Origin of the sequence: Clostridium sp. D5, from assembly GCF_000190355.1 — a bacterium.
GTDB lineage: Bacteria > Bacillota > Clostridia > Lachnospirales > Lachnospiraceae > Faecalicatena > Faecalicatena fissicatena_A.
Map to the genome: position 1 here is coordinate 738,063 of NZ_GL870809.1, position 57,671 is coordinate 795,733.

Below are 57,671 nucleotides of genomic sequence, written 5' to 3' on the forward strand. Positions count from 1 at the left end.
AAATCAGATGATTTCTCGCGCTGGGTCAGCTGATTTTTTGATTCGGAATCAAAAAATCTCTCCATTTTCGCGGCTGTTTCCCGCCAAGAATTTCTAAGATCCGCTTTAGCGTTTTTGAAAGGACAGGTATGTTCTTAGGGAGGCTTTCGGCTATCCCTTCATGGAGCTGGTGCATCCAATGGAAAGGTAAATTCGTTCCTATGGCGGGCCCTCAAACGGGGGCAGCGTATGGAATAGAATTGGTGTTCCTTTTATGCCCCCAGTAAGTTTTTAGATGCTTTTATACATTCTGAGATTGGATTTACTTCTAAGCTGTATTCAAGCCTGTCATTAAGCGTCCCTATCCGTCCACGAGGCTGAAGCTCGTTCCCTATAAGAGGGCAAAAAAGATATATGTCTTTTTGCCCTCTCTTTTTGTGCAATCAAAGAAAATTTAAAAAAGGTTAAATTTGAGTACATAACAAGTGGTACTGCCATAAGAGTTTGAGGCAAAAGCCTGATAAAATAAGACCAGATCAAAAATGGAGGTGACGGGTGAATGGAAGCACAGGTGAAAACACAAAACGGTATGATCCTGGGGAGGGAATATGACGGATACATCGTTTTCAGAGGGATTCCTTATGCGAAACCGCCGGTTGGAGAGCTGCGTTGGAAAAAACCGGAGGAGATGGATGCATGGGACGGGATCTTTCATGCAGATAAATTTGGAAATATAGCGATACAGGATATACCGGAAGAGAATCATCCGGTCATGGGGAGATTCCGAAAAGAGTTCTATAATGATCCGGCCTTTATCCCGGAAATGAGCGAAGACTGCCTGTATCTGAATGTATGGGCGCCGAAAACTGCTGACAGCGAAGAGCCTCTGCCGGTTGCTTTCTGGATTCACGGCGGCGGGTTTAGCGGCGGATACAGCAGTGAAATAGAATTTGACGGTGAGGAATACTGCAAAAAGGGCGTGATTCTGGTTACAGTCGAATACCGGGTCAATGTGTTCGGGTTCCTGGCCCATCCATGGCTGGATGAAGAAAACGAAAAGGGGATATCCGGAAACTATGGAATTATGGATCAGATCATGGCGTTGAGATGGGTACGTGAGAATATAGCATCCTTTGGCGGTGATCCGGATAACATCACGGTGTTTGGACAGTCGGCAGGAAGTATGAGCACCCAGGTACTGGTTTCCGGCAAAAAGACGGAGAATATGATTGCAAAGGCGATTTTGCAGAGCGGGGTATCGTGCGAGGCGGATATTCTCTGGACACCGGATCTGAAAGAGGCAGAAGAGTTTGGAAAAATATTCGTGGAATGTACAGGCGCTAAAAGCATTGAGGAACTCAGAAACATGTCCGCAGATGAGCTGAACCGTGCAAGAAGAGTGTTTGATGCGAAAATGTGGCAGTGCGGTTACGGACTGGTCATGGTCCCAAATGTTGACGGGGAGATCCTGGAAGATACAGTGAAACATATCTGGCGTGACGGAGGTATGCGGGATATTCCGTATATGCTGGGTGCAGTAAATGATGACCTGGGGGCGGAAAAAGAGGAAATAAAAGAAAAGCGTCCGGGAGCACTCATAGTAGAGTGCAGAAAGTTCAGCCTGAAATGCGAAGATACATATAAAAAACCGGCATATTTGTACTATTTTTCACATGATCTGCCCGGGGATGACTGGGGGGCTTTTCATTCATCCGAACTGTGGTATATGTTTGGAACCATAGACAGATGCTGGAGGCCCATGACCGAAGAGGACCGAAAACTGAGTGAGGATATGGTGACATACTGGACGAACTTTATGAAGTTTGGGGCACCGGGAAGCGTGGGGGCAAAAGAGTGGAAGGCCTGTTCAAAATCAGACCCCTGCATCAAAAGGTTTGAGTAAAAAGGAGGACAAAAAGAATACATGTTTTTTTGTCCTGTGAAACCCGGCAGTTCTAAATGACCTTAAATTCTAATGTGGATTAGGATAATTCGGGGAAAGATTTATCGCATATAAAGACCTATAATTTAATCAGGTTAAAGAGCAGCAAGCCAGAAAAGGAGAAAGAATTATGAAATTGGGATTTGTAAGTGCAATTCTGGACACATGGACATATGAAGAGATGATGGACTTCGCTTCAGATCATGGATTTGACTGTGTGGAAGCAGCGTGTTGGCCGCAGGGAAAGGCCGAGAGAAGATATGCGGGTGTCAGCCATATCGACGCGGAGAGAGTGCTGGAGGATGAGGCGTATGCAAAGCACATTCTGGACTACAGCAAAGAGAAGAATGTGGAGATCTCTTCACTGGCATACTATCCAAACACAATGGACGGCAATCCGGAAAAGAGAAATGCTGCAGTCAGTCATTTAAAGAACCTGATCCTGGCAAGCCATAAACTCGGCGTTGGTATGGTGACAACATTTATCGGACGGGACCAGGAAAAGACCGTAGAGGAAAATCTGGAACTGGTAAAAGAGGTCTGGCCGTCCATCATAAAAGTGGCGGAAGAGAACCATGTAAAAGTGGCGATCGAAAACTGTCCGATGCTGTTTGGGGCAGACCAGTGGCCGGGGGGCCAGAACTTAATGACAACGCCTGCAGTCTGGAGAAAAGTATTTGAAATCTTAGACAGTGACTGCCTGGGAATCAACTATGACCCATCTCATTTTGTGTGGCAGATGATCGATTATATCAAACCGATTTATGAGTTTAAAGACAAGATATTCCATGTGCACTACAAGGACATCAAAGTCTACAAAGACAGGTTAGACGACTGCGGGATCATGGCATATCCGCTGGATTATATGTCACCGAAACTTCCGGGGCTCGGGGACGTTGACTGGGGCAGATATGTATCCGCACTGTCGGATGTGGGCTACGATGGATATACATGCATTGAGGTGGAAGACAAGGCTTTTGAAGGAACAAAAGAAAAGATAGAAGCATCGCTTGTATTGAGCCGGAAATATTTAAAACAGTTTGTTATTTAATAATCACAGCAAATCAGAGAAATAAGAGTAACAGTTCGGGCTTGCCTGAACTGTTACAAACAAGATGAAGGAGAAGAAAGATATGGAGAAATTAAGAATTGCAATCGTGGGATGCGGAGGAATCGCAAATCAAAAACATATGCCGTCTTTAAAGGCGCAGGCAGACAAAGCCGAAATGACAGCTTTCTGTGATATTATTCCGGAACGTGCCGAAAAAGCTGCGGCAGAGTACGGTGCCGAAGGAGCGAAAGTGTACACAGACTATAATGAAATGCTGGCGGATGCAGAGAATTTTGATGTTGTTCACGTATGTACGCCGAATGTGGTGCACTGCCCGGTTACAGTCGCTGCATTTGAGGCAGGCAAACATGTAATGTGTGAGAAACCGATGGCCCACAACACAGAAGATGCGAAGAAAATGCTGGATGCATGGAAGAAATCCGGAAAGAAATTCACAATCGGTTACCAGAACCGTCTTAGGGACGACACGCAGACACTTCATGCTTCCTGTGAAGCTGGCGAGCTTGGCGAGGTTTACTTTGCAAAAGCACATGCACTTCGCAGAAGGGCGGTTCCCACATGGGGCGTATTCCCGAACAAAGCACTGCAGGGAGGCGGTCCGTTAATCGATATCGGAACACATGCGCTTGACATTACTCTCTGGATGATGGACAACTATGAGCCGGTTTCTGTTTCAGGACAGGTATTTTATAAGCTGGGACGTCAGGCTGACGGGCCGGAAGGCAATGTATTTGGTCCCTGGGACCCGGAAACATTTGAGGTGGAAGATTCGGCATTCGGCCTTGTGAAGATGAAAAACGGAGCGACCATTTTCCTGGAAGCTTCCTGGGCGTTAAACGTACTGAAATCCATGGAGGCATCCACAACACTCTGCGGCACAAAGGGCGGCGCGGAGATTCATCACGGCGGAAGCTACCCGCAGGATGAACTGATCTACAACAACGTTGAGCACAATCAGCTGATGGAAAAAACAATCTCACCGGCCGGAGTTGTGGATTTCTTCGAGGGCGGAGCACCGGCAGAGGCGGTCCGTGAGCAGGAACAGTGGCTGAACGCAATCATGAATGATACAGATCCGCTTGTAAAACCGGAACAGGCATTTGTAGTAACCCAGATTCTGGAAGCAATCTACAAGTCAGCTGAAACTGGAAAAGAAATATTTTTTGATTAGGAGGAAGAAAAATGGCCGGCAGACAGATCTATAATCCGGATGGATTTAAAAACATGGAAGCATACGGGAAAATCACGGGATATCAGTTTGACTTCAAAGCACAGTATTACCGCGGCATTACATTATCAATTGTAAGAGATATCAAAGTAAATGTAGATGGGGAAGAGGTAAATCGGGAAGATATTCGCCTTGTCGTAAACGGCGAAGCATTTACACTGGAGGAGATGCGTACCGTCATTGATTCTGATTACCGATGGGAATTTGGCGATTATGCGACGGTAACCGTATGCAGAGAAGGCGGCCTTGCGGCAGGCAGCCATCATATCAAAGCGGTGCAGATAATAGACCCGTCTTACATGCCCTTTCAGATTGAAGCGATATGTGAAGCAGATTTTGAGATGAAATAGGAGGAGCCGACATGAGCTGTGAGATAAAAAGAAGTGTTTCCCTGTACAGTTACCAGGATGAATACTACGATAAAAAATTAGATTTGGAAGGCTGTCTGCGTGAGACAGCTAAAACAGGAGCAACAGGAGTGGAGCTTCTTGCGGAACAGATGATCCGCAGATTCCCGCTTCCGATTGAAACGGAAGAATTCAGAGCCCAGTGGTTCGGCTGGATGGAAAAATATCATTTAGAACCATCCTGCTACGATGCATTCCTGGAAAATCATATTTACGACAACCGCACACTGAAACTGAGTGAGCAGGTGAACATGATGAAACGCGATATCCGCCTTGCATCCATGCTGGGATTCAAGAACTTACGTACCCTGGTATCCACGCCAATGGACGTGATCGAAGGGAGCCTTGACTATGCGGAAGAAAAAGAGGTAAAGATCGGCCTTGAAGTCCATGCGCCTTTCTCCCTGAACTCCGGCTGGGCAGACGGCTACATGGAGATGATTCACCGCACAGGCACAAAATATTTTGGATTTATTCCGGATATGGGGATTTTCTGTAAGAATATCCCGGATGTGCTGAGAGATAAAGCAAGAAGACACGGCGCTTCCGAAGAGTGTATCAAAATTGTGGACGAAGCTTATGCCGAAAGAATGGCAAAAGGTTTTGTAAAGATTAAATATGACCTGAATCTGGGAAAAGCAAACATGGAATACCGTATGGCCAACGGCATGAAAGAAATGATGGATGCAGTGGAGGCAGCGGGCGGCGGGCCGGCAGATCAGGAATATGCAGGGGCATCTTTTACATATTCATGGTCAGATCCGCAGGATCTCATTGATAATATCGATTATATCTTCCATACACATGCAAAATTCTACAATATGCATGAGGACTACAACGAGACAGCCGTTGCGATCCCGGAAGTGATTGAAGCGTTCAAAAAAGCGGGATATAAAGGATTCCTGAGTTCTGAGTACGAGGGCGGGGAGCACCTGAGGGCGGATCTGCCGGTGGACAGTATCGAACAGGTGCGCCGTCATCAGGAGGCCATGAGAAGATCAATCGAAGACTGCTAAGTTCTTTTGATAAGGAGAGAGTTGTAATGGAAAAAATAAAATTAGGTATTGTAGGATTTGGTTTTATGGGACACTGCGATGCAGATATGATGGCCTCTTTTGATGAAATCGATCTGACTGCAGTGGCGGATACGAATCCTGAACAGTTAAAGGATGCACCGGAGGGTGTCGAGACATACGGCAGCCTGGAGGAAATGCTTGAAAAGGCCGACATCAATGTAGTCATGATCTCTACACCGAATCCAAGCCATCCGGAAATGGTAAAAAAAGCGGCCGCGGCCAAAAAACATGTTATCTGCGAGAAGCCTGCAGCAATGTCAGTGAAAGAATATGACGAGATGGCTGCTGCATGCAGAGAAAACAATGTTCTGTTTACGGTTCACCAGCAGAGGAGATGGGATAAAGATTACCGCATCATGAAAGAAGTCTATGACAAAGAGATGGTTGGCGATATGTATATTATCAAATCACAGCTCTATGGTGTGAACGGCAACATGCATGACTGGCACATCTATCCGGAGATGGGCGGCGGCATGCTCTATGACTGGGGGGTTCATCTGATCGACCAGATGCTGGATATGGTAAAGTCTGACATCATATCCCTATATGCAGATGTCCAGAATGTAATTAACGAAAATGTAGATGATTACTTCAAGATCATCCTGAAATTTAAAAACGGTGTGACAGCCGAGATTGAGCTGGGTACATATTATCTGACACCAAAACGGGCATGGTTCATCGGCGGAACGGAAGGCTCCGCAGTGATGGACGGATTTGGCGGAGAAGGCAAAATTGTCCGCACCGCCCATTTACTAGAAAATGTACCTGGAAAGATAACCATGTCCGCAGCCGGTCCTACCAGAAGTTTTGGGCCGCCGGAGCCGGGGCTGTTATCAGAAGAACCATTGCCGGAAGTCAGTGTGGATCACAGAAATTATTTTGAACATTTTCTGAAGGCATTTAACGGCGAAGAAGAAATCATTGTAAAACCGGAACAGGTCAGACGTGTACTGTGCGTTATGGATGCGGTGCGCGAGTCCGCAAGAACCGGAAAAGCGATTGCTTTTGAAGGATAAAGGGAGAGGTAGAGCATTATGGCAAATTATGAAACACAAATCGTTGTGATCGCAGGCGGTCCGTCCGGGTTATCCGCGGCCGTACAGGCAGCAGAAGACGGCGCGGAAGTCATCCTGTTAGAAAAAGCGGCGGCCGTCGGCGGGGCAGCGAATATGGGAATGGGCCCTCTCGGGATCGGAACCAGATACCAGAAACAGCAGATGATAGAAATCAGCGTGGAAAAAGCATTTAACATGTTTATGGAATACACACATTATAATGTGGACGCAAGACTTGTAAAACGATACTTTGAGCAATCGGCAGAGACGATTGAGTGGCTGGAGGATATGGGCGTCGAGTTTGAGGGGGCATACCGTTACTTCCCCAAATCAGAAGCCACATGGCACATTGTAAAGACGGATCAGGGGATTGGCCCCCGTGCGGCATCCTTTATGAACAGGGCACTATACGCAAGGGCGCAGGAACTTGGAGTAAAAGTCCTTCTGGAAACGGCTGCCAGAAAGATTGTGATGGAAGAGGGAAAAGTTGCGGGAGTTCTTGGCACAGATAAAGACGGCAATGAAATCGAGATTGCATGCAAAGCGGCCATTATCTGTACCGGCGGGGCCGGATGCAACAAAGATTTTATCAAAGAAGAGACCGGATACATTCACGGTGCAGATATGTTCAATTTCGCAATCCCGGGTATTATGGGAGACGGGCTTAAAATGGCGTGGGAGGCCGGTGCAGACCACCTTCCGGTGCGCATTGAGCAGGCGGCAAACATTGAGGGGATCGATGATCTTCCGGGAAGTGTCGCCAATGTTATGGGACAGCCCAATCTGCTTGTCAACACACACGGAAAACGTGTGATGAACGAAGAGCATATGCAGAATACAACATTCTTATCAAATGTTTGCTCTCATCAAAAAGACCGGGTCTGCTTCAGCATCGTGGACTCATCCATTGTAAAGTATTATATGAGGAACGGTGTGGATCATGTTTGCCTTGTCCGTCCTGATCCGGATGTTTCTGACTTTGCAGAGGGCGTGAAGATGGCACAGGAGAATGGCAACGAAGGCTTATTTATAGCGGATTCAATAGAAGAACTTGCAGAAAAAGCCGGCATTGATGTGGACACACTTGCAGATACCGTTGAAGAATATAATGATTTCTGTGACAGCGTAGATGAAGAATTTTTCAAGAACAAGAAATATTTAAGACCGCTTATAAAAGCTCCGTTCTATGGCGCAAGGATCCGCCCGGGCGGATATGGTACAGTCGGCGGTATCCGGATTAACGAGAACTGCGAGGCGTGTGACAAAGACTTCGAACCGGTAACAGGCCTGTATGCAGCCGGTGCGGATGCATGCAACATTTATGATGACAGCTATATGTTCCTGCTCCCGGGAAACTCCATGGGATTTGCCGTAAATACAGGACGTATTGCAGGGATGAGTGCAGCAGAATTTGTGGAAGATTAAATAAATAAAAATGCAGATCAATAAATGGGGCAGATGTCAAATGAGGTATCTGCTCCATTTTAAAAAGAAAGGCTCGAAAAGAGCGGAGGTAAACCGTATGGAGGAAAGAAACAAAGAGGTAATCCGCAGATTTTATCAGGAATTTTTTAATGATCATGTGGTAAAATCTGCCGATCAGTACGTAAGGGAAGATTACATTCAGCACAATCCGGGAGTGGAGCAGGGACGGGAAGGTTTAAAAAGCGCATTTGCACAAAAGTTTATCGAATGCCCTGAGTTCTGTCTCCAGATTCAGATGTTGATTGCAGAAAATGATATGGCTGCAGTTTATTTGAAAAATATTGGACCGGATGGTGTTACCAGATGCCGGGTCGTAGATATCTACAGACTGGAGGAAGGAATGCTCGCGGAGCATTGGGATGTATTGCAGCCCTGCGGATAAAGAAAGGGATTGTAAGATGTCAAAGAGCAGAAAAATCGCGTGCAGTGTTTTTATAGCTGCATTTGCATTTGGATTAAATATTACCGGTATCTCACCGGTACTTGGAATTTTAAACGAGAAATATGGGCAGTACGGGACCAGTATGGTTCAGCTGCTGCAGACACTGCCGTATCTGTTTTTGATTGTGGGCGCGCTGATGATCGGATGGCTTACGACTAAGATCAGTAAGAAGAAAATCACTTTATATGGCCTTCTGATCATTGGGATATGCGGTGTTATCCCTTTTTTTGCAGAAAGCTTTCAGATCCTGTTTGTCTCAAGGCTTCTGATTGGATTTGGCTTTGGAATCATGGGACCGATGAATACCGCCATTATCACGGAATTTTTCCCGGCCAGTGAGAGGGCATCCTATATGGGGCTTCATGTGGTAGGCATGGGTGTGGGAACTATGGCCGGCAACCTGGCCGGGGGGATGCTGGTTAACCTGGGATACCAGTACTTTTTCCTCATTTACCTGATTCCCTTTCTGGCGATGGCCGGCATCTGGTTCCTGCTGATAGAGACGCCACCTGTAGAAACAGAGAAGTCTTCGGATATGAAGCTCAATAGAATGGTATATGCTATTTCTTTTGCTTCCTTTGCACATACCCTGTTTATCAACGCATACAGCACGAATATTGGCATTTATATATTAGAAAATGTTTCGGAAAATGCATCCGTCACAGGCATTGTAACGGCCGTCAACGCTGCATTTGCATTGCTGATTGGAATCGGATTCGGAAAGATTTCAAAGGCGTTAAAAGAGTACACACTTGCATTTTCCATATATGCGGCAATGGCCGGATATCTGGCAGTTATGCTGATTCCGGGGATGGCCGGAGTATTTATCACGAGTGCTCTTTGCGGAATATCGCTGAGTTGTTTTATGGCACAGGGCTCCTACCTGATTTCAGTTTCCGTTGAAAAGAACGCGGTTGCAAAGGCGAGTGGAATGTTCTCTATTATAGGGGGGATCGGCGGACTGATTGCACCCATCTTTATGGGGAACACGGCAGCGCTTCTGCTTGGAAAAAATACGGCAGAAAATCAGTTTGCCGTGGCTTTTGCGGGGATGCTGGCCTTTGCAGTGATTGTAACAGTGATCACAAAAAGAGAAGAAAAGGAGGTTTCATATGGCAGTAATAACAATTGACGGAACCAGACTGGAAGTTCCGGATCATAAAAATATACTGGAATGTGCATTAGATGCCGGGATATATATTCCCCATTTGTGCCATCACAGAGACTTAAATCCACTGGGCTCATGCCGCATGTGTGTGGTGGAAGTAGAAGGGCAGGAGGGGGTTACCACATCCTGCACATTGAAAGCAAAAGACGGATTAAAGATTAAAACAAAGACACCCAAGGTAGAACGGCTGAGAATGCTGGCGCTGGAGCTTCTCCTGAGCGGGCATCCCCAGGACTGCTCTACCTGCCCCAAGTATGGGAACTGTGAGCTGCAGATGCTGATCCAGTATATTGGGCCGAAGAGCGGGCGCCTTAAAATGAGAACAAAAGGATTTAAGCCCCAGGAGGACAATCCGCTGATCCTGCATGATATGAACCGCTGTGTACTCTGCGGCAGATGCGTGCGCGCATGTAATGAACTGCGCGGAGTCAAAGTACTGCAATACCAGAAAAAGGATATGGAAACTTATGTAGGCACCCTGCACGGCAGACTTTTGAAGGACGCGGACTGCCGGTTCTGCGGAGCCTGTGCGGAAGTATGTCCCACGGGAACCATACGTGATAAGGTTCTGGATTCTGAGAAGGCGAGAGAAGACGTTATTGTACCCTGCCGCCATGCCTGCCCGGCGCATACGGATATACCGCGTTATATCCGTTTGGTAAAAAATGGGGAATACGATGAGGCGGCGGCGGTGATCCGGGAGAAGGTGCCATTTCCAAAAGCATTGGGATACATCTGTTCGCATGTGTGTGAATTAGAATGTAAAAGAAAAGAAGTAAACGAAGAGATGTCCATCCGCGATATAAAACGGTATGCCGCCGAACATGATACCGGGTCTGTCTGGAGGGGAAAAGGAAAGCAGCTTGCGGATACAGGGAAAAAAGTCTGTGTAGTGGGCGGCGGGCCTGCGGGCCTGACGGCAGCCTACTATCTTAGAAAACAGGGACACGATGTCACCGTAAAAGAAGCACTTCCTTTGGTTGGCGGAATGATGTCCTACGGGATCCCTTCCTACCGTCTTCCAAGAGAGATCATTGCGGATGAAGCAAAGGTGATGGAAGATCAGGGTGTAAAGATTGAAGTAAATACAAAGGTGGAGAAGCCAGTAGAGTTATTAAAAGAATACGATGCGGTGCTTATGGCAATCGGCGGGCACAAGGGTGTATGTCTTCCGATAGAAGGACATGACCAGAAGGGCGTCATTTTGAACACTGATTTTCTCCGCAATGCAAGTATGGGAAAAGAAACGGGCATCGGCAGGAAGATTGTGGTTCTGGGAGGCGGCAATGTTGCCTTCGACTGTGCGAGGACGGCGAAGAGATTAGGCGCAGAGGAGATTCATCTGGCGTGTCTGGAAGCGAGAGCGTCTATGACTGCGGATGATGAAGAAATTGAGCAGGCACAGGAAGAAGGAATCTTTGTCCATCCGGCACAGACATTTGAACGGATCACAGGTGAGGGCACCGTGACAGGAGTTGATTTTATGAACGTAAAATCATTCTCGTTCGATGAAAACCGCCGTGCAATTATCGAGAAAGAGGAGGGGTCCGAACATCATATTGATGCGGACACGGTTATTTTTGCAGTGGGGCAGAGACCGGATATCACAGAGGAAGCAGGTCTGGAACTGGGAAGAGGCAACAGCATTACCGTCAAAGATATAGAGCGCGACAAGACAACTTCTGCAGAAGGGATATTCGCAGCCGGCGATGCTGTCTACGGCACAAAATCGGTCATCATGGCGATTGAATCGGGAAGAGAAGCGGCCAGCCAGATTGACCGGTATCTTGGCGGTGACGGGGACATTTCCGAAGTGCTGGCTCCCGTCCGGAAGGCAGAGAGTTACATCGGCCAGTGCCCGGGGTTTGGGTATGAGGAGAAAAAACATGCACAGATTGATTCCGCAAAATCCAGGAGTGACAATTTTGATCTGTTCGATCATGGCATCTGTGATTCGGATATATGTGCGGAAGCCGGACGGTGTCTGCAGTGTGACCTGAGACTGCAGATTTCAAGGCCAAGTACCTGGGGCGATTTTTCGGAAAATAAGGTGGTGTAAAGATGAGCGGAATTGAAAACGCAAAGAAAATGAGTAAACAGGAAGTATTGGATAAAATTGCCGCTTCCGGTATTTTGGAATATGGCCTTCATCATGAAACACTTTCTGAGAGAATCAGGATGGCGGAAGAAGAGGCTCAGGAAGAGCGGCTTGAATTGGGAGTTGTGGCAGCGCTGAATAATGCTGATACAGATGGCGTGCTTTTGGAGGTGCTGAAAGAAAACCCGGAAAAGGTGACAGGAGGGATTGCAATACTGGGGTACGCTCTCGGGACAGATAAGCTGAGTCTTCACATTCCGAAATCAGCCGCGGCGCTGGCAGACCTCGTAAAAGATGCGGCAGAAGCCGAAAATGTAGAAATTGTAATAGGGCTGGTAAATAAACGTGCAGAGAAAGGTTCTGTTTTGATGCATATGATTACGGCCGCCGGTCTTTCGGATGTACTGGAGGATTCGTTCGAAGCAGGTATTTATGTTTCTGCGAATGGTGCAGAACTGAAAAAAGTAGCATGCGATACAAAATTGTCGGATATTGTCGACTTATCAGAGGCAAAAGCAATGCTCGCCGGTTATCGGTATATTCGTCCTGAAACGGCAGCAGCCCTGACTGTGGGAGAGGCGGAAATCGATAATGGTTTGCTCCGGATTTTGACGGAGAAAGACTGCATTGTTGCAGAGACGGATGAGAAACTGACGGCTTCCAGAAAACAGAGCTGCGGCAGATGCGTCTTTTGCCGGGAGGGCCTTCTCCAGCTCCAGTATATGAACAATGAGATAAAAGAAGGCAGGGGAAAGCCGGATTATATTGATATGACAAAGGAAATCGGTGAAGCCATGGAGTTCTCTACACCCTGCACCATGGGGCAGGTTTCTGCCAAAATTGTACTGAGTGCGGTTGAGTTATTTGAAAAAGAATATGAATTACATATGAAGAAAAAAACGTGTCCTGCCGGCGTATGTTTCTCTGCCCAGACGATCTACATTGATCCCCGTCTTTGCAGCGGCTGCGGTGACTGCGCCGATGTGTGCCCAAAAGACTGTATTGATGGAAAACCAAAATACATTTATATGATCGATGATTTTGACTGTGACAGATGCGGAAAATGTATTCCCGGGTGTTCGGAAGAGGCAATTGTGAAAACATCCGGTAAGGTGCCGAAACTGCCGAATAAGCTGACGAAAGTGGGGAAATTCAGAAAGCGCTGATATAAACGGGCACATACTTTGCGGTTTGGGAGCTCAGTTCAGCGATGGGGCAGGTGTTTTCGAACTTTATGCAAAGAAATATAAAGGAGTGACAGAAGAGATGAAAGTGTTAGTGATTTATTTTTCCCAAAGCGGCAATACAAGGAAGGTAGCACACAGTATTGCAGAAGGCGCAAGAGAAGCCGCAGAGCAGGTGGATGTGAAAAGTATTAAGAACGTTACATATGATATGCTCGAGAACTATGATTTGATTGGGCTGGGGAGTCCGGTGTGGAAGGCGGATCCCCCAAACATCCGCAAATTTTATAAGGAAGCACCGGACCAGAACGGAAAACATATCTTTTCATTTTGTACACATGGAACTATGCCCGGTTTTTATTTTCCCGTAGTGCTGCCTAACTTAAAAAAAGCTGGTTTTACTGTGATTGGAAGCAGGAGATGGTATGGCAATGTTGTGATGCCGGGGATGCCGGAGCCTTATTATACAGCAGGACATCCAGACGAGATTGATTTGGAGGAAGCAAGGGGCTTTGGACGTGAAATGGCGGAACGAAGCCGGAGAATCTATGAAGGCGAGACGCAGCTGATTCCGCCAATGCCAGAGAACAACGTGAATCAGGATCAGGCGGTTGCAATTGTAAATATGCTTCTGGAATATGGCAATCCTCAGGGAAAGATTGTCCGTGATCCCCGGAAGTGTATTTACCCAAAGTGTACACGCTGTATGGATAACTGCACAATGGATTATATTGATTTATCGGCGGATCCCCAGAAGTTCGGGAGTGAGGGAAAATGCTGTAATGATAATCATGAATGCGCCTGGTGCTTTATGATCTGTCCGACAGGGGCAATTCGGCTGGAGCCGGATATTATGGAGCATATTAAGCCGTTTATAGGCGTAAGAAAGCCACTGTTTGAAAACATTTTGGATGAGGCTGAAAAAAATGGAGAATTCCGCAGACTGATCCCTGTAGAAGAGGTCGGGTTTGACACACCATATTGTCTTGCCCACCCCAAGAGACCGTACTTCAAAGTGCCGGCAAAATCAAAAGAGGATTAAAATAATAAAAAGTGACCAGAAGAATAAGGACAACTGTAGTTAACACAACTGTAGTTAATGCGCTATGGAGCTATCTTTATGCTGTTTCTTGTCAGGAAAAATGTTATACTGGCTATAGAGAATACACGGAGAATAAAAAGCGCGTAAAAAGAGCATAAAAGAGGTTTGGGATGAAGAATGACAGAAGATTAATGCAGTTTTATTTTATCACAGAAGGCGAGAAGTCGACGCATTACCATCAAAATCCGGAGCTGTTTTATGTACTGGCCGGAGAATTAACGGCTTCGATTGATGATCAGATTTTTCGTATGAAACAGGGCGATATCCTTCTCATCAACGCGAATAAGCATCATATGATGGATGGAAACCAGGATGTACTGGCTGCCAGGTTCGAGATAGATTTTCACCTGCTGGCGGAACATATGGGAACCATGCAGCTATTATTCTGGTGCAATACGTTAGTAGATAAAAATGCGGCATATCAGCAGCTGCGGAACTATCTGGACCAGATTATGCTGCGGTATTTTGAGAAAGATGAAAAGAATGAACTGCATCTGAATGCATTGTATTATGAGTGCTTACATCTTCTGACCGGTAACTTTTTGGTGAAAATGGATGATGCCAGATTTCATATAGAAAGTTCACAGGATAAACAAAGAATCTCGCAGATACAGAACTATGTTCAGGCAAATTATCAGTCACAGATCAGCCTGAATGACCTGGCTGACAGGTTGTTTTTATCAAATGCCTATTTGTCAAAATATATTAAGAAAAATCTCAGTCTGACTTTTATGGAGTACCTGAATAATGTGCGTCTGTTTCATGCGGTTGACGAGTTATTATATACGCAGAAGAATATGACACACATTGCTTTGGATAATGGATTTCCGACTTCCGCTGCATTTACAAAAGCATTTAAGGATGTTTACGGAGAAGCCCCGAGCGAATACAGAAAAAGGCTGCAGAATCAGGAAATGTCGGGAGAACCGGACCGGGATGTGACAGAACGTGAGCTGAAGCAGATCCAAAAATATCTGGAATTAAAAGCAAAGAAAAAAGAGCCTGAGACAAAAAATATGCAGATATATCAAATCGATACCCTTCAGCCGGGAACCAAGCTTTCCAACGGTTTTCGGACGGTATGTATAGGGGAGGCATATCAGATTCTGCATTCAGATGTGCAGAATCAGATCAGAGAATTAAAGAGCGAGACAGATATTTTGTATGCCAGAATCTGGAATATTTTTTCCAGGGAAGAATGTGTCAGTGAGAGCGGGAAATGTAATTTTCGGAAGATTGACATGGTTCTGGATTTTCTGGTGGAGAACCATATCAAACCATATCTGGAGTTAGGACATAAGGAGACAGCGTTTATGTATTCCCCGGAGCGCGTTTTAAAGGAGTATGAAAAGATCGGACATTACTCAAAAGAGATGTTCGAAGGTATTATGCAGGAGTTTGGAACGCATCTGGTGAACCGTTATGGGATCGAAGAGATCGAAACATGGTATTTTGAATATTGGAATAATAATCTGTACGAAATGGAAAAAGAGGATGGCCAGTATTATCATTATTTTGAAACTGTTTTCCGCGTTCTCAAAGAAATTTCATCCCAGATAAGAGTCGGGGGAGCGGGATTTATCCTGGGATACGACACGGTTCCATGTCTGGAGATTCTAAAAATATGGAAGCAGCGTAAGTACCAGCCAGATTTTCTTTCGGTGTATTCCTATCAGTACACAGCCGCCATGGAAGCGGGCAAACGATATGGAAGAAAATCAATTGATGTGGATTATATGAAAAATCAGGTCGCAATTATGAAGAATGTAATACGCGATGTGGGAATAGAGGTGAAAGAGCTGCATATTACGGAGTGGAATTTCACGATTTCCAACCGAAACCAGATCAATGACAGCTGTGAGCAGGGCGCTTATGTGCTTAAGAACTGTATTGACATGAATGGGGAAGTGGATCTGATGTCATACTGGCATGCGCTGGACAGCTATTCTGATTATTATGATACCAATGATATATTAAATGGAGATTCCGGTCTGATCTCCAGAGACGGCATCTACAAGCCTGCGTTTCATGCATTTGCATTTATGAAACGGCTGCAGCCGGATGTGATTAAAAAAGAGGAATATGCGATTGTCACAACGAATGGACGGGGACATTTTACGATTGCATGCCATAACTTCAAACAGCTGTCCGCCCACTATGTTTTTAAAGACGAAGAACAGATTGCGCTGGAAGAGATCGACAGTTATACCGGAAATGCGGAACCGCTGAAATTAAAGTTTGCGTTGAATCATGTTAAGAACGGAATCTATCAGGTGAAAATATACTATGTGAACCGGGAAAACGGAAGTGCCCAGGATATATGGAAACGGCTGGAGTACGGTAAAAACCTGACAAAGGACGAGATGAACTACCTGAGGAAGAGTGCCATACCAAGAATCGAGATGCACAGTATATCTGTAGAAAATGAAACATTGGAACTGGAAAATATTCTGATGGAACAGGAGATCAGGCTGCTGGATATCAGATACCAATATACCGTACAGCAAGAGTAATAGAAAATCAGATATATAAAAAAAGGGAGAACAAAAAAGATACAAGCTTTTTTGTTCTCTCTTTTCGTATGCCTTTTTTTACAACAATTATTTCCTTACGTACAGGCGAGGCTAAGGAAAGCAGATCTGTGTGAAAAACGGTAAACTTAGAGTATCAAAAAGACGAAGGAGAGAAAGAAATGAAAGTATTAGGAATTTCTTTTGGAAGAAAAAATCAGAGATGTGACGTCATGGTAAAGGAAGCCCTGTTTGCCGCAAAAGCTGCAGGTGCTGAGGTACAGTTCATAAATACAGTAACAATGAATATCGGCCATTGCCGTGCCTGTGATTATTGCAGCCGCCTCAGGGATAAGGGGGAAGTGGAAATCCACTGCTGCATGAAAGATGATTACAGTATACTGGAAGAAGCGTGCCTGGATGCGGATGGTATTATAATCGCGGCTCCGGTCTATGCGGTAGGCATTGTGGGCCAGTTCAAGAATTTTGTGGACCGTTTCGGCCCCTCCCATGACCGGGCGGCCCTGATCGAAGAAAACAAAAAGCGCAGAGAAGAGGGGAAACCCGAACTGGATCCAAGATATTTCAAGGACCGATACACGGGATACATCTCCGTGGGCGGCGCCAAGACGCATAACTGGGTGGCTCTCGGCCTGCCGATGCTGGATCTCTTCAGTTTCTCATTCTGCATGAAATGTGTGGGGCATGTGGATGCGTATGATCAGGGAAGAACCGGCCATCCTCTGTTTGACCCGGCGCTGATGCAAAAATGTGCAGATCTTGGAACCGCGGTTGCACAGTCTCTGGGAAAACCATATGACGAAGTGGATACATGGGCAGGAGAAGAGGGGGTATGTCCGGTCTGCCATAATCCGCTGCTCAGCATGAATGGGACGACGCATGTAGAGTGTCCCGTCTGCGGTATCTGGGGCAGCCTTTCTGTCAATGGTGACAAGATTGAAGTGGAATGGCCTCAGGAAGAGATCAACCGGGCAAGAAATACCAACATCGGGATCTATGAGCATTACAATGAAATTCAGAATATGATTAAAGTATGTGTTCCGAAACTGGTTGAAAACAAAGAAACACTGCCTGAGATGATGGAAAAATACAAAAACTTTGAAGATACAATTGCAAAAATGTAACGGGCAGTTAAAAGGAGAGAATTATGGGAGAACAGAAAGTAAATTCTTTTGGTATGGCGCCATTGACGGCAAAGCACTATATTGTATACGGGTTAGGTAACTTTGCCTCTCAGCTGTCATGGACGATGGTAAGCACGTATCTGTCCATTTTCTATACGGATGTGTTCGGCCTTGGGACAGGGGCGGTAGCGCTTCTGATGTTGGTGGCAAAAATATGGGACGGCATCAATGATCCGATGATGGGAACCCTGATGGAGAGAACACACACGAAGCATGGCCGTTTCAGGCCGTATATCTTTGTGGGCGCCATTTTCCTCGTTATCTTTACAATCCTGACCTTTACAGTACCGGGCTTTGGCGGACCGGCGAAGCTTGCGTATGCTTACATTACATATATCGGCCTTGGAATGTCCTATACAATGACAAACGTGCCATATCTCGCATTGCCGGTTGTTATGACACGTGATCCAAAGGAAATCAACAAATTAAACGCAGCCCAGATGATGGGAATGACGGTTGGACAGATTATCCTAAACCTGTTTGTACTCAGACTTGTAGAGTGGTTTGGCAAAGGCGATCAGGCGTCAGGGTACCAATCATCAGCCATCCTGCTTGCAGCAGCCGCTCTTCCAATGTTCTGGGCAGTTGCAATTCTTTCTAAAGAGAGAATTACAGTGAAAAAAGAAGACCAGGGCAAAATAAGCGACGGTCTGAAAATGATATTTAAAAATAAGAATCTTGTATGTGCAATGGCATATTGTTTCTTTAATATGTTCGGAATGCTTGGGCGTATCTCTGTGGCCGTTTATTTCTATATGTATTGTGTCCGGAACTTTACATTCATTACGGTTTTTATGATGATGCAGATGATTGTCGGCACAGTGATTATGCCGTTTACACCAAAGATCATCGAAAAATTAGGAAAACGCAATACAGCGGTTATTTCTATGGTTATTCAGGGGTCCGCGCTGATTATTCTTTTTGTGGGCCCGTATGAAAATATCGTGTTTGACTTCATTGTCTTAATCTATTATGGTCTCGGATATGTTGCAGGCCCATGCGGCGCCGGTATGATGGTAGATGCAATTGATGATTTCGACGACAAACATGGTATGCGCAATGACGGCATGGCATTTTCCTTCCAGGGATGTGCAATTAAAATAGCAACGGCAATTGCAAACTCAGTATTTCTGCTGGTTATGGGCGCATTTGGATATGCGGGCGGAGTGGACATGACACCCCGCATCCAGACCGGGATCAATCTGGCTGCGAATCTGCTGCCTGGAATTGTATTCCTGCTCGGGATCGTTCCGCTACTGATCTATAATCTTGATAAACCGGGATATATGGACGGGGTGAGAGAACGGCTTGCTGTAAGAGATAAAGCGAAACAAACGATGGTTACAGAGGATGATATAGAAAAATAATGATAAGACTGTTATGCAGCGGCATAGCAGTCTTTTCTTCATCTTATAGGGAAGTTCGCCTATAAGCCCGGACGACTATTACAAATTATGAATGGTCGAATATGCTCTTTTTTAGATCGTTAATGATAACAATAGAGCAATTTCCAATGATATAATATCTCCATAAATAGACTAAAACATGGTTAAAGCCAGTCAATGAACGAAGCAGCAGGGGGCAGTACTGGAGTTGGCACAGTATCAATAGATCCAGTATGCATATACTATCATAAAGTTTAGAGGAGAAGACAGATGAGATATAATTTCGACAGGGAATGGAAGTTTTCACTGGGGGATTTTGGCATTTTGCCGGAAACCCTGACACACGGTGATGTCTATGGTTTCGCAAAAGCAGGGGGAATTACCGGGGCAGCGGCACTGGAATTTGATGATACGCTCTGGCAGGATGTGGATCTGCCCCATGACTGGCAGCACAACCAGAGTTTTGACAGAACAGCGGCGGCGGATCATGGTTACAGGAAGGGCCTTAAGGGCTGGTACCGTAAAAAATTCTGCCTGAGTGAATCTGACAGGGAACGCGCTCTTAGAATTGTATTTGATGGGATTGCCGGGATCTCAGATTTGTACCTGAACGGCTGCAAGATATATCATAATGAAAGCCGCTACAACAGCTTTTCCATAGATATTACAGACATAGCAAATTATGGTACAAAGCCGAATATTTTGGCGGTGGAAGTAGACTGCAGCATCTGGGAAGGATGGTGGTATGAAGGATCCGGGATTTACCGTCATGTCTGGCTGCATAAAGAAGCTCTGGTACATCCGGTCTATAACGGCATTGCCGTAAACTCTGAAACGGGACAGGACGGCTGGGACACCCGGATTGAAGTTGAACTTGAAAACTCATCAGGTGTGGAGCAGCAGTACCAGTGTACGGTTGAGATATGTGATAATACAGGAACCGTAATGCCAGGTATGCAGCACAGCACGGAGGGAATCACAGCTCCTTTTGAAAAGATCAGACAGTCCTTTGAAATGAAATTGGCAGATCCTGAGCTGTGGGAGATAGACCGACCATATCTGTATCATTGTAAGGTACGGCTGAAAAACGGTGATATGTCGGATGAAACTGATATTCCATTCGGCTGCCGTACGATCGAAATTGATGCAGACAGGGGATTCCTGCTGAATGGAAGGGCAGTGAAGCTGCTTGGCACATGCAACCATCAGGATCATGCGGGAATCGGGGCGGCACTGCCGGACGAGGTGCAGAGATACCGTCTGAAGATATTAAAGGATATGGGCTGTAATGCCTACCGGTGTGTTCACCACAATCCAACCCCTGAACTTCTGGACTTATGCGATCAGATGGGGATTCTGGTAATGGATGAAAACCGGGCATTCAGTACCTCAAAAGATGTAATGGAACGGCTGGAGGGGATGGTGCAGCGTGACAGAAATCATCCAAGCGTTGTAATATATGCGGTTTTTAATGAAGAACCCCTGCAGGGAACCGCCAAAGGAAGAAAAATGGCGGAAAGGATGGTAGCCCGAATAAAAACGCTTGATGCAGGCCGCCCTGTCCTGGGAGCATTTAATGGCGGATATATGGAAGCTGAAGGGGCCGCCACAGCATTTGACATAACAGGGATCAATTATTATATAGACAGCTATGATGCGTTTCACGAGATGTATCCGCAGCAGCCCATTGTATCGTCTGAATTAGTGTCTGCATTTTCTACCCGGGAGACCTGCAGGGATAATGTGCAGGAGCAGATATTCAGCAACTATGATGAAAATACCGCTCCCTGGGGGCAGACAGTACGGGCAGCCAATCAGGCGGTCCTGACGAGAGATTTTGTGATGGGCATGTTTGTATGGACCGGATTTGATTACCGGGGAGAACCATCACCTTACGAATGGCCAAGCGTAAGTTCACATTTCGGAGTCATCGATGCGTGTGGATTCCCGAAAGACACTTATTATTTATATAAGGCATACTGGAAAAAGGAGCCAATACTTCATATACTGCCGCATTGGAATCATAAAAAGGGAGAGCAGATCCGGGTTATGACTTACAGCAATTGTGAGGAAGTGGAACTCTTCTTAAATGGCCGGTCAATGGGAAGGCAGCCAAACGAGATGTATGAGCAATGTTCCTGGGAACTGGAGTTTGAGCCGGGTACAGTGCGCGCTGCAGGGTATATTTCAGGAAAGCAGGTAACAGAGGCTGAGCGGATAACGGCAGGGGAAGCAGTGTCATTCAAAGTGGAGTCCAACCGTAATTACGTGAACTACAGTACAAAGGACGCCCTGATCTTAGACATATCGGCCGTTGATGCGAATGGAGAATTCCAGCCTCAGGAAGAAGGATATATAGAAGTATCGGCAGATGGAGCGTATCTTCTTGGAGCAGGAAATGCCAACCCTAACAGCCATGACCGCGAAGATATTGGCAGGGTCAGGTTATTCCGGGGGCGCTGTCAGATTATCCTGCGGGCGGAGGATCGGGAATATATGAGCGTAAGAATAAGTTCAGAGAAACTTGGGGAATTCAGCGGACGATGGGAAATACGCAGGGACGGCAAAGAACAGGAGATATTAAGTGTAACCACAGCGTTAGTCGGTGGCTGGAGGATGTCACATAAGGCGGAAAAGGAAAAACCGGAGCTGGTCCTTGTGATGGATAAGTCTGATATGAATACACTGGAGCCTGTGGAATTCGAAGGTAAGGCGCAGTCACAGATGACTGGAAAAGCCGGGTGGTATTGCCTTTACCGGACAGCAGAACTATCCCCGAATGACGCCGGCAAAACCCTCTGTTTTAACAAGGTGGCAGGTGATGTTGAAATATATCTGGGAGAGGAATGCCTGACTAAAAAATCCTTTGGAATGGCGGGAGGAGTGACAGTTATAATCCCCTGTTTATCTCAGGAAAACTGCGTGCTTTCTGTAATAGTGAGGAATACGGCTACAGATCTAAAAGCAGGGATATTTGAACCGGTAATGCTGATTCCATAATGAAACAGGAAGATAGGGGACGCTAAGAAACCGGGAAGCCTGCCCCCTGCCTGGAGCATATATGCCATTTGAAAAATCCGCTCCGTTTACGTAAGAGGCCCTAAAGGAAGAAACAGAGAAAATGGCGGTCCAGCGGCATGCAACCCCAAATTTGATAATTTGGGGTCTTAGGCCGCTTCAGAATTTGCCGTGAGACGGCAAATTCTGCCCACCATTTTCTCTGTTTTTTCCTTAAGGGCCTCTAACGTAAACTCTAGGACTTTTCAAATGGCATATATGCTCCAGGCAGGGGGCAGGCTCCCCGGTTTCTTAGCTGGTACATCAGGCCGGCAGAAAAGTTCATCTGCGGGAGTGGCTCCGAGCCGTGGCAGCGTATTAATTCGCATGGTGCGCCTCTGCTTATTGCTGTGAAAGTAGTAAAAGCTGCAAAATCCCATTCGGTTGTGTTAGAATAAAGAAAGATAAAATTGGATGGGAGATGGAAGCATGTTCAGATTGAGTACTTTATGTTATATCGAAAAAGATAACCGTTATCTGATGCTGCACCGGACTGTGAAGAAGAACGATGTAAATAAAGACAAATGGATTGGTGTGGGCGGACACTTTGAAGATCGGGAGAGCCCGGAAGAATGTCTGCTCAGAGAAGTTTGGGAGGAGACTGGCTTTACCCTGACCTCCTACAGATACCGCGGACTTGTCACCTTTGTATATGGGGAAGATACTGTGGAATATATGTCTCTGTATACTGCAGATGGTTTTACCGGAGAACAGACTGCCTGCAATGAAGGTCAGCTGGAATGGGTGGACAAGAAGGCAGTTCTGGGCCTGAACATATGGGAAGGTGATAAGATCTTTTTCCGTCTTCTGGATGAGGAGAGAGAATTCTTTTCTTTAAAGCTTGTATATGATAAGACAGATACGCTTCAATATGCTGCGCTGGATGGAATAGAGATGGAATTATTTGATATTCTGAATCCTGATGGCAGCAGGACTGGTATTGTAAGGGAGCGGGGCGTCGCTCACCGTGAGGGGAGTCTTCATGCTACCTCTCATATCTGGGTGGTGCAAAAAAATGAAAAGAGCGGCTATGATGTCCTCCTGCAAAAACGCAGTGCCGCTAAAGATTCCAATGCCGGGTGCTATGATATTTCATCGGCAGGGCATGTGGCAGCGGGGGATGAATATCTGAATTCAGCAGTAAGAGAGATGCAGGAGGAGCTGGGAATCCAGGCCGATCCTGAAGAGCTGCAGTTTGTGGGCATTCATCACGGGGGTTTTGAAGATGTTTTCTATGGCATGCCATTCAGGGATGATGAGCTCAGTTCAGTATATGTGTACAGTGAACCTGTAGATATAGCCGGACTCAGCCTGCAGCAGGAGGAAGTCGAAGAAGTAATATGGATGGACTACAGCGAATGCCGCCGGGGAATATTGGACGGCACTCTTGAAAACTGTATCTATATAGAAGAGTTTGAGATGGTCGGCAGATACCTCGGAGTGCTGAAGGGTGATTGTTAAGCCGCTGAATCCGTCTGCTGCAAAAGAAGCGGCGGCTGATTAAGCCGGACCCTAAAACTGTCCGGTTTATATCAGCAGAGTATTAACCCGGAATTTATCTTTTCTAACTTTTCCTTTCTGTCGGTGTCCAGTTCGTCATCAGTTAGAATGTAGTCAAAATCGGACAGCTCGCCATACTTGACAAAGCTGTTTCCTGAAAACTTTGTGTGGTCCGCCATGAGAAAGGAGCATGTGCTCTGCGCACAGAAGGTTTTTTTCAGAGCAGCATCCAGTTCATCCGTTGTTGTGATGCCGAAATCCAGCGAACAGAACAGGGTGCCCACAAAGCTTTTATCCACGTGATAGTGCCTGCAGAATTCTATAGTTGAAAGATCAAGAGTACCGCCAATCTGCTCCTGATAAGTTCCGGGAGCCACAATGAGCCGGATCTTCCGATTCGTACTGAGCTGCTGAATGGCGGAGAGGGAGTTAGTGATCAAAGTGGCATGGACGTCAGGAAAATATTTTATAAGCTGGATGGTAGTAGTACCCGAATCCAGGAAAATTGTGTCGCCTTCTTTGATAAAGCTGGCGGCTTTTTTTCCGATTGCCAGTTTATACTGCATCATTTTTTCGTTTCGGGAAGAAAAATTAGGAACCACGGCTCTGTTTTTGCTAAGATGGGCGCCGCCGTAGTGCGTCTCCAGGATTCCCTGTCTGGCGAAGAAGTGGAGGTCCCTCCGGATGGTCATGGGGGATACGGCAAATTCCTGGGCCAGAGCGTTAACAGAAACCTCCCCATTATCTTCAAGTATCTGCAGGATCTTCTGGCGCCTGCTGATTCCATCAAGATATGATTCTGTTTGATCTGGTTCGTTCTGATGATCCATAGCACAAATTCTCCTTTAATATTTATTTGAAAAGAACATAAACAAACATTAATGAATGTTTCTATATGTGTTATTATAAACGTGAAATAAATGAAATACAAGGCAGGAGGTACAGGAAACTTGAAATATGATACAGTAATTTTTGATGTGGACGGGACTTTAATTGATACAGAAAAAACGATTCTGCTGTCGCTGCAGCATATGCTGCTACGGATCAAAGGGCAGATGTATGCATATGAGGAACTATATTTTGCGCTGGGGATCCCGGGGGCGAGGGCTATAGAGCTGCTGGAAATCAGGGAATCGGATAAAGCCATGGAGATGTGGCTGGGCTACTGTGACAGATATGAATTTCTTCAGAAACCATTTGAGGGAATGGGGGAAATACTTCAGGATCTGAAGGATGCAGGACTTAGGCTGGGAATCGTTACTTCAAGAACAAGGGACGAATTTAAAAAGAGTGTGGAGAGATATGACTTCATTCGAAATTTTGAAGTGATTATCTGCGCGGATGACACAAAAAAACACAAACCGGCCCCGGAGCCAATCCTTGCGGCGCTGGATAAAATGCAGATTGCGCCGTCCCGCGCGCTGTATGTGGGTGATTCCTCTTATGATATGGCATGTGCGAAAGCAGCAGGGGCGGACGGTGCACTGGCTTTGTGGGGGGCTCACGAGGTAGAAAAAATTCCTTCAGTATACCGTCTGAAGGCCCCTGGAGATATCAGTAGAATTCTTACGCAGGATGCGCTGCATTCCGCATAATCGGGACTATAAAAAGATGAAAGATTTTTCTTTTGGGATTTTTTAAAAATCTGAATATTCGGCTTGACATTTATTTAACGAACAAATATTATAGAGATAGATAAAAAATTAACAAACAAAAGGAGATGTTAAAATTGGGGATTTTTGATGGAAAAGTCGCGATTATTACAGGTGGGGGCAAGGCAAAATCAATTGGGTACGGAATTGCTGTTGCATACGCAAAAGAAGGTGCGAATCTGGTATTGACCGGCAGAAACGAACAAAAACTGCTGGATGCAAAGGAAGAGCTGGAGCGTCTTTACGGAATCAAAGTTCTGCCTCTTACTGCGGACGTAACACCGGACGAGGAATCCGAGGAGAAGATCAAAGAAGTGGTTCAAAAAACAGTTGATACATTCGGCAGAATTGATGTCCTGATCAACAATGCACAGGCTTCCGCATCCGGCATCCCGCTTTCCATGCATATGAAGGATCACTTTGATCTGGGTATTTATTCCGGACTGTATGCAACGTTTTATTATATGAGAGCCTGCTATCCTTATCTGAAAGAGTCACAGGGATCAGTCATCAACTTTGCGTCCGGCGCAGGTCTGTTTGGGAATGCAGGACAAAGCTCCTATGCTGCGGCAAAAGAGGGTATCCGAGGCATCTCCCGAGTTGCAGCTACAGAATGGGGCAAGGACAACATCAATGTCAATGTAGTTTGCCCGCTGGCGCTGACTGCGCAGCTTGAGAATTTTAAAGAGGCATATCCGGAAGCGTACGAGAAGAATCTGAAAGCCATTCCGATGGGGCGCTTCGGAGATCCGGAGAAGGACATCGGGAGAATATGTGTACATCTGGGATCACCTGATTTTAAATATATGTCAGGAGAGACGATCACTCTTGAGGGTGGTTTGGGACTTCGTCCTTAATGGCAGGATTATATTTTTGTTTTGACATAGTTTTAACTGTTCTTCTAATTGTTCTAAATTAAAAAATTTCTTGCATTTTTGATGGTTTTGTGTTTATACTGAGAGTACGACATAAGTATTCAGGCTTCGTGGAGAACTGAAATGTTCTATGTGACTGACGGAAAAGTGGAGTATACCACATGGGAGCATAGAATAGAACGCCGACCGTCTGGGCAGCTCAATGATTTGGGCTGCCTTTTTTGTTTTCACATATATGTGCAGATTCTGGGAATGTTTATCTGGAATATGATGTTAAATGAGAAAGGCAGCGGGATGATTGGGAGAAATTTAATGGCCTGTGGTAATTGTTTCATACAGGGCTGTGCATTTATTGCACAGTCCGTATGAAAATGTTGAACAGCCATAATCTGTGATTAAGTGGAGGATAATGTCATGGAACAGAAAAATTTTGAGCAATGGAATGGATTTGCAGCGGGAGATTGGCAAAAAGAGATTAATGTCAGGGACTTTATTCAGAAGAATGTGACGCCTTATGAGGGCACGGACGAGTTCCTGGAAACTAAAACGGAGAGGACAGACCGCCTGATGGAGCGCCTGAACAGTCTTTTAAAACTGGAGCAGGATTTTGGCGGAGTGCTGGACATTGATACGCAGTCGGTATCGTCGCTGACCGCATATCAGCCGGGCTATCTGGATAAGGAAGAGGAACTGATTGTCGGACTGCAGACAAACCGTCCGTTAAAAAGAGGGGTGAATCCTTTCGGCGGCATCAATATGGCGAGAAAGGCCTGCAAGGCGTATGGGTATGAGCTTTCTGACAAGATTGAGCAGGAGTTCCAGTACCGGACAACCCATAATGACGGTGTTTTCCGTGTGTATACAGAAGAGATGCGGAAAGTGCGGCATGCAGGGATACTGACGGGGCTTCCGGATGCCTACGGAAGAGGCCGGATTATCGGGGATTACCGCAGGGTAGCCCTGTACGGTGTGGATATTCTGATTGAAGAGAAACAGAACGATAAGCAAAGAATCGGCGAGGGAGACTTTGATGTTGAGTCCATCCGTCTGTCTGAAGAGGTGTTCCAGCAGATTAATTTCCTGAAAAAGATGAAGGAAATGGCAGAGATGTATGGTTATGATATTTCTGAACCTGCACATAATGCCAGGGAAGCAGTCCAGTGGACCTATTTTGCATATCTGGCAGCTATTAAGGAGCAGAACGGTGCGGCCATGTCACTTGGCCGGACAAGCAGTTTTCTGGATATTTATATTCAGAGGGACATTGAAGCGGGTATGCTCGATGAGGTGCATGCTCAGGAGCTGGTTGATGACTTTGTGATGAAACTGCGTATGGCAAGGCATCTTCGTACCCCGGATTATAATGAATTGTTCGGCGGAGATCCGATGTGGATCACTGAATCTATCGGCGGCATGGATGAGCAGGGCCGCACGCTTGTGACAAAGAACAGCTTCCGTTTCCTGAATACACTGTACAATCTTGGACCTGCACCGGAGCCGAACCTGACTGTGCTGTGGTCTGACAAGCTTCCCCAGGGATTCAAAGATTTCTGTGCAAAGGCATCCATCGATACGGATGCGATCCAATATGAGAACGATGATCTGATGAGACCGGTATACGGAGATGATTATGGGATTGCCTGCTGTGTATCTGCCATGAAGATTGGAAAGCAGATGCAGTTTTTTGGGGCAAGGTGCAACCTGCCGAAGCTTCTTCTGCTGGCACTCAACGGCGGATATGACACGTATTCTAAATTTGCTGCAGGACCGGAGATGCCGGTATACGAAGGGGATATACTGGACTATGATGTCGTCATGCAGCGGTTTGAAAAGTACAGAGAATGGATCTGCCGCCTCTATATCAACACCTTAAATGTGATCCACTATATGCATGATAAGTATGCCTATGAGAAGACGCAGATGGCGCTCCATGATACAGAGGTTGAGCGTTTCATGGCGTGCGGAGTTGCCGGTCTGTCTGTACTTGCAGATTCTCTGAGTGCGATCAAATTTGCCAAAGTGAAAGTAGTAAGAGATGAGAATGGGTATATTGTAGATTTTGAAACAGAAGGGGAATTTCCTACCTATGGAAATGATGATGACAGGGTAGATGAGATTGCTAAAAAAATCCTGGCAGATATGTCCGCGGAGCTTAAGAAGACGAAAACATACCGCAATGCAGTGCATACGCTGTCTGTACTGACAATCACATCCAATGTAATGTACGGGAAGAAGACCGGAGCGACTCCGGATGGACGCAAGGCAAAAGAACCATTTGCACCTGGCGCAAATCCGATGCACAACCGGGAGAAAAACGGTGCGCTGGCTTCTCTGAATTCGGTAGCCAAGCTTTCTTATGAGGATTGCCGTGACGGAATCTCCAATACATTTTCCATTACTCCGGATACGCTGGGCAAGACAGAAGAAGAGCGCCGCGAAAACCTGGTGAACATACTGGACGGATATTTCAGACAGATGGCACACCATATTAATGTAAATGTGATTAACCGTGCCATGCTGATGGAGGCATATGAGAATCCGGCAAAATACCCGAATTTGACAATCCGCGTTTCCGGGTATGCGGTGAACTTCCACAAGCTGTCCAGGGAGCAGCAGAAGGAAGTAATTATGAGGACTTTCCACGAAAAGATGTGAAATTAAAACAAAGAAAAGAAGGGATTAATATGACATATGAGATCGTATTTGACAGTGTAACCGGCAATACGAAACTGCTGGCTGAGAAGATAAAAGAGTGCATGGAAAACGGTGAATGCAGTTATTTCGGCAGCCCTGCTGAGGCTCCTGCACAGGCAGATATGATATTTGCGGGATTCTGGACAGACAAAGGCAGCTGCAGCGAGAGCATGAGGGCATTTCTTGAAGGGCTTAAAGACAAAGACGTATTTCTGTTCGGCACGGCGGGCTTTGGGGGGATGCAGGAATACTTTGAACAGATTTTGGGCAGTGTAGAAGCATATATACCGGAAAGCTGTACCGTTAAGGGAACATTCATGTGTCAGGGCAGGATGCAGGAAGGCGTAAAGCATCGCTATGAGGCTATGCTGGAGCAGAATCCGGCGGATGAACGAATCAAGGCCATGCTGGCTAACTTTGAAAAAGCACTGCCCCATCCCGACAGCGGCGATTTACAGGAACTGGAAGAAGGTCTGAAGAAGCTATGAGCAGTGCAGAACAGGTAACCCACGAGTTTGAGCCCGTATTCGACGAGCATTCCAGGGTGCTGATACTTGGCACCTTCCCCTCCGTAAAGTCCCGGGAGAATCAGTTTTACTACGGACACCCACAGAACCGTTTCTGGAAGATTATGGCACGTTTAACCGAGAGCGATGTACCGGAGACAATTGAAGAAAAGAAAAAGATACTGCTGGGGCATGGCATTGCAATCTGGGATGTCATCGCCAGCTGTGAAATCCAGGGATCCAGCGACAGCAGCATTCGAAACGTCGTGCCGGCAGACCTGTCCCGGATACTGGACAATTGCAGCATTACTGAGATCTATGCCAACGGAGGGACTGCAAAAAAATTATATGAAAAGTACAGCAAGGTAAAGACAGGCAGAGCAATAACCGGTCTTCCGTCCACCAGCCCGGCAAACGCTGCCTACTCAGTAGACCGGTTGATGGAAAGCTGGGGAGAAATAAAAAAGTTTATTTTTTGAGCAAAGGGGTCAGACCCCTTTGCTCTTCTTTCTGTTTACAGGAGTTTAACGTAATGGTAACAATCGTACGCTAGTGGTATGTTCCGACGGCTGTTAACATATATTAGTAAAAGACTCCATTGTGCTGCAAAATATGAAATATTAACAGAGAGAAGTATTGTATGAATGAAAAAGAAAAATAATAAGTTGAAAGCGAATTTAGTAAACAGTGATTTTACGGTTAAGGGAGAGTGTGCGATCAGCCTGCTCCTGACTAAGCTGGACATCATCAATATTGAGCTGTCGATGGAGCTGGACCGCAATGTGATCCAGATGAAGACAGGGCGGATGAAGTCTTATGAGAGCACCTGCAAAAAAATGGACAAAAAAGGACTGGATAAAACCTTTTCAAATGCACTGGAAAAAATAAATGATCTGATCGGTGTGCGGGCAGTATGTTCTTATATGGATGATATTTACCGTATCGCGGAGATTTTTGCGGAGCAAAAGGATGTCAAGATTGTAAAAGTGAAGGATTATATAAAAAATCCAAAGTCATCGGGCTACCGGAGTCTTCATATTATAATGGAAATACCGATTGGGTTCCAGGGAGGCACCCAGTGGATGAAGGCAGAATTGCAGCTGCGGACCGCAGCCATGGACTATTGGGCCAACCTGGACCATCAGCTGCGGTATAAAAAAGGCCGGCGTGAAGCGGAGCTGATAGACAGTGAGCTGCAGAAATGTTCGGAAACCATAGGAAAATTGGACCAGACGATGCTGGAGATAAGAAAGAAGATCGATAAAATATAGAAAGTAATTCTGAGAGAATAACAAGACAGTCATATTTGCTTTCTTGGAAAAACTGTATTATACTGATACTACGCGGGATATGAGCCGGCAAATAAAGCGCGGCGCCCATACCCTCACAATACGGGAGAGGAGCCGGAAAAAATGGTTGAGACAGGGGTTATACATGGAAGGTTTCAAATCTTTCATTTAAAGCATATGGAATATTTACTGGCGGCAAAAATGAGATGTAAAAAGCTCTATATAGGAATCACACATTCAGATATCTCATCATTCGCCGCAACATCCGATCTGGACCTGCACGGAACAACAAGGAGAGATAATCCGCTCACATATTTTGAGCGCCTGGAAATGATAGAGGGAGCCCTTGCTGATTTTGGGGTAAAGCGTGAAGAGTACGAGATCATCCCGTTCCCGATCAGCCACCCCGATCTCATCCTGCAGTATGCGCCTAAAGACGCAACTTATTATATGAGCATCTGCAGTGACTGGGATGAAGAACGCTGCCAGATCCTCCAGGGACTGGGTCTGGAGACCGAGATATTATGGCGGAAGAGCAAAGAGGAAAGAGGAATCACCGGAGATGAGATCAGAAGACTGATTGCCGGGGATAAAGAATGGCAGCAGTATGTGCCTAAGACGGTGAGCGAATACATCACCACTCACTCTATCCATGAGAGGATACGGGGGGGGGGCAGTATTTGTATGAATAGGTGGGGCGCTGCCGGAGCCGGACATAGGGATGGCTGGAAACGGTAGGGGGCTGCAAGCTGGAGTAGAGGAAAAAAGACGGCAGACAGGGGGAACCTGGACACATCACCCAAAGCCTTGATGGCTTTGCGCGCTGGGTCCAGGGAATATTGTAATTCGGAATTACAATATTCCCCCCTGTCTGCCGTCTTTTTTCCTCAACTCCAGCTAACAGCCCCCAAGACGCTTCCCGCCATCCCTATGTCCGGCTCCGGCAGCTTGGTGCATCAAGTCAGAAATAATGCACAGGTGGGGCGTAAACGGGAGAGGCGGATGTGTTTGGCTGGAGATGCAGTATATTGGCATTATAAGGTCTTTGAATTTCACATATCCATTTTTCACCAGTGTGAGATACCGGCCAGATAATGTAGGGTAGAAAACTACGAACAATTATCCACCAAGCAATTTAAGGCTATCCAATCCCCAGCCAGTCAATTTCCGCTTCTCCAACTCCATCCGCCTCCCCCGAAAGCCCACCCCCATAAGCAGTGCTCCATAAATCCTGATGAAGCCCAGCCTGTCTGGAATGGGGAACGGGAGGACACCGGGAAAGAGGTGAGGGGTTCTGGGAGTTTAGAGTGTGCGGTCTAGAAGTACTTACACAAAATAAGCTGTCCACGAGGGATGGAAAGTGATTTACCAAATCACTTTCCAGTACAACTAAGACGAGAAAGCATCAGGCTTTCTCGTTGAATGTTGTACGTGCCCTTGTGGACAGCTTATTTTGTGTTAGTACTTCTCCGCAAACGGGTGACTCCCAGAACCCCTCACCTCTTTCCCGGTGTCCTCCCGTTCCTCATTCCAGACAGGCGGACCAACTAGCCAATTATCCCCCTGCTTAAGGAAGCAAAAAAGCATACATCAGTACGAAGTGGCAGGCGCTCCCCCCCATTACGAACAGATGAAAGATTTCATGGCTTCCGAAGTTTTTATGTTTGTTATCGAAGATCGGTACTTTCAGTGCGTAGATGATACCGCCGATTGTGTAGATGATACCTCCTGCCAGGAGCCAGAGGAATGCGGCCCTGGACATGTTGTTTAGGATCTGGGTGAAGGCCAGTACGCAGGTCCATCCCATTCCGATGTACAGAACGGAAGATACCCATTTCGGACAGAAGACCCAGAATGCTTTGATCAGGATTCCTACAATTGCGATGCCCCAGACAAGTGTCAGAAGGATCCGGCCGGTTTTTCCGGGGAGTACCAGCAGGCAGATCGGTGTATAGCTTCCCGCAATCAGAATAAAGATCATCATATGGTCAATCTTCTTTAATATAGTATTTACCTTTTCAGATAAATCAAATGTATGATAAGTTGTGCTGGCTGCATATAATAAAATCAGGCTGGCTGCGTAGATTGCCAGGGAAACCACGTAAATACTGCCCGGTTCCTGTGCGGCCTTTATCAGTAATGGAATAGCTGCGAAGATTGCCATCAGCATCCCTATGAAATGTGTTATCGCGCTGCCCGGATCTTTAATGTGTTGTTTTTTATTCATAATATCACGCCTCCTGAAAATGAAAACTTTTACATGTAGTATTGAAAACTACGTTTAGTATATGCATATATTACAACTTATATTACCAAATTGCAAGTACCTGGGACAGATTATTTGTATTTTATTAAAAACAGATATTTTCCTACAAACTCACATATCACCTAATATGTATAAAATACTTGTGGTAAATACAGGCAGGCCGTTCTCAAAATTGACAATCGGCCGCAATTCTGTTATGATATCAGTTGAGACTATTTGTATATCCTTTACTTGGTGTTCAGTAAAGGGTATTTTTTTGAGATTTTAAAGGACTGTAATAACGTACAGAACTTAGTTTAAGATTAAAGGAGATTTATGGAAGAAGCAAGATTTGAAGATTTGGGACTTTGTCCCGAGATAGTAAAAGCAGTTAAGAAAATGGGCTTTGAGGAGGCATCGCCGATTCAGGCAAAGGCAATTCCGGTTATGAAGTCGGGAAAAGATATTATCGGCCAGGCACAGACCGGGACCGGTAAGACGGCAGCTTTTGGAATTCCACTGCTGGAGAAAATTGAGCCTAAGAATAAGAAACTGCAGGCAGTTGTTTTATGCCCTACAAGAGAGCTGGCTATCCAGGTTGCGGAAGAGATCCGTAACCTTGCAAAATATATGCACGGCATCAAAGTACTGCCCATTTACGGCGGGCAGGAGATTGTAACACAGATCCGTTCGCTGAAGAGCGGCACGCAGCTGATCATCGGTACCCCGGGGCGTGTGATGGACCATATGCGCAGGAAGACCATCAAGATGGATGAGGTTCATACTATTGTTCTGGATGAAGCAGATGAGATGCTGAATATGGGATTCCGCGAAGACATTGAGACTATCCTGGAAGGGGTTCCGGAAGAAAGACAGACCGTGCTCTTTTCCGCTACGATGCCCCAGGCAATTCTGGATATTACAAAGAGATTCCAGAAAAATGCAGAGATCGTTAAGGTAACGAAAAAGGAACTGACGGTTCCGAACATTGAGCAGTATTATTATGAAGTGAAACCAAAGAGCAAAGAAGAAGTTCTTGCCCGCCTGCTGGATATTTACAGCCCTAAGCTGTCGGTTGTATTCTGCAATACAAAAAAACAGGTAGATATTCTTGTAAACGGACTGCTCGGCAGAGGTTATTTTGCAGCCGGACTCCACGGGGATCTGAAACAGCAGCAGCGTGACAGGGTCATGCAGGGATTCCGTTCCGGGAAGACAGATATTCTCGTGGCAACAGATGTGGCTGCAAGAGGAATTGATGTGGAGGAGGTGGAGGCCGTATTCAACTATGACCTGCCCCAGGATGACGAATATTACGTACACCGTATCGGAAGAACCGGAAGGGCAGGACGTGAGGGACGTTCCTTCTCCTTTGTTTCCGGAAAAGAAGTCTACAAGTTAAAAGAGATCCAGCGCTACTGCAAGACCAAGATCTATGCGCAGAAAGTGCCTTCTTTAAATGACGTTGCAAATACAAAGATGGAAAATATACTCGGAGAGATTGATAATATCATTGAGACAGAAGATCTGACCAAGTATCTCCAGGCAATTGAAAACAAGGTAAATGAATCCGATTATACAGCCATGGATATGGCTGCGGCCTTCCTGAAACTGAGCTCCGGACAGAATGAAGTAAGCCCGGAAGAGATGGAATTTGGTGATACAGGTGCAGAGGAAGCAGGCATGGTCCGCCTTTTCATTAATATCGGTAAGAAAAATAAAGCAAAACCAGGAGATATTGTTGGGGCGATTGCCGGAGAGAGCGGTATACCTGGTAAATTGATCGGTTCCATCGATATGTACGATAAGTACACCTTTGTGGAAGTGCCCAAAGAATACGCAAGAGAAGTACTCAGTGCAATGGATCATGCAAAGATTAAAGGGAAAAATGTAGCAGTGGAGCCGGCGAACCAGAAATAAAAGGAGGTTCGGCTGCACAATATGAAATCCCCCATTTGTCAGGTTTATATACCGGACAAATGGGGGATTTTTAAAATCAGCGGATTATGGTTCCTGCTTTTCCTTTCATTCCCTCGCCTACTTTATCAAAGGAAGTGATAAGTGCGCTGCGTCCTTCACGCTGCTCTATAAATTCTACTGCTGCCTGGAATTTGGGCAGCATATTGTAGATGCCGAAATGGCCCTGTTCCATATATTCTCTGGCTTTCGCTGCGGTAATCTCGCCGAGCTTCTCTTCATCCGGTTTGCCTAGGTTGATGCATACCTGTTCCACGCTGGTGAGGATAATCAGCTCATCTGCATCGACGCCCTCCGCCAGTTTGCCGGCCGTCAGATCTTTTTCAATAACAGCACTGGCGCCCTTTAAGTGGTTATCCTGTTCCAGTACAGGGATACCGCCGCCGCCACAGGCGATCACAACCTGTCCCGCATCCAGCAGGGCGTTCACAGCATCCAGTTCTACAATCTTAACGGGATGAGGCGCTGAGACTACACGGCGGAAGCCTTTCCCAGGTTCCTCAATCACATAATTTCCTTTTTTGCGTTCTTCATTGGCTTCTTCGGCTGTCATGTAACGGCCAAGCACTTTCGTCGGGGTATAGAATGCTTCATCGTAAGGGTCTACGATGACCTGAGTCAATACGGTGCTGACGGTCCTGTAAATGCCCCGGTTCAGAAGCTCTTCCCGGATACCGTTCTGCAGGTCATAGCCGATATAGCCCTGACTCATGGCGGAGCAGACAGACATAGGCGCAGCTGTATAATCATCATGGGTCCTGCCGAATTCATTCATGGCAGTGTGGATCATGCCGACCTGGGGTGCGTTGCTGTGAGTAACGGCAACCTGGAAACCTTCTTCGATTAAGTCTGCAATAGACTTGGCTGTATTCTTCACGGCCACCTTCTGCTCTGGAAGCGTAGTTCCCAAAGCGCGGTGTCCTAATGCGACAACTACTCTTTTCTTCATAATTTGTCCCTCTGTTTCTTATTAGATTAGTATCAAATGAATATATAAAATTATATTATTTTTTTCGCGAAAAAGCAACGGTGAACTGTCCGGAGAAAAACAGGCGGACGGCTGAATGACGCTTAAAGCGAAACGACGCGGTAACGGTGCCCGGTATGTTTTAAAAACTTTTTCAGAATATCATCTGTCTTTATCTTCAGGCTTGTAGTATTCATACAGGGATGGCAGCCCATATATTCATTGTTCAGCAATTCCTTATCAATCAGCAGATCCACATACCAGTCTTTATCATTCATAAGTCCCAGCACGCTGACCGAGCCGGGGGACAGATCCAGATACTGCTCCATGTACTCCGGTTCCGCAAAAGAGAGGCGCGAGATCCCCAGCTGTGCCGAAAGGTCTTTTGTGAAAAACTTCTTCTCTCCGGGCATGAGCAGGAGGAAAAACGTGGTCTTCTGCCGGTTGCGCAGAAACAGATTCTTGCAGGGGAGAATGCCGAGTTCCTCCTCCACGGCTCTGCAGGCCTCAATCGTAGGTGCCACATCGTGATCTACTCCGTCGTAGGGGATCTTCAGCTGATCCAGGAGATCATATACATGCGATTCTTTGTCGGTCCGGCCGGAACAATCGGGTTTGGTTGTAAAATGCTCTTTGCTTACATAAATTTCACTCATAATTAAAATCCTTTCATAATTCAAGTATGTCCCGCATATCCGGTACGATGCACCGGAACAGGGCTCTATCTAAGGAAAATATTAAATATTCAGACATTCATAAATATCATTCCCGGATCCAGAAGCCGGGAAAGCAGCTCAGGATGCAGCGCCGCATATACAAGGTCTGATACAAAGAGTACACACAGCACAATGCACAGGGCCATCCGTATAAATAACGGAAGCCGGGAGAAAAGGTCATCCCATCTGGGCGCCAGATAATACAGAAAAGCACAGCCCAGCATTGCAAAGAATACGGCGCCTCCAAGGAAAGTGCGTCCATTGAAGTTCATAAAATAACCTGTGTAATCCGTGCGCACGATATCCCATTCGTATTCCAGCAGCCAGTTCATCAGATACTCGATTACCAGGTAAGCGGCCATGATCAGAGTAAAAGATAGAATCGGCCTGTGCACAAACTTTTTGACAAAAACAAGTAATATGACGGCACAGACTCCATATAGAGGAATCCATGGACCGAACAAATATCCGCGGTTTAGAAATACTCCATCCCGTACCAGGTGGATGACGCTTTCCAGGATCCAGCCAAAGATAGAAAAGGCGAAAAACAGGAAAACACAGGATACAAAGCTGTATTTTTTGTCAGCCTGTATGGGAGCCTTGACGGCCTTTTCATGGGGCTGGATGGAATACAGGAATACCGGATACTGTCCCGGTGCAAAATAGGAGATTTTGGTATAGGGCCCTTCTGAGTCATCGTAGAGCGCCTTGCTGATCAGCAGCTCATCTTCGGAGGGAACCCGCTCCAGCAGTGGATCATTGAACGCTTCGTAGCCGGCAGCGCGCGAAAGCACATAATTGCGCCTTAGTTCCATGTAGAGTTCAGCATCTGTTCCCGTAATATAGGGGTTCACATATATAAAATCCAGTACTCCGAACGTCAGAAGCGAAAGGATCTGCCAGCCCAGAAAAGAGAAGTGGAGCAGAAACATCTTCCATTTATTCCCATGCATCAGCTGTTTGGACAAATGAAATGCATCCTTGCGGGAAATGGCCGGATTCTCTGCGAGTATAAAGGGAATCATGCTGTATTCAAAGTACTTGATAATCCCGCCTGCGATGGTAAGATTCCAGAGCCACTGGAAAACATTCCGGCAGAACATGATCCAGGCCGGATTGCTTATGTATCTCAGTTTATATAGAAAGAATATCTTGCTGATCCTCGTCTGGTGGTATTTCCTCGCCTCCAGAAAAAACCTCCGTTCGCCGATCAGGACAGGATTGGCAATAAAAATCTGAAAGAGGACGGCGAAAATTGCACCCGCAGCCAGGAAAAGTGAGGAGAAGTAGGAATGATCAGTAAAAACACTGTTCACGGTCTTAAGTATGGAAAAAAGAATGGACTTTCCGCTGGTATATGTGTCAATGAGCAGGTCTACGGCGGTATTGACAGGGGCAGGCAGAAGAACTCCCTCCTGTTTCGTATCCGCAATCTGTCCTACGGTATCTGTGATAACAGCTGAATTAGACTGCCCGCCGATGGCAGCCGGTTCGGAATCTGCATGCACTTCTGTTTCCGGATTATACTGGTTAATAAATGTGGTCGAGGAAGTGTAGGCGGTCGTCAGCATTGCAGCCAGAAAACAGACTGCAATCATGCGCCAGTAATTAATTTTTACAGAAAACCGTGCCTTTTGCTTTAGTACTTTTCTCCTCCACATAAATGGAACCTCCGTAGAACATGATGATTATCTCTATTATAGTCAAGAAGCAAAAATAACGCAATCATAAACAGCAATTATCCTGAGTTTGAATTTTATATAAAACCATTTAGATTTTCCATGTTTATTCAGAGGCAAATCCGGTACTATTTTTATAAACAAAGGAGGGAGGATACAGCATGGGACAGACAATATTGGAACTGCATGATATTGTAAAAACATTTCCCGGAGTTCTGGCATTGAACGGTATTAATTTTAATCTGCAGGGCGGTGAGATACATGCGATCTGCGGAGAAAACGGGGCCGGGAAGTCCACGCTGATGAAGGTGGTATGCGGCGTTCACGAGGCCGACAGCGGAACAATGGTGGTAAATGGAAAACAGGAAAATTTTTCGAACCCAATGGAAGCTTATGAAAAAGGCGTATCCATTATATTTCAGGAAACAAGTCTGTTTGAGGAAATGACAGTGCTTGACAATCTGTTTCTTGGACATGAAAAGACTAAGAAAGCGGGAATTATAAAGGTACTGGATTACGGCGGGATGAGGAAAGAGGCGGAGAAGATTTTTCAGCGCCTGAATACAAAAATCAACCTGGATGCCCAGATAAAGACATTGGGCATGGCGCAGAAGCAGATGGTCGAGATCGCCAAGGCGCTGACTTTTGACGCAAACATCATTATATTCGATGAACCGACCGCGTCTCTGACGCAGCGCGAAGTAACGGCATTGTTTAAAATCATTAATGACCTGAAAGCAAGTGGACTTGGGATTGTTTATATCAGCCATCGTATGGAAGAGATATTTGAACTGTGCGACAGAGTGACAGTTGTCAGGGACGGACAGTATATTTCTACAAAAAATATTGCAGAGACCAATAAAGACGAGTTAGTGGCGGACATGGTCGGACGGAAGATGGGAAGCTATTATCCAAAATCAGAGACGGCCATAGGTGAAGAGATTTTCCGGGTAGAAGGATACTACGATGAAGGGTTCCTGGAAAATATCAGCTTCAATGTAAAGAAAGGCGAGATTTTAGGCTTTGCCGGACTGGCAGGCGCAGGGCGGACAGAACTGATGGAATCCATTTGCGGATTTACAGGCAGGGCGGCCGGAACTGTATGGCTGGAAGGAAAAAGGCTTCATATAAAAAACTACAAAGATGCTATGGCCAACGGGATAGTATACGTATCTGAAGACCGGGGCAAATACGGGCTGATTGTTGACATGAGTATTCAGCAGAATATCTCGCTTCCGCAGCTTGAAAACTTCAAAAAGGGACCTGGTTTTCTGGATGTGAAGAAGGAGAGCGATAAAGGCGCAGAGTATATAAAAGAAGTGGGGATCAAAGCTCCGGCACCGGACTTTCTGGTGGCAAACTTATCAGGAGGAAACCAGCAGAAAGTGTCGGTATCAAAGGCACTGGCCATGAATCCCAAACTGCTGATACTGGATGAACCGACCCGAGGTGTTGACGTCAATGCTAAGGCTGAGATACATAAGATTATCAGTGAACTGACCCAGAAAGGGCTTACAATTATCATGATTTCCTCTGAGCTTCCCGAACTGATTGGAATGTGCGACAGAATATATGTCATGAAGGACGGTTATATAGCAGGCAGTTTTGACCGTGAAAATGTAACTCAGGAAAAGATACTGACGGTAGCGCTGGAGTCTAAGAAAGAGAAGCAGGAGGGATAACAGATGAATGAAAAGAAAAAGAAAGCATCCTTTCTGACAACAGAATTTTACCTTGCAATATTTCTGGTAGTGGTACTATTGCTTCTGGGGGTGCTGGCAAAGGATTTTTACTCGATTAATAACATGATGAGTCTGCTGAATACATTCAGTTATATATTGATTTCGGCAATTGGCATGAACATGATCATTATTACATCGAACATCGATGTTTCCACAGGCGCGCTGATATCAGTTGTATGTCTGTTTACGGCGGCTCTTGGAAAAGCGGGAGTTCCTTTTGCGGGGCTGCTCCCGGCGGCCATGTTGATGGGTGCCGCGTTAAGTACCTTGAACGGTCTGTTTATTACTAAGATGAAGATACCAGCTATCGTGGCAACTCTGGCTACGACACAGATCTTTCAGGGTGTGCTTCCTCTGCTGGTGGAAGGGTCAATATATGACCTGCCGCAGAGCTTTACATGGCTCGCGTTTGAGGCAAAAATATTCGGAATTATACCGGCAAGTGTTTTGATCTGCCTGATTGTGACCGTAATTGCACTTATATTTATGAAGTACTCCAAGTTTTCAAAGAAAATTTATGCAATCGGAAACAATGCAAACGGCGCGAGACTGGCCGGTGTCAACGTGAACCGGACTGTGGTAATTACATATGCAATAGCAGGGGCTCTGTTTGGTATTTCAGCTATTATTATTGCAACGGCCGGACAGCGCGTTACAAACACGATGGGAACCGGACTGGAGATGACCTTTATAGCGGCGGTAGTTCTTGGAGGGACCAGTACAGCAGGTGGTTCGGGAAAAATTATTGGTACGGTAATAGGAGCATTTATTCTCGCAATGATAGCGCCTGCAATTAACTATCTGGGGATCAGCCCCAACTGGTCAGATGCTGTAAAGGGCGCAATCATTATTATCTCTGTGGTTGTAAGCGGAGCAAAATATCTGAAGAAAAAGAGGGTGATTCCGGCAGAAAAGCTGGCAAAAGCAGGAGGTGAGGCATCATGAAGAAAAAATTGCTGAAATTTTCTTTTAATAAAGCTCTGTTTCTCATATGGCTGATCATATTTTTCGGGATTGCCATAAAAAGCCCTTCTTTTCTCACGGCGCCTTACATCATTAATGTAATGCTCAGGAACATTGTCGAAATCGGAATGGTCGCTCTGCCAATGACGCTTATTATTATCACAGGAGGGATCGACCTGTCAGTAGGCAATACCATGATTCTTTCCGCTATGCTGGGGGGGATTGCGTATACCAGATGGGGAACAGCTGCAGCCATTCTGGTGACACTGCTGACCGGTGCAGCCTGCGGACTGCTCAACGGAATTATTATTGCCAAGGCCAAAATATCCGCAATGGTAACAACGCTGGCTACCATGTACCTGTTTTTAGGGCTTGCGAGAGGAATTTCCAAAGGAGACAGTATTTATTCTTATGGCTTTGCAGAATTTCTGGGCAACATTTCTATCTCAGGCCTGCCGATACAGATCTGGCTTTATATTATCCTTGCAGTCATCTTTACACTGCTGCTTGGGAAAAGTATATTCGGAAGAAAATTATACGGGATTGGGCTGAATATTAACGCTACCAAGTATTCTGGTGTCAATACGGACCGCATGCTCATCCTGATCTATACATTATGTGGAATTATCTGTGCCATTGCTGCATTTATATTCCTGGGAAGATTTACAAGTGTGAAATATGACGCAGGCACCAGCTTTAACCTGAAAGTTATTACCATCGTGGTTTTAGGCGGAACCAGTATCATGGGCGGCGTCGGTGACATGAAAGGAACGATCCTGGGCACATTGATTATCGCTACACTAAACAGCGGACTGACTGTCATGAATATTCCAATTGATGTACAGACCATTGTACAGGGGATCGTGTTAATCATCGCATTGATCGCATGTGCAGTTGTAACAGAGAGGTCAAAGAAGAAGAGAATCATCAAAGTAGATACGGGGGAGGGAATAAAATCGGAAACAGCGTAAAAAGGGATTGTAATACGAAAGTATTATATATACAATAAAAAGGAAAGGAAAGAGGAAGTATGAAAGCAAAAGAGTTAATGAAAAAGGTAGTTGGCGGAACATTGGTTGCTGCAATGGCAATCACAATGCTGGCAGGGTGTGTTTCTAAGACGGAGGCACCCAAAGCAGACACAAAGACGGAGGATTCAGGCAGCAAGGATTCAAAAGACGATGGGGATATGACCGTTGCAATGCTTCCTAAGTTCAAGGGTGAGAATTACTTCGATGCCTGCAAGACAGGCGCTCAGGAAGCAGCAGACGAGCTGGGGATTACGCTTCTGTATGACGGTCCTTCACAGGATCAGGCAACAAACCAGAAACAGGTTGATATCCTGGAGGGCTGGATTGCCCAGGGAGTAAATGTTATTGTTGTATCACCTAACGATCCGACCGCTATTGCACCAACATTGAAGAAAGCACAGGATGCAGGAATCAAAGTAGTTACATTTGATGCAGATGCACAGGAAGATTCCAGAGATATTTTTGTAAACCAGATTACAGCAGAAAGCGCAGCAAAAGGACTTCTGGACGGCGCAGCAAATGACCTGAAAGACAAAGGCTATGGAGACAGCAAAACTGCTAACATCGCTCTTGTATCCAGTTCAGGAACAGATGCAAACCAGAAAGCATGGGAAGATGCAATCAACGCACTGCTTAAAACAGATGATTACAAGTTCATGCAGATCAAGAACCCGGAGACCGATGTATACTATCCTGGAACCGATGAGACAAAGGTAAACAGCGAATGTGCAACATTGATCGGACGTATGGGCGAAGGCGAAGATAAGATTCAGGCGGCAATTGGCTTGTCTTCTATGGCAACACCGGCACTTGGAGCACAGTATCAGTCAGCATCCAGCAAACCGGACGCAAAAGTAGTTTCCATGACAGGTCTTGCAACACCGAACGCACTTAAAACTTACATCAAAGACGATGAGAATCCGCTGAATGCCGGTGTTCTCTGGAATTGTATGGATCTTGGATATCTTGCAGTTCAGACCGCTTATCAGCTGTCAGAAGGAACCATTACTCCTGAATCAACAAGCATTGATGCAGGAAGACTTGGTGCAAAAGATATCGTAGATGCACAGTGTGTATTAGGAGATGCGCTTGTATTTGATGCATCTAATGTAGATGAATTTGATTACTAAATGATAGTATGATATCCGAGGGGTGCTGCAATTTGCAGCAGCCCTCCTTATGCTATAGACGGGAGTTTGGAGAAGGATATGAAAAAGCAGAAAGCGGGGACGAAACTGTCCATTACATATGCTGTATTTGTAATTCTGATGATAACTGTGGTAGCCGTGGTATTTTACCGGTACAGTAAAGATTCGATTTACGAAGACGGGGTCAGTAACCTGATTCAGACGACCGATGCTACAATGGAGCAGATTGATAACAGACTGGCCAATATGGAACAGGCCGCGGTGGATGTACTGACGAATGCTAATTTCCTGGATTTGTGGCAGGAATTTGCGGGAAGCTGGAATCAGGAGGACGGACAGGACGTTAAGCGGATTCTGGTAAATTCATATAAGAATAAATCGGATATCCGGCGTATTACAGTCTATGATAAGACCGGAAGCTTTATCTGCACCGGAGACGCGGAAGCAGAACGTGCGGACGTTGCCTCCCGGGTGGAGTACATCGAATCAAAATACAGCTTTAATGCGGCCGATAGCCGGGTGTTTCTGGGGCCGGCAGAAGATTTCTGGGCACCATCGACAAAAGGTGTTGTAATTACGGAAATTAAACCAATAAAAACTCCGTCAAAGGAGATTGTCGGTTATATTGAGGTACAGCAGAATTATTTTTACATAAGGAACATCTGCAATGTGAAGTGGAGCGGCAATGATTTGAATACAATCGTCTTCATAGGAGAACAGGAGGATTTGTTTTACGCAGATGTAACCTGGAAGAATCCGGAAGATAAGATATGGCATTTTGCTGAAATGACGGAACAGTATGTGAAGGTGAGGGACACAGGCTCGGAGATCGTAACCATGGCCAGTTCCAATTATTACTCCTGCAGAACTGTAATTGTACTGCCGGAAAAGGTGCTGTACAAATCTTTGAGAAATACGATACAGGGAATTGTTCTCGTTGCGGTGCTCCTGATTGCTTTTACGATCATCTATATTTTATTTGTAACAAAAAAAATAATGCGTCCTATTGACACTTTTGTAAAAATGATGCAGGGGACAAAACTTGAAAATTTTACAGAGCATCAGCTTACGATGGACATGGACTGGGAAACAAGAATTCTTGTCACTGCTTTTGAGGATATGGCGGCGCGCCTGAGAAAGTCCATGGAGCGGGAGAAGCAGATGGCAGATGTACAGACAAAAACATTGTTCGGCATACTGCAGTCGGAGATCAGTCCACATTTCATGTACAATACGCTGGGAAGTATTGCGAATATGTGTGAAAACGGTGAGCAGCAGGAAGCGGCAAATGCCTGTTACTGTTTGTCTGAAATTATGCGTTACGCATCCGATTATACAACGGTAGAAGTGACCTGGCAGGAAGAACTGGATAACCTGAAGGCTTATCTGGCTATCATGAAAAGCAGATACCGTCAGAGGCTGGATTATGAAATAACAGTGCATGGAGATCTGGATTATTTTATGCTGCCGAAAGTGACGCTGCAGCCCCTTGTAGAAAATGCGATCAAGTACAGCCTTCTGGAGTCAGAGCATGTGTTTATACAGATATATGTAGTGGAATTTGACGGCTATGCCTTTGTGGAAATAAAAGACAACGGCTGCGGTATCACTCAGGAAACCGTTGAACTGGTGAGAAGCAGAATTGAGACATTCCACCGGGATCATGGTTCCAAGGAAATTTCAGATAATCTTCAGTTTGGCGGTATGGGACTGAGCGGAACCCTGATCCGTCTGTCGATCTTTTTTGGCGAGGATTTTTCTTATACAATATTAGGCGAAAATGATACTGGCGGGTCAACAATTGTATTGAAAATGAAACTGGAGTAATGGAGGAAAACAGGCATGTATAAAGTTCTCTTAGTAGATGATGAACCGGCAATACTGGAGGCCGAGAAAAGGGCGATTTCTCAGAGGATAAAGGATTTCGAGGTGGTTGCGGAGGCGTATTCCGTAGACCGGGCGATCGAGATTTTTGAAGAGATCCATCCTGATGTAATTCTGACCGATATGAAAATGCCGAAAAAAAGCGGTATCGAGTTGATTAAGTATATTGGACAGCAGGAAGATAGGCCTGCTGTCTGCATCGCAGTCAGCGGATATTCAGACTTCCATTATGTACATGATGCATTTCTTTATGGGGGATTCGATTATCTGCTGAAACCAATGGAGCCATCAAAGATGGAAGAGTTATTTTCAAGAATCAGAAAGCTTCTGTCGTCAATGAGCAATGAAAAGAATTTAACCAATCTTTCTTCTGAAAAACCATCGGGGAAAGAGCTGGTATCGCTGATAGAACACTACGTGAAAAGCCATCTGTCAGAGGATAACAGTATCATAAGAATCTGCAGCAGGTTCATGATAAGCCAGCCCTATTTAAGTAAAATCTTCAAAAAATATAAAAACTGCACATACAACGAGTACATAATCAATCTGAAAATAACAGAGGCCAGAAAACTATTGGAGAGCCACGACTGTCTGATAGGGGAAGTGGCGGAGACACTGGGGTTTACAGACCAGTTTTATTTCAGTAAGGTATTTAAAAATGCGGTAGGATGCACCCCCCGCGAGTACAGGAAACGATTTATGGGGTAGATGTGGAGGCGGAGCGGTTGAGGGGGGACGCTGCAGAGGAAACGGATATGTGGTGTGGCTGGGCAGATCATTCGCTAACTGCCCCTAAAGGAAATACAGCCTGATTTTATGGAACCGGAGAGATTCACTGCGCTGTCCTGATGACAGCGCAGCTCAGCTCTCCTTGAAATTTTTTTCGGTGAAAAAATTTCATCCATAAAATCAGGCTGTATTTCCTTAAGGGGCAGTAACACTTATTTTATGCCCAGCCACACCACATATCCGTTTCCTCTGCAGCTGCTTTCTTCAAGGCGGCAGGCGTCCCCCCACCCGCAAAAAGAATTAGTTTTGGATTTTACAAAAGAATGTTTTGCATTTACATGTTTTTATGGGCCGTTTTTCTCTATAATAAGGCTATAAACTGATAGTGGAGGGATGAATTATGACAAATCGAGAACGGGAACAGGCAACTCTTAATTTTCAAAAGCCGGAAGGGCGGGGAACCGTTGCAGAGACGTTTTATCCATGGGTATTGACTACAAATAGATTTAAAGAAGAAGGAATGCCTGCTGAAATAGCAGATGGGGCCAAAGACATTACCAATAATATTGTCGGCAACAAGGCAAACCAGTCTGAAAAATATCTTGCCGTGGACTGGGGCGAAGGAGTAATGGAATATGAAAAGTATCTGGGATTTGATCCTGTAAGAAGAATACATTTTGTCCTTCCCTTCCGCCGTTTTGAAGAAAAGATTGTGGAGGAAACGCCGGAACACATTATCAAGCAGGATATTTACGGCAGACAGGTGATTAAAAACACGGGCTCCGATCTGGAACTGGATTATAAGCCGGTTATAGAGACCATGGAAGACTGGGAGAAGCTGAAAGAACATGCTGAAAAGGAACTGGAGAACTATTTCTCGGATGAGCAGATCGAGGCTGCGTATGGACATCTGGCCGAGGGCCACAATAGAGGAGATTATTCCATCCGCCTCAATATAGAAGGATTTTTCTGGGTGCCGCGTGAATTGATGGGAATCGAAGCCCATATGTATGCTTTCTATGATGAACCTGAACTGCTGCATGGGATCAATGATTACATACTGGAAATTTACCGGACAAAGCTTTTAAAAGTCATAGACCTGGTACAGCCGGATGTGATTTATTTTATGGAAGATTTAAGCGGGAAGAATGGCCCTATGGTATCTCCGGACTGTTTTGAAGAATTTGTGGCAGACTATTACAGAGCACTGATTCCGTTGTTCAAAGAGCATGGAGTCGGGAATGTATTCGTAGACACCGACGGAGATTTTGCCCGCCTGATTCCCAACTTCATGGCTGCCGGAGTGGACGGTTTCCTCCCTATGGACGTAAATGCAGGAATGGATATCGTAGAAGTCAGAAAACAGTTCCCAAAACTGAAATTCATCGGAAGCTTCAATAAACTGGAGATCGCAAAAGGACCGGAGGCCATAGACAAAGAATTCGAGCGTATCCTGCCTGTAATCAGGGGCGGCGGATATATACCCGGGTCAGACCATCAGGTGGCGCCTTCTACCTCGCTTGAGGATTATAAGTATTATATAAACAAACTCAAAAACATCATGGAACAGGCAGGGGCTGACCTGTAAGGGGACGCTTGTCTGTGATGATGTCTGCGCAGACATCCCCGACGCCCCCGCAGACATCATCACAGACCGCTGGGTGCGTACGGCCGGGAGCGACGGATCGGAATGGATATGTGGGAAGTAAATGTACAGGCAGGCGTTCTACACCCTACCAGTTAAAAACCTCAATAAATCTGCCTCTGATAGTGGTTTTGAATAGTAGTAACCCTGTATCTGATCTATCCCGAAGTCGATGACGAGCTGCCGCTGTTCTTCGGTTTCTACGCCTTCGGCGACTACTTGCATTCCGAGTTCTTTGAAGGTGCGGACCAGGTTTTTTACGGCCAGGGCGGAGGTTGGGTTTTCCATGGATGCGTATACGAGGCTGCGGTCCAGTTTTACGGTTCCGAAGGGAAGGCTGATGACGGTGGCTATATTGGAATAGCCGGTGCCAAAGTCGTCCAGTCCCATCATGATGCCGTGCCGTTCCATTTCCAGGGCGAATTCTCTTACGATCTCCGGGTTTTCCGCCAGGGTGCTTTCTGTAAACTCGATCTTTAAGGTGTGTGCCGGAGTGTGGCAGCTGTTAATGATGCCAAGCACCTTTTTCGCCAGCTCTGGCTGAGAAAACTGAATTGCTGAAAAATTGACATGTACACACTTGATTGGTATCTGCATTTCCAGAAGCTGATTGATGAATTGGCATACTTTTTTTAGGATAATGTATGTAATCTCAATGAGAAGACCAGTTTCTTCTGCGATTGGGATAAATTCCGAAGGATAAACAGGCCCGACGGGGGTATCGTTCATTCTCATCAGGGATTCGGCATAGAGAAAACTTCCTGTCTTGATGTCATATATGGGCTGGTAAAACATTTCGAAGCTCTGGTCAGTCAGTTTGTCTTTTAAAATCTGTATAATCTGGCGCCTGCGCTCCAGATTGGCCAGCATTGCTCTGTCACAATAGCAGATCTGCCCGTATTTTTCGGTTTTGGCCTGCATGACGGCATATTCTATGGAGGCAATGGTCTCCTCCAGTGTCTGTGAGGCTTCCGTATGCCGGATAACGCCTATGACAGCGGTAAGGGTAAAATGGAAATCATTCACCTGCCATGAGCCGGACATCCGTTTTTGAATTTCATAGATGCAGGTTCTTATCTTGTCATCATCTTCCCTGGGAAATAAAAGTGCAAATTCATCTCCGCTGAAACGGTAAACATTCTGCTGGGGCCCGGCCATGCTAAGAAATTGAGAAACAGATTTCAGGAAAGCATCTCCGTTCTGTTGTCCACAGGTATTGTTAATCTGGCGGAAATCGCGCAGAGATACAACGACGAGCGTAAATGGCCTGTCGGGATAGCGGGTAAGCAGCAGGGTAAGCATATTCAAAAGCTCCTGCCGGTTCGGAAGATTGGTCAGATAATCCAGTGATATCTGTTTATTCTGCAGGTGAAGATATATAATGAGCAGTGCACAGGTAGCAGCAGTGCCGGACAGAATAATCTGTGGATACAACTGCTGGAAAACGATGACTAGGACTGCAAGTACCGGAAATGCCGCTAAAATCCTGGAAATTTCTTTGTCAAGTTTCTGATAGTTTTTCAGGGTAACCACAATACATGCCAGGCAGTAGAAATAGAAGATGAGGTAAGTTGTGCCAATCATGCTTCCCCGCGTATACCCTTGGGCTGCTGTAAGATCGAAGATATTCCGGGTAAATGGGTTGAGCACAACAAGAACAGCATATCCAAGCCCCGGGATAGAGCAGAAGAGAAATGCCTTTTTTAAATTAGGGCTTTCGGTGTAAATGATTGCCAGAGTGTATAAAAAATAGGTCATTCCCATCAGCGGGGTGAGGATAAAGTATAGCGTGGTAATCAGCCATGTCATCCACAGCGGAATAATCTGATAAAAATAAATCATAACTGTGGACAATATATTCGTCAGCATGGCACAAAAAGTAACAAACAGACATCCCTGAAACATTCTGTTTTTCAACGTCGGAAGGTGGCTGCCCTTTCGTGAATAAATTAAAATAATCCCAAGCATCACAAGAGAGATGCTTTCGGGTGCAATATTCCAGGTCATTTTATTATGTACTCCTTACAGCATCATTCCCATAATATATAAATCATAGTATTTGCCGTTCAAAAGGGTAGAATTCTTGCAGCATCCCTCCACGGTAAAGCCAAACTTCAGATAAAGAGAAACCGCATCTGTATTATCAGTACGCGTATCCAGGCGGATTCTGGTAGTCACCCCGTTGCCGCGTGCCCATTCGATCAGCCGGCGGATCAACTCCGATCCAATCCCCTGTCCCTGATACTTCCTGGCAACGACAATCCCAAGCTCTCCCTCATGGCGTGCCTTAATCTTATGGCTGGAACTGATCGTAGCAATCCCCGCGATCTCGTCTCCATCCATGGCCATCAGCATAATATTATTCTGATTCCCATCCAGAGCCTGAATAGATGCAGCCTGTTCGTCAACATTCAACGGATACTCATCCTTTTCAAAACTAAGAAAAGTAGTCTCGCCCCCAACAAAATTATAAAAGCTGACAATCTTTTGCGCATCATCTGCATTCGCTCTTCGAAAAACAATAGTTGAATGATTCATATGTGACCGTCCTCTCCATCTGTCCCCAGATATTATACTAAAAGACTTCTAAAAACATTCTTTTAGTCATTATAAATTGATTTCACTAATAATACAACAAGAATCTTGCCATCTTGCCTTAAGAGACGGAGAGGAGGACGTATTAAGGCTATGCGGAAAAGTGCATCTGATTGAAGATATACAGGTTCATAGATTCAAGAGGTAAAATGAAGACACAAGACACACATAGTCTATACCCATCCGCCGCACTGGTCCGGGATCCCAACCGAGGAATGTGTATTTCCTGCCGAAGGGATGAGCCAGCCAGGCGGAGTGTGAGCCGCAGGCCTTCCTGCCTGTAAGGTGGGTTTAAAACGCCTTAGAGCGGACGATTAGAAGTTCTTATAGAGCCAGAGGCGCTCAGAAGGGATGAAACTTGATTTTCCAAAATCAAGTTTCATTCCGACCTAAGACGAGAAAGCATCGGCTTTCTCGTTGCATGTCGGATGTTCCCTTCTGAGCGCCTCTGGCTCTATTAGAACTTCTTCGTTAAGCGGTCAGGATTTTAAACCCACCTTACAGGCAGGAAGGCCTGCGGCTCACACTCCGCCTGGCGTCCCCATCCTTTCAAAAAAATCTCGTTACTCCGAAAGATACCATCCCCAGAGATACAGCAGCGGCCAGATCAGTCCTACCAGGCTGAATGCCGAGAACCCTGTTGTCATAATAGCTATAATGATATTAATTACATAGTAAGCAGCCAGGATTATTCCCATAATCAACACTACTGCTTTGGACTTTGAGGCAACACCTATGATACCGGATACTATAATAATCAGGGAGCCAACGATCGTGATTATATAGCTGGATGTAGTTGGTGCCTGAATACCCATTGCTTCATAAGTAGCAGCCATTGTTGAGCTCATAGCGATGGCGGCAATGCCTGACAGCAGGGACAGTGCGCCGATTACAATCAGGATGATAGATATTACTTTTAAAAGTTTGCTTCGTTTCTGCATGTAAAAACCCTCCTCGTTTTAAAAAATTAATAGTTAAGTTGTATAGAATCATACGCTTTCTTTGTTGGAACGCGCAGGATTACCTGTTTCATATATAAAAAGTTGTTCCTACATACGTCTGAGCGCCTCGATCGGGCTGAGTCTGGCGGCTTTTCTTGCAGGATAGATACCAAATACAATTCCTACGCTGCAGGAGAAGATGGTTGCTATGAGAATCGCCGGGAAGGAAAGCTGGGCTTTGATCCCTCCGATTCCAAGAGCGCTGATCAGGGCAGTGAGCCCGGCGCCTAGTATGATGCCGATGATTCCTCCCATTCCGGAAATGATTGCGGATTCGCAGAGGAACTGGGCGATGATGGAACCTGTCTTGGCTCCCAGGGCCTTGCGGATACCGATCTCCCGTGTACGTTCTGTGACGGATACCAGCATGATATTCATAACCCCGATACCGCCGACAATCAGTGAGATACCTGCTACCAGTGCGACGAATGCGGTTACCCCGTCCATGATGGAGCCAAACATATCAGAGAAGTCCATAGGCTTCTGCTGGATGAACGGTGTGTCACCAAGATTCTGATGTCTGGAGTTCAATATTTGTACGGCACTTTTGGCGATCCTGGCGGCCTGGTCCTTGTCATATGCAGTGATGGAGATGGAGGAGAATGCTTCTACCGGAGTGCCAAGGTCCGTGGATACGGTGTAAGGCATCTCAAGGGAAATGCTCTTATCCATTCCCATTGCAATGTACTGCTTTTCTGCTTCCATCATTTCCTGCGTCGTTTCCCGGATGCCGATAATATTCACATTCTGGATACTGCTGTCTACCTGCAGTTCAATTGTCATTCCGACGACATCTGTATTTCCGAATAAATAGATTGCCGTCAGTTCGTTAATGACGCACACTTTGTTGGCATTTGCAACATCATTATCCGTAAAATAACTTCCTTTTACCAGGGGATCCTGGTATTGTGCATTCTCATAATCCGGGGTAGTGAGTCCGACATAGGCGTCAAATTTACCCTTTCGGGTTGTGATGGAGCCAAGTGTTGCTGTATAGCCGGACACGCTCTGCACAGAATCACTGAGTGAAGTCTTCAGAAAGGAAATATCTTCCCCTGTGATACAGTTCGGATCTGAAACTTCGTCTGTGTTTGCCTGTATGGTTACTGTGTTGTTCTGCTCGTTTGAAGCATCGACCACATCTTTTTTCAGACCGTTTCCTATGGAAACGATGGTGACGACAGATGTGATGCCTATGATGATACCCAGCATCGTAAGAAAGGAACGGCCTTTATTGGAACGGATATTATCAAGAGCCATTTTTACATATTCTAAAAATTGTCCCATATTATGTCCTCTTTTCTCAATCAGTCCGTCTATTCTTTCACCGTGTCTGCGCCGTCAGCGGAATCCGTATTCTTTGCCGGTGCTGCGATTGCCTTCATACCATCTTCAATATCTACATTCAGATCATTTACAACTTTGTCGCCCTTCTTCAGACCACTTGTGACCTCGATCTGAGTAGTGGAAGCAGTGCCCAGTTCAACTGGTTTTTTCTTTACAACACCGTTCTCGATTACGTAGACGAAATCGCCTTCAGAAGAGGTGTTGATTACTTCTGTCGGAACAACGAGTACATTATTGGCTTCAGCGACTGTCATTGTGATTTTGGCGGTGGCGCCGATGCAGAGGTTCTCATCCGGATTATCAATATGGATTTCTGCGCCGATGATCGGATTTCCTTTTGCATTGTTAATGGCTATTTTATTTACTTTTGTCAGTTTTCCTTCGTATTTGTAATTGCCTACAGTGATTGTGGCCTCATTACCGACTTTCATTTTCTCATAGTCATCCGGGGAGACTTCGATCTTCACGCGGACTTTTTCTGTGCTGGCGATGGTGAACATTGCCATGCCCTGTGTTGCGGTATTGGACTGCAGCGCATCTACGGATGCGATTACGCCGTCCATGTCGGCTTTCATACCCTCGCGGCCTTTTTCCACCAGTTCGGCAGGTGTCAGCGCCGTGAGCTCTGCAAGATTGTCACTGATATCCAGGTTCGCCAGTTCTGCGGAGGACATACCGGCTTCTGTGGTTGAAGTGTTGGCTGCGTTGTAGGCAGCCTCCCATTCTGCGTAGGCTGCATCGTACTGTGCTTTCAGGGCTGCGTAGCCGGCATCATCTACAGGAGTGTTGTTGATACCTGGTGCTGCCTTGTCGATTTCCTGCTGTGCTTTTTTAACGGCTTCTGCGGCTTTATCGTATTTTTCAAAAACCGGCTGTAAAGCTAGGATTACAGCGGTATCGTTATCATCTCTTTGATCTTCCGGTTTTGCCAGTGCGGCATCCAGGTCGCCGCGGCGTCCTGCGTAGTTGGTGTTTATCTCATCAATCACTGCCTGATTGGCCTTGATGATTTCATTCTGCTCAGCCACAATCTTCTGCAGGCGTGCCTGCTCCGGTGCAGCGGCATCTGCCGCCTGCTGATTCGCCTGATACTGTGCATAGGCGGCATCAACCTGGGCTGCAAGGTCATTGACCTTATCTGCCAGCCTGTTGGCCTGGTCTGCAGCCTGGGCAGATGCTGCATTTGCTGCGTCAATGGCTTTGGCATTCTGTGCTTTTGTTGCCTGTGATGCGTTCAGGCTGGACTGCAGGCTCAGCTGTGCCTGCTGGTTGTCACGCTCCAGGTTGGTGGTGTCAAAACTCACCAGAAGATCCCCGGCCTTTACGGTATTACCTACAGTGGCATTGCAGATGGCAACAGGTGCTGTGACGGGTGAATAGTAGGTTTTGGTGTTTTCACTCTCAATCTTACCACTTGCATTGTAGATTTCTTTGATATTGCCTGTTGTAACTTCCGCTACCTGCAGGGAAGCTGCCTGTGTTTTGCTGCTGCCTGCGGAGAGCTTGGAAGCGGCAAAGATAATGATCCCCAGAACTGCAATCACCGGGATGATGACCCAGGCGGGAAGTTTTTTCTTGGGCGGTTTCGCTGCCCCGGCATCCTCCAGCTCATAGGAATCTTCTCCGGAAAGATTGTCTTCATCCATGAGATCTGTATCAATGGTGTCTAAAATTTCATCCTGTTCTTTTTTCTTTTTGGAAAACATATTATGCCCCTTCCCTTTCTTCGTTCAGATAATCATCTTCTATACGTCCGTCAACGATGCGGACAACTCTTTTGACCTGCTGGGCGATCTCGTCATCGTGAGTGATGATGATGACGGTTCGGCCGCCCCTGTGGAGGCCCTTTAGAATCTCCATGATTTCTTTGGTGGATTTAGTGTCCAGGTTACCGGTTGGTTCATCTGCCAGTACGATCGGCGGCTGTGCAGCAATCGCACGTGCTACGGCAACCCTCTGCTGCTGTCCTCCGGAAAGCTCGCTTGGCTTATGTTTCATACGCGTGCCCAGTCCGACCTTATTCAGCGCTTCGACCGCTATGTTACGACGTTTCTGTTTGCCCAGTCCGCGGTAGATCAGCGGCAGCTCTACATTTTCCACTGCATCGAGATTGGCGATCAGGTTAAAGCCCTGGAATATGAAGCCGATTTCTTTATTCCGGATATCTGACAGCTGGTTATCTGTCAGTTTGGAAACATCGTGTCCGTTCAGAAAGTAATTTCCTGAAGAGGGGACGTCAAGACAGCCCAGCATGTTCATCAGTGTGGACTTGCCGGAACCAGAGTGGCCTATGATTGCCACAAATTCACCTTTTCCGATTTCCAGATCTATGCCGTCCAGTGCTCGCACCTCGTTTTCGCCGGGATTGTAGATTTTATGTATGTTCTCAACTTTAATGAGTGGTTCCATGAATCATCCCTCCATGATTTAGTATAATGCAACTTGTATTACTTAACTAATACAATATTCTTTTGGCGTTAAAAAGTCAATACTTTTATAGGGAATTCGTGCTCAAAAAATGAATAATGGGAAACATTTACAGTAAAGGTATTGTCTGTTACAATACAGTCGTGCAATATAACGGACTTGGAGGAAAAAAGCGTGAGAAGATTACTGCCGTTTCTGAACGGTTATAAGAAAGAAAGTATTGTAGGGCCGCTGTTTAAACTGCTTGAAGCTGCGTTTGAACTGATTGTGCCCCTGATTATGGCACAGATTATTGATGTGGGCATCCGGTACCGGAATGTACCATATATATGGAAAATGGGTGCGGTTCTCGTGGTGTTCGGCGTGCTGGGGCTTGGCTGTTCACTGTTGGCACAGTATTTTGCGGCCAAAGCGGCGGTTGGATTCGGAACCGGACTGCGGCATGAACTGTTCCGTCATATCGGCCTGCTGTCCTATGCAGAGATCGACAAGGCAGGCAGCTCCACGCTGGTTGTGCGTATGACAAGTGACATTAACCAGGTGCAGTCGGGGGTGAATCTGGTGCTCAGACTGTTTCTGCGTTCCCCGTTCATCGTTGTGGGGGCAATGATTATGTCCTTTACCATTGATGTGAAAGTGGCGGTTATATTTTTAATCACGGTGCCTGTAATGTCTCTTGTAATATATGGCATTATGATGCTCACGATTCCTCTGTATAAAAATGTCCAGAAAAGCCTGGATCAGGTTCTGCTTTCCACCCGTGAGAATCTGGCCGGGATTCGTGTGATCAGGGCATTTAGGACACAGAATCAGGAAAAAGAAGAGTTTGAGGAAAAAAGCAGCAGGCTGATGCGGTATCAGCAGCTTGTAGGAAAGATTTCCGCTCTTTTGAATCCGATGACCTATGTACTTGTAAATCTGGGCATTATTGCAGTTGTCTGGTACGGCGGGGGTGCTGTGGAAGCGGGCAGGATCAAGCAGGGGGAAGTGATTGCGCTTGTGAACTACATGACTCAGATACTGCTGGCTCTGGTGGCGCTTGCCAACCTGATCGTCTCTTTTACGAAAGCGATGGCTTCAGCAGGCAGAATCAATGAAGTATTTGATCTGAAACCCGGAATTACGGATGGTCCAGAAAACGCACAGAAAGGCGGAAAAAACGTTTTTGGTACGGATCTTCCGCGGGTTACGATGCAGGATGTCACCTTTTTTTATGAGGGAAGCCAGGCACCGGCACTGTCAAACATTTCTTTCAGCGCAGACGTGGGCGAGACTATAGGAATTATTGGGGGAACAGGCTGCGGTAAATCCACGCTTGTGAATCTGATCCCTCGTTTTTATGATGTCAGCAAGGGTGCTGTATGTGTGAACGGCACGGATGTGAAGGCGTGGGAGCTCGGCGTTCTGCGGGAGACAATCGGTGTTGTTCCGCAGAAGGCGGTCCTGTTTCATGGGACTATCCGGGAAAACATGAAGATGGGAAAAGAAGATGCCTCGGATGAAGAGATCAGAAGCGCTCTGAAGACGGCTCAGGCACTGGAGATTGTAGAAAATAAGCCGGAAGGGCTGGATACCATAGTCAGTGAGGGGGGCAAGAATCTTTCCGGCGGGCAGAGGCAGCGGCTTACGATTGCAAGGGCACTGGTGAGGCAGCCCCAGGTACTGATATTGGATGACAGTGCATCGGCGCTTGATTTTGCCACGGATTCCAGGCTGCGCAGGGCGCTCAAGGAGGATACGTCAGGGATGACCGTATTTATTGTATCCCAGCGGGCAGCTTCTATTATGTATGCGGACCGGATCATTGTTCTGGATGATGGGGAGATTGCGGGCTGCGGTACGCACAAAGAGCTGCTTGGAAGCTGCCAGGTATATCAGGAGATCTGTTATTCGCAGCTTTCCAGAGAGGAGGTGGGCTAGAATGTCACGAAGAAATGACGGTACTGTTAAGAAGATTCTGTGTTTCATAAAACCCTACCTGCACTACCTGGCACTCTCACTGGTCTTTGCGGTAATATCGGTTGCCCTGACGCTGTACGCACCGATACTTACGGGAAATGCAATTGATGATATTATAGGAACCGGTCAGGTGGATTTTGATTCTATTTTTTATATCCTGAAAATCCTGGCTGTGGTTATATTTATTACAAGTGCGGCACAGTGGCTCATGAATCTGTGCAATAATACGATTACCTATCGTGTTGTAAAAGATGTGAGGACCCGTGCCTTTGCGCAGCTGGAGATTCTTCCTTTAAGATACATTGACAGCCATCAGTACGGCGAGACGATCAGCAGGATTATTACGGATGTGGAACAGTTCTCAGACGGTCTGCTGATGGGATTTACACAGCTGTTTACAGGGATCGTGACGATTGTCGGTACGCTGATCTTTATGCTGTCCATTAATGTAAAAATCTCACTTGTTGTCGTTCTGATTACGCCTCTGTCCCTTTTTGTAGCCAGCTTTATTGCAAAGAGAACGTATACGATGTTCAGGGCGCAGTCCGAGGCGCGGGCCAAGATGACGTCACTGGTAGATGAAATGGTCGGCAATCAGAAGGTTGTCCAGGCATTCGGCTACGGGGAACGGGCTCTGGACCGGTTTGACGAGATCAATGGCAGGCTGCAGGAAGTAAGCCTGAAGGCCATCTTTTTCTCCTCCAT

General features: G+C 46.0%; 45 protein-coding genes and 1 riboswitch (1 of these 46 only partly in view). Of the genes, 34 read left to right on the plus strand and 11 right to left on the minus strand.

Annotated elements, in window-relative coordinates:
- Window positions 1-538: 538 nt before the first annotated feature.
- From HMPREF0240_RS03205 to HMPREF0240_RS23740, 17 genes are all read left to right on the plus strand, one after another.
- Window positions 539-1,882, plus strand: a complete 1,344-nt coding sequence (locus HMPREF0240_RS03205) for a carboxylesterase family protein (protein WP_009002010.1) — start codon at window positions 539-541, stop codon at window positions 1,880-1,882.
- 169 nt (window positions 1,883-2,051) lie between these two features.
- Window positions 2,052-2,972, plus strand: coding sequence for a sugar phosphate isomerase/epimerase (locus tag HMPREF0240_RS03210; RefSeq protein WP_009002011.1), 921 nt, complete (start codon window positions 2,052-2,054; stop codon window positions 2,970-2,972).
- A gap of 82 nt (window positions 2,973-3,054) precedes the next feature.
- Complete coding sequence (locus HMPREF0240_RS03215) at window positions 3,055-4,164, plus strand: Gfo/Idh/MocA family oxidoreductase (protein ID WP_009002012.1); 1,110 nt, start codon at window positions 3,055-3,057, stop codon at window positions 4,162-4,164.
- Between the two features lie 11 nt (window positions 4,165-4,175).
- Window positions 4,176-4,571 (plus strand): DUF6379 domain-containing protein, encoded by a 396-nt coding sequence (locus tag HMPREF0240_RS03220; RefSeq protein WP_009002013.1) that lies wholly within the window; start codon window positions 4,176-4,178, stop codon window positions 4,569-4,571.
- Window positions 4,572-4,582: 11 nt separating this feature from the next.
- Entirely contained in the window at window positions 4,583-5,644 is a 1,062-nt protein-coding gene (locus tag HMPREF0240_RS03225) for a TIM barrel protein (RefSeq protein ID WP_009002014.1), read from the plus strand.
- Window positions 5,645-5,670: 26 nt separating this feature from the next.
- Window positions 5,671-6,720 carry a Gfo/Idh/MocA family oxidoreductase gene (locus HMPREF0240_RS03230; protein ID WP_009002015.1) on the plus strand — a complete coding sequence of 350 codons (1,050 nt, stop codon included), beginning with the start codon at window positions 5,671-5,673 and terminating at the stop codon, window positions 6,718-6,720.
- 18 nt (window positions 6,721-6,738) lie between these two features.
- Complete coding sequence (locus HMPREF0240_RS03235) at window positions 6,739-8,184, plus strand: FAD-dependent oxidoreductase (RefSeq protein ID WP_009002016.1); 1,446 nt, start codon at window positions 6,739-6,741, stop codon at window positions 8,182-8,184.
- Between the two features lie 97 nt (window positions 8,185-8,281).
- Window positions 8,282-8,626 (plus strand): ester cyclase, encoded by a 345-nt coding sequence (locus HMPREF0240_RS03240; protein ID WP_035312534.1) that lies wholly within the window; start codon window positions 8,282-8,284, stop codon window positions 8,624-8,626.
- A gap of 16 nt (window positions 8,627-8,642) precedes the next feature.
- Window positions 8,643-9,818 carry an MFS transporter gene (locus tag HMPREF0240_RS03245; protein ID WP_148486275.1) on the plus strand — a complete coding sequence of 392 codons (1,176 nt, stop codon included), beginning with the start codon at window positions 8,643-8,645 and terminating at the stop codon, window positions 9,816-9,818.
- Window positions 9,799-11,913, plus strand: a complete 2,115-nt coding sequence (locus tag HMPREF0240_RS03250; RefSeq protein WP_009002019.1) for an FAD-dependent oxidoreductase — start codon at window positions 9,799-9,801, stop codon at window positions 11,911-11,913. Before HMPREF0240_RS03245 ends, HMPREF0240_RS03250 begins: the two co-directional genes overlap by 20 nt.
- A gap of 2 nt (window positions 11,914-11,915) precedes the next feature.
- Window positions 11,916-13,118, plus strand: a complete 1,203-nt coding sequence (locus tag HMPREF0240_RS03255; protein WP_009002020.1) for an NADH-ubiquinone oxidoreductase-F iron-sulfur binding region domain-containing protein — start codon at window positions 11,916-11,918, stop codon at window positions 13,116-13,118.
- Between the two features lie 100 nt (window positions 13,119-13,218).
- Window positions 13,219-14,178, plus strand: coding sequence for an EFR1 family ferrodoxin (locus tag HMPREF0240_RS03260; RefSeq protein WP_009002021.1), 960 nt, complete (start codon window positions 13,219-13,221; stop codon window positions 14,176-14,178).
- A 170-nt stretch (window positions 14,179-14,348) separates the two neighbouring features.
- The gene (locus HMPREF0240_RS03265; protein WP_009002022.1) at window positions 14,349-16,751 is read left to right on the plus strand and encodes a helix-turn-helix domain-containing protein; all 2,403 of its coding nucleotides are present in this window, start codon (window positions 14,349-14,351) and stop codon (window positions 16,749-16,751) included.
- Window positions 16,752-16,930: 179 nt separating this feature from the next.
- The gene (locus HMPREF0240_RS03270) at window positions 16,931-17,893 is read left to right on the plus strand and encodes an NAD(P)H-dependent oxidoreductase (RefSeq protein ID WP_009002023.1); all 963 of its coding nucleotides are present in this window, start codon (window positions 16,931-16,933) and stop codon (window positions 17,891-17,893) included.
- Window positions 17,894-17,916: 23 nt separating this feature from the next.
- Window positions 17,917-19,320, plus strand: a complete 1,404-nt coding sequence (locus HMPREF0240_RS03275; RefSeq protein ID WP_009002024.1) for an MFS transporter — start codon at window positions 17,917-17,919, stop codon at window positions 19,318-19,320.
- A gap of 288 nt (window positions 19,321-19,608) precedes the next feature.
- The gene (locus HMPREF0240_RS03280; protein WP_009002025.1) at window positions 19,609-22,338 is read left to right on the plus strand and encodes a glycoside hydrolase family 2 TIM barrel-domain containing protein; all 2,730 of its coding nucleotides are present in this window, start codon (window positions 19,609-19,611) and stop codon (window positions 22,336-22,338) included.
- Between the two features lie 486 nt (window positions 22,339-22,824).
- Window positions 22,825-23,856, plus strand: coding sequence for an NUDIX domain-containing protein (locus HMPREF0240_RS23740; protein ID WP_148486276.1), 1,032 nt, complete (start codon window positions 22,825-22,827; stop codon window positions 23,854-23,856).
- 71 nt (window positions 23,857-23,927) lie between these two features.
- Here HMPREF0240_RS23740 and HMPREF0240_RS03290 read toward each other — a convergent pair whose 3' ends face one another.
- Window positions 23,928-24,725 carry a DeoR/GlpR family DNA-binding transcription regulator gene (locus tag HMPREF0240_RS03290; RefSeq protein ID WP_009002027.1) on the minus strand — a complete coding sequence of 266 codons (798 nt, stop codon included), beginning with the start codon at window positions 24,723-24,725 and terminating at the stop codon, window positions 23,928-23,930.
- A gap of 120 nt (window positions 24,726-24,845) precedes the next feature.
- Between HMPREF0240_RS03290 and HMPREF0240_RS03295 the strand changes: the two genes are divergently transcribed.
- The 7 genes from HMPREF0240_RS03295 to HMPREF0240_RS03330 all read left to right on the plus strand — a co-directional run bounded on the left by HMPREF0240_RS03295 (window position 24,846) and on the right by HMPREF0240_RS03330 (window position 31,649).
- On the plus strand, window positions 24,846-25,490 hold the full coding sequence (locus tag HMPREF0240_RS03295) for an HAD family hydrolase (RefSeq protein ID WP_009002028.1): 645 nt from the start codon (window positions 24,846-24,848) through the stop codon (window positions 25,488-25,490).
- A 134-nt stretch (window positions 25,491-25,624) separates the two neighbouring features.
- The gene (locus tag HMPREF0240_RS03300) at window positions 25,625-26,404 is read left to right on the plus strand and encodes an SDR family oxidoreductase (protein WP_035312316.1); all 780 of its coding nucleotides are present in this window, start codon (window positions 25,625-25,627) and stop codon (window positions 26,402-26,404) included.
- A gap of 140 nt (window positions 26,405-26,544) precedes the next feature.
- Window positions 26,545-26,625, plus strand: a riboswitch (ZMP/ZTP riboswitch).
- Window positions 26,626-26,836: 211 nt separating this feature from the next.
- On the plus strand, window positions 26,837-29,077 hold the full coding sequence (gene pflB, locus HMPREF0240_RS03310) for a formate C-acetyltransferase (protein ID WP_009002031.1): 2,241 nt from the start codon (window positions 26,837-26,839) through the stop codon (window positions 29,075-29,077).
- A gap of 29 nt (window positions 29,078-29,106) precedes the next feature.
- Window positions 29,107-29,604, plus strand: a complete 498-nt coding sequence (gene bilS / locus HMPREF0240_RS03315; RefSeq protein ID WP_009002032.1) for a flavodoxin family protein BilS — start codon at window positions 29,107-29,109, stop codon at window positions 29,602-29,604.
- A complete protein-coding gene (locus HMPREF0240_RS03320) occupies window positions 29,601-30,101 on the plus strand; it encodes a DNA-deoxyinosine glycosylase (protein WP_009002033.1) in 501 nt (166 codons plus the stop codon). The genes bilS and HMPREF0240_RS03320 overlap by 4 nt, the downstream gene beginning before the upstream one ends.
- A gap of 165 nt (window positions 30,102-30,266) precedes the next feature.
- Window positions 30,267-30,893: a GTP pyrophosphokinase gene (locus HMPREF0240_RS03325; protein WP_009002034.1), complete on the plus strand. Its 627-nt coding sequence runs from the start codon at window positions 30,267-30,269 to the stop codon at window positions 30,891-30,893.
- A gap of 141 nt (window positions 30,894-31,034) precedes the next feature.
- Window positions 31,035-31,649: a nicotinamide-nucleotide adenylyltransferase gene (locus tag HMPREF0240_RS03330; protein ID WP_009002035.1), complete on the plus strand. Its 615-nt coding sequence runs from the start codon at window positions 31,035-31,037 to the stop codon at window positions 31,647-31,649.
- An 829-nt stretch (window positions 31,650-32,478) separates the two neighbouring features.
- Here HMPREF0240_RS03330 and HMPREF0240_RS03335 read toward each other — a convergent pair.
- Window positions 32,479-33,138 carry a hemolysin III family protein gene (locus HMPREF0240_RS03335; protein WP_009002036.1) on the minus strand — a complete coding sequence of 220 codons (660 nt, stop codon included), beginning with the start codon at window positions 33,136-33,138 and terminating at the stop codon, window positions 32,479-32,481.
- 354 nt (window positions 33,139-33,492) lie between these two features.
- On the opposite strand from HMPREF0240_RS03335, the gene HMPREF0240_RS03340 reads away from it, so the two are divergent.
- Window positions 33,493-35,076 carry a DEAD/DEAH box helicase gene (locus HMPREF0240_RS03340; RefSeq protein ID WP_009002037.1) on the plus strand — a complete coding sequence of 528 codons (1,584 nt, stop codon included), beginning with the start codon at window positions 33,493-33,495 and terminating at the stop codon, window positions 35,074-35,076.
- Between the two features lie 76 nt (window positions 35,077-35,152).
- Here the strand turns inward: HMPREF0240_RS03340 and arcC are convergent, their stop codons facing one another.
- The 3 genes from arcC to HMPREF0240_RS03355 all read right to left on the minus strand — a co-directional run bounded on the left by arcC (window position 35,153) and on the right by HMPREF0240_RS03355 (window position 38,477).
- Window positions 35,153-36,085, minus strand: a complete 933-nt coding sequence (arcC, locus tag HMPREF0240_RS03345) for a carbamate kinase (protein ID WP_347462558.1) — start codon at window positions 36,083-36,085, stop codon at window positions 35,153-35,155.
- A gap of 119 nt (window positions 36,086-36,204) precedes the next feature.
- Window positions 36,205-36,756, minus strand: a complete 552-nt coding sequence (locus HMPREF0240_RS03350; protein ID WP_035312318.1) for a prolyl-tRNA synthetase associated domain-containing protein — start codon at window positions 36,754-36,756, stop codon at window positions 36,205-36,207.
- Between the two features lie 89 nt (window positions 36,757-36,845).
- The gene (locus HMPREF0240_RS03355) at window positions 36,846-38,477 is read right to left on the minus strand and encodes a DUF975 family protein (RefSeq protein ID WP_009002040.1); all 1,632 of its coding nucleotides are present in this window, start codon (window positions 38,475-38,477) and stop codon (window positions 36,846-36,848) included.
- Between the two features lie 179 nt (window positions 38,478-38,656).
- On the opposite strand from HMPREF0240_RS03355, the gene HMPREF0240_RS03360 reads away from it, so the two are divergent.
- The 7 genes from HMPREF0240_RS03360 to HMPREF0240_RS03390 all read left to right on the plus strand — a co-directional run bounded on the left by HMPREF0240_RS03360 (window position 38,657) and on the right by HMPREF0240_RS03390 (window position 47,580).
- A complete protein-coding gene (locus HMPREF0240_RS03360; protein ID WP_009002041.1) occupies window positions 38,657-40,177 on the plus strand; it encodes a sugar ABC transporter ATP-binding protein in 1,521 nt (506 codons plus the stop codon).
- 3 nt (window positions 40,178-40,180) lie between these two features.
- Window positions 40,181-41,182 (plus strand): ABC transporter permease, encoded by a 1,002-nt coding sequence (locus HMPREF0240_RS03365; RefSeq protein ID WP_009002042.1) that lies wholly within the window; start codon window positions 40,181-40,183, stop codon window positions 41,180-41,182.
- The gene (locus tag HMPREF0240_RS03370) at window positions 41,179-42,171 is read left to right on the plus strand and encodes an ABC transporter permease (RefSeq protein ID WP_009002043.1); all 993 of its coding nucleotides are present in this window, start codon (window positions 41,179-41,181) and stop codon (window positions 42,169-42,171) included. Before HMPREF0240_RS03365 ends, HMPREF0240_RS03370 begins: the two co-directional genes overlap by 4 nt.
- A gap of 59 nt (window positions 42,172-42,230) precedes the next feature.
- Window positions 42,231-43,361 (plus strand): autoinducer 2 ABC transporter substrate-binding protein, encoded by a 1,131-nt coding sequence (locus tag HMPREF0240_RS03375; RefSeq protein ID WP_009002044.1) that lies wholly within the window; start codon window positions 42,231-42,233, stop codon window positions 43,359-43,361.
- 78 nt (window positions 43,362-43,439) lie between these two features.
- Window positions 43,440-45,206, plus strand: a complete 1,767-nt coding sequence (locus HMPREF0240_RS03380; protein ID WP_035312320.1) for a histidine kinase — start codon at window positions 43,440-43,442, stop codon at window positions 45,204-45,206.
- A 15-nt stretch (window positions 45,207-45,221) separates the two neighbouring features.
- Complete coding sequence (locus HMPREF0240_RS03385) at window positions 45,222-45,971, plus strand: AraC family transcriptional regulator (protein WP_009002046.1); 750 nt, start codon at window positions 45,222-45,224, stop codon at window positions 45,969-45,971.
- A 421-nt stretch (window positions 45,972-46,392) separates the two neighbouring features.
- Window positions 46,393-47,580: a uroporphyrinogen decarboxylase family protein gene (locus HMPREF0240_RS03390; RefSeq protein WP_009002047.1), complete on the plus strand. Its 1,188-nt coding sequence runs from the start codon at window positions 46,393-46,395 to the stop codon at window positions 47,578-47,580.
- A gap of 138 nt (window positions 47,581-47,718) precedes the next feature.
- Here the strand turns inward: HMPREF0240_RS03390 and HMPREF0240_RS03395 are convergent, their stop codons facing one another.
- The 6 genes from HMPREF0240_RS03395 to HMPREF0240_RS03420 form a co-directional block, all read right to left on the minus strand.
- Entirely contained in the window at window positions 47,719-49,644 is a 1,926-nt protein-coding gene (locus tag HMPREF0240_RS03395; RefSeq protein ID WP_009002048.1) for a bifunctional diguanylate cyclase/phosphodiesterase, read from the minus strand.
- Between the two features lie 15 nt (window positions 49,645-49,659).
- Entirely contained in the window at window positions 49,660-50,175 is a 516-nt protein-coding gene (locus HMPREF0240_RS24155; protein ID WP_009002049.1) for a GNAT family N-acetyltransferase, read from the minus strand.
- A gap of 620 nt (window positions 50,176-50,795) precedes the next feature.
- On the minus strand, window positions 50,796-51,173 hold the full coding sequence (locus tag HMPREF0240_RS03405) for a hypothetical protein (RefSeq protein WP_009002050.1): 378 nt from the start codon (window positions 51,171-51,173) through the stop codon (window positions 50,796-50,798).
- 108 nt (window positions 51,174-51,281) lie between these two features.
- Window positions 51,282-52,520 (minus strand): ABC transporter permease, encoded by a 1,239-nt coding sequence (locus HMPREF0240_RS03410; RefSeq protein WP_009002051.1) that lies wholly within the window; start codon window positions 52,518-52,520, stop codon window positions 51,282-51,284.
- A gap of 29 nt (window positions 52,521-52,549) precedes the next feature.
- Window positions 52,550-54,286 (minus strand): efflux RND transporter periplasmic adaptor subunit, encoded by a 1,737-nt coding sequence (locus HMPREF0240_RS03415; RefSeq protein ID WP_009002052.1) that lies wholly within the window; start codon window positions 54,284-54,286, stop codon window positions 52,550-52,552.
- Between the two features lies 1 nt (window position 54,287).
- Complete coding sequence (locus HMPREF0240_RS03420) at window positions 54,288-54,989, minus strand: ABC transporter ATP-binding protein (protein WP_009002053.1); 702 nt, start codon at window positions 54,987-54,989, stop codon at window positions 54,288-54,290.
- Between the two features lie 192 nt (window positions 54,990-55,181).
- Between HMPREF0240_RS03420 and HMPREF0240_RS03425 the strand changes: the two genes are divergently transcribed.
- Both HMPREF0240_RS03425 and HMPREF0240_RS03430 read left to right on the plus strand, forming a co-directional pair.
- Window positions 55,182-56,927 (plus strand): ABC transporter ATP-binding protein, encoded by a 1,746-nt coding sequence (locus HMPREF0240_RS03425; RefSeq protein WP_009002054.1) that lies wholly within the window; start codon window positions 55,182-55,184, stop codon window positions 56,925-56,927.
- Window position 56,928: 1 nt separating this feature from the next.
- Window positions 56,929-57,671: the 5' portion of an ABC transporter ATP-binding protein gene (locus HMPREF0240_RS03430; RefSeq protein ID WP_009002055.1), read on the plus strand. It continues 1,000 nt past the right edge of the window; 743 of the gene's 1,743 nt are visible here — the first part of the coding sequence; the start codon lies at window positions 56,929-56,931; the stop codon falls past the right edge of the window.

What these genes read in the sequence shown, in the direction of transcription:
- HMPREF0240_RS03205 (WP_009002010.1), top strand. Translation starts at nt 539, where the DNA reads ATGGAAGCACAGGTGAAAACACAAAACGGTATGATCCTGGGGAGGGAA.
- HMPREF0240_RS03210 (WP_009002011.1), top strand. Translation starts at nt 2,052, where the DNA reads ATGAAATTGGGATTTGTAAGTGCAATTCTGGACACATGGACATATGAA.
- HMPREF0240_RS03215 (WP_009002012.1), top strand. Translation starts at nt 3,055, where the DNA reads ATGGAGAAATTAAGAATTGCAATCGTGGGATGCGGAGGAATCGCAAAT.
- HMPREF0240_RS03220 (WP_009002013.1), top strand. Translation starts at nt 4,176, where the DNA reads ATGGCCGGCAGACAGATCTATAATCCGGATGGATTTAAAAACATGGAA.
- HMPREF0240_RS03225 (WP_009002014.1), top strand. Translation starts at nt 4,583, where the DNA reads ATGAGCTGTGAGATAAAAAGAAGTGTTTCCCTGTACAGTTACCAGGAT.
- HMPREF0240_RS03230 (WP_009002015.1), top strand. Translation starts at nt 5,671, where the DNA reads ATGGAAAAAATAAAATTAGGTATTGTAGGATTTGGTTTTATGGGACAC.
- HMPREF0240_RS03235 (WP_009002016.1), top strand. Translation starts at nt 6,739, where the DNA reads ATGGCAAATTATGAAACACAAATCGTTGTGATCGCAGGCGGTCCGTCC.
- HMPREF0240_RS03240 (WP_035312534.1), top strand. Translation starts at nt 8,282, where the DNA reads ATGGAGGAAAGAAACAAAGAGGTAATCCGCAGATTTTATCAGGAATTT.
- HMPREF0240_RS03245 (WP_148486275.1), top strand. Translation starts at nt 8,643, where the DNA reads ATGTCAAAGAGCAGAAAAATCGCGTGCAGTGTTTTTATAGCTGCATTT.
- HMPREF0240_RS03250 (WP_009002019.1), top strand. Translation starts at nt 9,799, where the DNA reads ATGGCAGTAATAACAATTGACGGAACCAGACTGGAAGTTCCGGATCAT.
- HMPREF0240_RS03255 (WP_009002020.1), top strand. Translation starts at nt 11,916, where the DNA reads ATGAGCGGAATTGAAAACGCAAAGAAAATGAGTAAACAGGAAGTATTG.
- HMPREF0240_RS03260 (WP_009002021.1), top strand. Translation starts at nt 13,219, where the DNA reads ATGAAAGTGTTAGTGATTTATTTTTCCCAAAGCGGCAATACAAGGAAG.
- HMPREF0240_RS03265 (WP_009002022.1), top strand. Translation starts at nt 14,349, where the DNA reads ATGAAGAATGACAGAAGATTAATGCAGTTTTATTTTATCACAGAAGGC.
- HMPREF0240_RS03270 (WP_009002023.1), top strand. Translation starts at nt 16,931, where the DNA reads ATGAAAGTATTAGGAATTTCTTTTGGAAGAAAAAATCAGAGATGTGAC.
- HMPREF0240_RS03275 (WP_009002024.1), top strand. Translation starts at nt 17,917, where the DNA reads ATGGGAGAACAGAAAGTAAATTCTTTTGGTATGGCGCCATTGACGGCA.
- HMPREF0240_RS03280 (WP_009002025.1), top strand. Translation starts at nt 19,609, where the DNA reads ATGAGATATAATTTCGACAGGGAATGGAAGTTTTCACTGGGGGATTTT.
- HMPREF0240_RS23740 (WP_148486276.1), top strand. Translation starts at nt 22,825, where the DNA reads ATGTTCAGATTGAGTACTTTATGTTATATCGAAAAAGATAACCGTTAT.
- HMPREF0240_RS03290 (WP_009002027.1), bottom strand. Translation starts at nt 24,725, where the DNA reads ATGGATCATCAGAACGAACCAGATCAAACAGAATCATATCTTGATGGA.
- pflB (WP_009002031.1), top strand. Translation starts at nt 26,837, where the DNA reads ATGGAACAGAAAAATTTTGAGCAATGGAATGGATTTGCAGCGGGAGAT.
- bilS (WP_009002032.1), top strand. Translation starts at nt 29,107, where the DNA reads ATGACATATGAGATCGTATTTGACAGTGTAACCGGCAATACGAAACTG.
- HMPREF0240_RS03320 (WP_009002033.1), top strand. Translation starts at nt 29,601, where the DNA reads ATGAGCAGTGCAGAACAGGTAACCCACGAGTTTGAGCCCGTATTCGAC.
- HMPREF0240_RS03325 (WP_009002034.1), top strand. Translation starts at nt 30,267, where the DNA reads ATGAAAAAGAAAAATAATAAGTTGAAAGCGAATTTAGTAAACAGTGAT.
- HMPREF0240_RS03330 (WP_009002035.1), top strand. Translation starts at nt 31,035, where the DNA reads ATGGTTGAGACAGGGGTTATACATGGAAGGTTTCAAATCTTTCATTTA.
- HMPREF0240_RS03335 (WP_009002036.1), bottom strand. Translation starts at nt 33,138, where the DNA reads ATGAATAAAAAACAACACATTAAAGATCCGGGCAGCGCGATAACACAT.
- HMPREF0240_RS03340 (WP_009002037.1), top strand. Translation starts at nt 33,493, where the DNA reads ATGGAAGAAGCAAGATTTGAAGATTTGGGACTTTGTCCCGAGATAGTA.
- HMPREF0240_RS03350 (WP_035312318.1), bottom strand. Translation starts at nt 36,756, where the DNA reads ATGAGTGAAATTTATGTAAGCAAAGAGCATTTTACAACCAAACCCGAT.
- HMPREF0240_RS03355 (WP_009002040.1), bottom strand. Translation starts at nt 38,477, where the DNA reads ATGTGGAGGAGAAAAGTACTAAAGCAAAAGGCACGGTTTTCTGTAAAA.
- HMPREF0240_RS03360 (WP_009002041.1), top strand. Translation starts at nt 38,657, where the DNA reads ATGGGACAGACAATATTGGAACTGCATGATATTGTAAAAACATTTCCC.
- HMPREF0240_RS03365 (WP_009002042.1), top strand. Translation starts at nt 40,181, where the DNA reads ATGAATGAAAAGAAAAAGAAAGCATCCTTTCTGACAACAGAATTTTAC.
- HMPREF0240_RS03370 (WP_009002043.1), top strand. Translation starts at nt 41,179, where the DNA reads ATGAAGAAAAAATTGCTGAAATTTTCTTTTAATAAAGCTCTGTTTCTC.
- HMPREF0240_RS03375 (WP_009002044.1), top strand. Translation starts at nt 42,231, where the DNA reads ATGAAAGCAAAAGAGTTAATGAAAAAGGTAGTTGGCGGAACATTGGTT.
- HMPREF0240_RS03380 (WP_035312320.1), top strand. Translation starts at nt 43,440, where the DNA reads ATGAAAAAGCAGAAAGCGGGGACGAAACTGTCCATTACATATGCTGTA.
- HMPREF0240_RS03385 (WP_009002046.1), top strand. Translation starts at nt 45,222, where the DNA reads ATGTATAAAGTTCTCTTAGTAGATGATGAACCGGCAATACTGGAGGCC.
- HMPREF0240_RS03390 (WP_009002047.1), top strand. Translation starts at nt 46,393, where the DNA reads ATGACAAATCGAGAACGGGAACAGGCAACTCTTAATTTTCAAAAGCCG.
- HMPREF0240_RS03395 (WP_009002048.1), bottom strand. Translation starts at nt 49,644, where the DNA reads ATGACCTGGAATATTGCACCCGAAAGCATCTCTCTTGTGATGCTTGGG.
- HMPREF0240_RS24155 (WP_009002049.1), bottom strand. Translation starts at nt 50,175, where the DNA reads ATGAATCATTCAACTATTGTTTTTCGAAGAGCGAATGCAGATGATGCG.
- HMPREF0240_RS03405 (WP_009002050.1), bottom strand. Translation starts at nt 51,173, where the DNA reads ATGCAGAAACGAAGCAAACTTTTAAAAGTAATATCTATCATCCTGATT.
- HMPREF0240_RS03410 (WP_009002051.1), bottom strand. Translation starts at nt 52,520, where the DNA reads ATGGGACAATTTTTAGAATATGTAAAAATGGCTCTTGATAATATCCGT.
- HMPREF0240_RS03415 (WP_009002052.1), bottom strand. Translation starts at nt 54,286, where the DNA reads ATGTTTTCCAAAAAGAAAAAAGAACAGGATGAAATTTTAGACACCATT.
- HMPREF0240_RS03420 (WP_009002053.1), bottom strand. Translation starts at nt 54,989, where the DNA reads ATGGAACCACTCATTAAAGTTGAGAACATACATAAAATCTACAATCCC.